General features: G+C 65.8%; 50 protein-coding genes (2 of these 50 running past the window's edge). 23 read left to right on the top strand and 27 right to left on the bottom strand.

Going from position 1 to position 57,671, the window contains the following annotated elements; translation table 11 throughout:
* Positions 1-10, bottom strand: the 5' end (the start) of a protein-coding gene (locus ELEN_RS11340; RefSeq protein ID WP_015761034.1) for a patatin-like phospholipase family protein. It extends 878 nt beyond the left edge of the window; the window shows 10 of its 888 coding nt (coding positions 1-10); the start codon lies at positions 8-10; its stop codon lies beyond the left edge, outside the window.
* 210 nt (positions 11-220) lie between these two features.
* On the opposite strand from ELEN_RS11340, the gene ELEN_RS15950 reads away from it, so the two are divergent.
* Positions 221-556: an avidin-fold protein gene (locus ELEN_RS15950; protein ID WP_015761035.1), complete on the top strand. Its 336-nt coding sequence runs from the start codon at positions 221-223 to the stop codon at positions 554-556.
* A gap of 78 nt (positions 557-634) precedes the next feature.
* Here ELEN_RS15950 and ELEN_RS11345 read toward each other — a convergent pair whose 3' ends face one another.
* The gene (locus ELEN_RS11345) at positions 635-2,065 is read right to left on the bottom strand and encodes a response regulator transcription factor (protein ID WP_015761036.1); all 1,431 of its coding nucleotides are present in this window, start codon (positions 2,063-2,065) and stop codon (positions 635-637) included.
* Between the two features lie 225 nt (positions 2,066-2,290).
* Here ELEN_RS11345 and ELEN_RS15755 point away from each other — a divergent pair, with 225 nt between their 5' ends.
* The 4 genes from ELEN_RS15755 to ELEN_RS11360 all read left to right on the top strand — a co-directional run bounded on the left by ELEN_RS15755 (position 2,291) and on the right by ELEN_RS11360 (position 5,631).
* Positions 2,291-3,310, top strand: coding sequence for an FAD-dependent oxidoreductase (locus ELEN_RS15755; protein WP_049760227.1), 1,020 nt, complete (start codon positions 2,291-2,293; stop codon positions 3,308-3,310).
* Positions 3,311-3,328: 18 nt separating this feature from the next.
* Positions 3,329-3,955: an FAD-binding protein gene (locus ELEN_RS15760; RefSeq protein WP_049760228.1), complete on the top strand. Its 627-nt coding sequence runs from the start codon at positions 3,329-3,331 to the stop codon at positions 3,953-3,955.
* Between the two features lie 198 nt (positions 3,956-4,153).
* On the top strand, positions 4,154-4,372 hold the full coding sequence (locus ELEN_RS11355) for a type II toxin-antitoxin system Y4mF family antitoxin (protein WP_015761037.1): 219 nt from the start codon (positions 4,154-4,156) through the stop codon (positions 4,370-4,372).
* Positions 4,372-5,631, top strand: coding sequence for a HipA domain-containing protein (locus ELEN_RS11360; protein WP_015761038.1), 1,260 nt, complete (start codon positions 4,372-4,374; stop codon positions 5,629-5,631). The genes ELEN_RS11355 and ELEN_RS11360 overlap by 1 nt, the downstream gene beginning before the upstream one ends.
* 11 nt (positions 5,632-5,642) lie before the next feature.
* Here ELEN_RS11360 and ELEN_RS11365 read toward each other — a convergent pair whose 3' ends face one another.
* The 8 genes from ELEN_RS11365 to ELEN_RS11400 all read right to left on the bottom strand — a co-directional run bounded on the left by ELEN_RS11365 (position 5,643) and on the right by ELEN_RS11400 (position 14,160).
* On the bottom strand, positions 5,643-6,470 hold the full coding sequence (locus ELEN_RS11365) for a TatD family hydrolase (protein ID WP_015761039.1): 828 nt from the start codon (positions 6,468-6,470) through the stop codon (positions 5,643-5,645).
* A gap of 86 nt (positions 6,471-6,556) precedes the next feature.
* Positions 6,557-7,315: a tRNA threonylcarbamoyladenosine dehydratase gene (locus ELEN_RS11370; RefSeq protein WP_015761040.1), complete on the bottom strand. Its 759-nt coding sequence runs from the start codon at positions 7,313-7,315 to the stop codon at positions 6,557-6,559.
* Positions 7,316-7,555: 240 nt separating this feature from the next.
* Entirely contained in the window at positions 7,556-8,086 is a 531-nt protein-coding gene (locus ELEN_RS11375; protein ID WP_015761041.1) for a DUF6933 domain-containing protein, read from the bottom strand.
* 148 nt (positions 8,087-8,234) lie between these two features.
* Positions 8,235-9,350 (bottom strand): hypothetical protein, encoded by a 1,116-nt coding sequence (locus ELEN_RS11380; RefSeq protein WP_015761042.1) that lies wholly within the window; start codon positions 9,348-9,350, stop codon positions 8,235-8,237.
* 353 nt (positions 9,351-9,703) lie between these two features.
* Complete coding sequence (locus ELEN_RS11385; protein WP_015761043.1) at positions 9,704-11,254, bottom strand: DUF92 domain-containing protein; 1,551 nt, start codon at positions 11,252-11,254, stop codon at positions 9,704-9,706.
* Positions 11,251-12,129 carry a phytoene/squalene synthase family protein gene (locus ELEN_RS11390; protein ID WP_015761044.1) on the bottom strand — a complete coding sequence of 293 codons (879 nt, stop codon included), beginning with the start codon at positions 12,127-12,129 and terminating at the stop codon, positions 11,251-11,253. The genes ELEN_RS11385 and ELEN_RS11390 overlap by 4 nt, the downstream gene beginning before the upstream one ends.
* On the bottom strand, positions 12,116-13,609 hold the full coding sequence (locus tag ELEN_RS11395) for a phytoene desaturase family protein (protein ID WP_015761045.1): 1,494 nt from the start codon (positions 13,607-13,609) through the stop codon (positions 12,116-12,118). Before ELEN_RS11395 ends, ELEN_RS11390 begins: the two co-directional genes overlap by 14 nt.
* 116 nt (positions 13,610-13,725) lie before the next feature.
* Entirely contained in the window at positions 13,726-14,160 is a 435-nt protein-coding gene (locus tag ELEN_RS11400; protein ID WP_015761046.1) for an RrF2 family transcriptional regulator, read from the bottom strand.
* A gap of 227 nt (positions 14,161-14,387) precedes the next feature.
* Here ELEN_RS11400 and sufC point away from each other — a divergent pair, with 227 nt between their 5' ends.
* From sufC to ELEN_RS11430, 6 genes are all read left to right on the top strand, one after another.
* Complete coding sequence (sufC, locus tag ELEN_RS11405) at positions 14,388-15,182, top strand: Fe-S cluster assembly ATPase SufC (protein ID WP_015761047.1); 795 nt, start codon at positions 14,388-14,390, stop codon at positions 15,180-15,182.
* A 9-nt stretch (positions 15,183-15,191) separates the two neighbouring features.
* Complete coding sequence (sufB, locus tag ELEN_RS11410; protein ID WP_009304993.1) at positions 15,192-16,607, top strand: Fe-S cluster assembly protein SufB; 1,416 nt, start codon at positions 15,192-15,194, stop codon at positions 16,605-16,607.
* A complete protein-coding gene (locus ELEN_RS11415; protein ID WP_015761048.1) occupies positions 16,607-18,052 on the top strand; it encodes a SufB/SufD family protein in 1,446 nt (481 codons plus the stop codon). Before sufB ends, ELEN_RS11415 begins: the two co-directional genes overlap by 1 nt.
* Positions 18,049-19,377, top strand: coding sequence for an aminotransferase class V-fold PLP-dependent enzyme (locus ELEN_RS11420; protein ID WP_015761049.1), 1,329 nt, complete (start codon positions 18,049-18,051; stop codon positions 19,375-19,377). The genes ELEN_RS11415 and ELEN_RS11420 overlap by 4 nt, the downstream gene beginning before the upstream one ends.
* Positions 19,370-19,804, top strand: coding sequence for a Fe-S cluster assembly sulfur transfer protein SufU (gene sufU / locus ELEN_RS11425; protein WP_015761050.1), 435 nt, complete (start codon positions 19,370-19,372; stop codon positions 19,802-19,804). The genes ELEN_RS11420 and sufU overlap by 8 nt, the downstream gene beginning before the upstream one ends.
* A 278-nt stretch (positions 19,805-20,082) precedes the next feature.
* Positions 20,083-21,573: an ATP-binding protein gene (locus ELEN_RS11430; RefSeq protein WP_015761051.1), complete on the top strand. Its 1,491-nt coding sequence runs from the start codon at positions 20,083-20,085 to the stop codon at positions 21,571-21,573.
* Here ELEN_RS11430 and ELEN_RS11435 read toward each other — a convergent pair.
* The 7 genes from ELEN_RS11435 to ELEN_RS15770 form a co-directional block, all read right to left on the bottom strand.
* Entirely contained in the window at positions 21,551-22,816 is a 1,266-nt protein-coding gene (locus tag ELEN_RS11435) for an ABC transporter permease subunit (RefSeq protein WP_015761052.1), read from the bottom strand. The two genes, ELEN_RS11430 and ELEN_RS11435, sit on opposite strands and share 23 nt — an antisense overlap.
* A 166-nt stretch (positions 22,817-22,982) precedes the next feature.
* On the bottom strand, positions 22,983-23,864 hold the full coding sequence (locus tag ELEN_RS11440) for an ABC transporter ATP-binding protein (RefSeq protein ID WP_015761053.1): 882 nt from the start codon (positions 23,862-23,864) through the stop codon (positions 22,983-22,985).
* Between the two features lie 59 nt (positions 23,865-23,923).
* Positions 23,924-24,763, bottom strand: coding sequence for a hypothetical protein (locus tag ELEN_RS11445; protein WP_015761054.1), 840 nt, complete (start codon positions 24,761-24,763; stop codon positions 23,924-23,926).
* The gene (locus tag ELEN_RS11450; protein WP_035586288.1) at positions 24,760-25,263 is read right to left on the bottom strand and encodes an RNA polymerase sigma factor; all 504 of its coding nucleotides are present in this window, start codon (positions 25,261-25,263) and stop codon (positions 24,760-24,762) included. Before ELEN_RS11450 ends, ELEN_RS11445 begins: the two co-directional genes overlap by 4 nt.
* A gap of 485 nt (positions 25,264-25,748) precedes the next feature.
* Positions 25,749-28,535 (bottom strand): AAA domain-containing protein, encoded by a 2,787-nt coding sequence (locus ELEN_RS11455; RefSeq protein ID WP_015761056.1) that lies wholly within the window; start codon positions 28,533-28,535, stop codon positions 25,749-25,751.
* The gene (locus tag ELEN_RS15765) at positions 28,526-29,269 is read right to left on the bottom strand and encodes a DUF3307 domain-containing protein (RefSeq protein WP_233946850.1); all 744 of its coding nucleotides are present in this window, start codon (positions 29,267-29,269) and stop codon (positions 28,526-28,528) included. Before ELEN_RS15765 ends, ELEN_RS11455 begins: the two co-directional genes overlap by 10 nt.
* Before the next feature lie 28 nt (positions 29,270-29,297).
* Positions 29,298-30,170: a SatD family protein gene (locus ELEN_RS15770; protein WP_015761058.1), complete on the bottom strand. Its 873-nt coding sequence runs from the start codon at positions 30,168-30,170 to the stop codon at positions 29,298-29,300.
* A gap of 238 nt (positions 30,171-30,408) precedes the next feature.
* On the opposite strand from ELEN_RS15770, the gene ELEN_RS11470 reads away from it, so the two are divergent.
* Entirely contained in the window at positions 30,409-31,386 is a 978-nt protein-coding gene (locus ELEN_RS11470; RefSeq protein ID WP_015761059.1) for a bile acid:sodium symporter family protein, read from the top strand.
* A gap of 206 nt (positions 31,387-31,592) precedes the next feature.
* Positions 31,593-32,393 (top strand): pyrroline-5-carboxylate reductase, encoded by an 801-nt coding sequence (gene proC, locus ELEN_RS11475; protein ID WP_015761060.1) that lies wholly within the window; start codon positions 31,593-31,595, stop codon positions 32,391-32,393.
* Between the two features lie 152 nt (positions 32,394-32,545).
* Here the strand turns inward: proC and cysK are convergent, their stop codons facing one another.
* The 4 genes from cysK to ELEN_RS11495 form a co-directional block, all read right to left on the bottom strand.
* Positions 32,546-33,475, bottom strand: coding sequence for a cysteine synthase A (gene cysK / locus ELEN_RS11480; RefSeq protein WP_015761061.1), 930 nt, complete (start codon positions 33,473-33,475; stop codon positions 32,546-32,548).
* A gap of 351 nt (positions 33,476-33,826) precedes the next feature.
* Positions 33,827-34,978 carry a DUF3810 domain-containing protein gene (locus tag ELEN_RS11485; RefSeq protein WP_233946847.1) on the bottom strand — a complete coding sequence of 384 codons (1,152 nt, stop codon included), beginning with the start codon at positions 34,976-34,978 and terminating at the stop codon, positions 33,827-33,829.
* Between the two features lie 390 nt (positions 34,979-35,368).
* A complete protein-coding gene (locus tag ELEN_RS11490) occupies positions 35,369-36,412 on the bottom strand; it encodes a ribonucleotide-diphosphate reductase subunit beta (RefSeq protein ID WP_009305009.1) in 1,044 nt (347 codons plus the stop codon).
* Positions 36,413-36,776: 364 nt separating this feature from the next.
* On the bottom strand, positions 36,777-39,314 hold the full coding sequence (locus ELEN_RS11495) for a ribonucleoside-diphosphate reductase subunit alpha (RefSeq protein WP_015761063.1): 2,538 nt from the start codon (positions 39,312-39,314) through the stop codon (positions 36,777-36,779).
* A gap of 421 nt (positions 39,315-39,735) precedes the next feature.
* On the opposite strand from ELEN_RS11495, the gene ELEN_RS11500 reads away from it, so the two are divergent.
* Both ELEN_RS11500 and ELEN_RS11505 read left to right on the top strand, forming a co-directional pair.
* Entirely contained in the window at positions 39,736-41,217 is a 1,482-nt protein-coding gene (locus tag ELEN_RS11500; RefSeq protein WP_015761064.1) for a helix-turn-helix domain-containing protein, read from the top strand.
* Positions 41,218-41,379: 162 nt separating this feature from the next.
* Entirely contained in the window at positions 41,380-43,077 is a 1,698-nt protein-coding gene (locus ELEN_RS11505; protein ID WP_015761065.1) for an FAD-dependent oxidoreductase, read from the top strand.
* Positions 43,078-43,205: 128 nt separating this feature from the next.
* Here ELEN_RS11505 and ELEN_RS11510 read toward each other — a convergent pair whose 3' ends face one another.
* From ELEN_RS11510 to ELEN_RS11525, 4 genes are all read right to left on the bottom strand, one after another.
* Positions 43,206-44,135, bottom strand: a complete 930-nt coding sequence (locus ELEN_RS11510; protein WP_015761066.1) for a sensor histidine kinase — start codon at positions 44,133-44,135, stop codon at positions 43,206-43,208.
* 25 nt (positions 44,136-44,160) lie between these two features.
* Positions 44,161-44,934, bottom strand: coding sequence for an ABC transporter permease (locus tag ELEN_RS11515; protein WP_015761067.1), 774 nt, complete (start codon positions 44,932-44,934; stop codon positions 44,161-44,163).
* Positions 44,931-45,851, bottom strand: coding sequence for an ABC transporter ATP-binding protein (locus ELEN_RS11520; RefSeq protein WP_015761068.1), 921 nt, complete (start codon positions 45,849-45,851; stop codon positions 44,931-44,933). Before ELEN_RS11520 ends, ELEN_RS11515 begins: the two co-directional genes overlap by 4 nt.
* 109 nt (positions 45,852-45,960) lie before the next feature.
* Positions 45,961-46,674 carry a response regulator transcription factor gene (locus ELEN_RS11525; RefSeq protein ID WP_015761069.1) on the bottom strand — a complete coding sequence of 238 codons (714 nt, stop codon included), beginning with the start codon at positions 46,672-46,674 and terminating at the stop codon, positions 45,961-45,963.
* Positions 46,675-46,795: 121 nt separating this feature from the next.
* Here ELEN_RS11525 and ELEN_RS11530 point away from each other — a divergent pair, with 121 nt between their 5' ends.
* The 5 genes from ELEN_RS11530 to ELEN_RS11550 all read left to right on the top strand — a co-directional run bounded on the left by ELEN_RS11530 (position 46,796) and on the right by ELEN_RS11550 (position 51,555).
* Entirely contained in the window at positions 46,796-47,266 is a 471-nt protein-coding gene (locus ELEN_RS11530) for a C-GCAxxG-C-C family protein (protein ID WP_015761070.1), read from the top strand.
* A 114-nt stretch (positions 47,267-47,380) separates the two neighbouring features.
* Entirely contained in the window at positions 47,381-48,409 is a 1,029-nt protein-coding gene (locus ELEN_RS11535) for an LCP family protein (protein WP_015761071.1), read from the top strand.
* Between the two features lie 115 nt (positions 48,410-48,524).
* Positions 48,525-49,547, top strand: coding sequence for an alpha/beta hydrolase (locus ELEN_RS11540; RefSeq protein WP_009608742.1), 1,023 nt, complete (start codon positions 48,525-48,527; stop codon positions 49,545-49,547).
* Positions 49,520-50,902, top strand: coding sequence for a phthiocerol/phthiodiolone dimycocerosyl transferase family protein (locus tag ELEN_RS11545; protein ID WP_015761072.1), 1,383 nt, complete (start codon positions 49,520-49,522; stop codon positions 50,900-50,902). Before ELEN_RS11540 ends, ELEN_RS11545 begins: the two co-directional genes overlap by 28 nt.
* A complete protein-coding gene (locus ELEN_RS11550; protein ID WP_009305021.1) occupies positions 50,899-51,555 on the top strand; it encodes a DUF6320 domain-containing protein in 657 nt (218 codons plus the stop codon). Before ELEN_RS11545 ends, ELEN_RS11550 begins: the two co-directional genes overlap by 4 nt.
* A gap of 86 nt (positions 51,556-51,641) precedes the next feature.
* Here the strand turns inward: ELEN_RS11550 and ahpC are convergent, their stop codons facing one another.
* Positions 51,642-52,205 (bottom strand): alkyl hydroperoxide reductase subunit C, encoded by a 564-nt coding sequence (gene ahpC, locus ELEN_RS11555; RefSeq protein ID WP_015761073.1) that lies wholly within the window; start codon positions 52,203-52,205, stop codon positions 51,642-51,644.
* A gap of 292 nt (positions 52,206-52,497) precedes the next feature.
* Between ahpC and ELEN_RS11560 the strand changes: the two genes are divergently transcribed.
* The 3 genes from ELEN_RS11560 to ELEN_RS11570 all read left to right on the top strand — a co-directional run bounded on the left by ELEN_RS11560 (position 52,498) and on the right by ELEN_RS11570 (position 56,492).
* The gene (locus ELEN_RS11560) at positions 52,498-53,733 is read left to right on the top strand and encodes an MFS transporter (RefSeq protein WP_015761074.1); all 1,236 of its coding nucleotides are present in this window, start codon (positions 52,498-52,500) and stop codon (positions 53,731-53,733) included.
* A 38-nt stretch (positions 53,734-53,771) separates the two neighbouring features.
* Complete coding sequence (locus ELEN_RS11565; RefSeq protein ID WP_021409250.1) at positions 53,772-54,047, top strand: metal-sensing transcriptional repressor; 276 nt, start codon at positions 53,772-53,774, stop codon at positions 54,045-54,047.
* A gap of 402 nt (positions 54,048-54,449) precedes the next feature.
* Positions 54,450-56,492 carry a heavy metal translocating P-type ATPase gene (locus ELEN_RS11570; protein WP_081434223.1) on the top strand — a complete coding sequence of 681 codons (2,043 nt, stop codon included), beginning with the start codon at positions 54,450-54,452 and terminating at the stop codon, positions 56,490-56,492.
* A gap of 3 nt (positions 56,493-56,495) precedes the next feature.
* Here ELEN_RS11570 and ELEN_RS11575 read toward each other — a convergent pair whose 3' ends face one another.
* Positions 56,496-57,671 carry the 3' portion of an ABC transporter ATP-binding protein gene (locus ELEN_RS11575; protein WP_015761077.1) on the bottom strand. The gene runs 357 nt beyond the window's last position, so only the last 1,176 of its 1,533 coding nucleotides appear in the window; the start codon falls outside the window, past its right edge; the stop codon is at positions 56,496-56,498.

The following is a 57,671-nucleotide window of genomic DNA, read 5'->3' on the forward strand; positions in this document are numbered from 1 at the left end:
TGGTCATCATGTCCCGCCGCCTCCTTCGCCACCGACGCGAACCTGCATATTCGCCCACGATACGCGGAGAAGCGAACGGACGACGCGAACGAGCGCAACCGTCATCGGACACTCGGAGATCCGTCAATCTTGCGTGGAGAAACCATGAACGAGTCTCGCCAACGCACAGAATCAACCGATGCTGCTTAAGCTGTAGGCATTTTCATCGACAGGAGGATGTATGTCTTACGACGGTCGAACATTCATATCGAAGGAAAACTCGTCGAACGGAGAAGTGGACGGGCGCACGAAGTTTCACTACCGTCAAAACGGAAGCACCGTCTGGGCGCACTACGAAGGCGGGGATATCGTGCGCGGCAGCCTTTTAGGAACGGCCGACGAGCAAGGTAATCTGCACTTCTGTTATCACCATCTCAACGTCGCAGGTCAAGTACGCGCAGGAGAATGCTGGAGCCGTCCGACGAAACGCGCCGACGGAAAGCTGAGAATGAACGAGACGTGGCGCTGGTTCAATGGCGATCGTTCGGAAGGTTCGTCGATAGTCGAAGAGGAGTAGATAGCTGGACGAATGCAGCGCGAGACGCTCGCTGCCGACTTGACGACGAGCACGGCCGACCCACCAGGGTCCGCGTGGCTATTCCCCGCGCACCAAGTCGAGCAGCTCCTGCTTGTTGTGCACGTCGAGCTTGCCGTAAATGCGGCGCGAATGGGTGCGCACCGTGTTCTCCGACAGGTACAGCGTCTCGGCGATATAAGGGCGCGAGCGGCCCTTGCACAGATACTGCATGATCTCGATCTCGCGCGGCGAGAGCCCGCAGCGCTCCCCCACCGTACGGCACCGCTCGTCGATGCCGTCGCCTTCCCCGATGGCGCGGCGCTCGTCGCCGTTCAGGTCGGACAGCAGCAGCTGCACGTCAGGCGAGCGCGACGGCAGGAAGAACGCCACCATCACCACGGTCACCACGAGCATGAACGAGGCAATGACGGGGTCGAACGTCTCGAGCTCCAGAAACGATGCAGCGCTGCGTCCCAGCCAATCGGGAAACGAGTACAGCAGCATACCAGGGCAAAACACCATGAACGGCTTGAACGGCCCGTGGTGCGCGACATTGGCCAACCCCAACCACAAAAACATCTTCGCCACCACTACCGCTGCACCCGTGAACGCCTGGATGAACTGCGCCATGCCGAACGCCACCAGCATGAACAGCGCCACCGCCATCAGCACGTACGTGAAGCGCCACACCACGGTGATGTCGAGATGCCGCCGGAGCCTGAACACCCACCAGTACACGAACGCGCAGAACACGAAGAGGATGGCCTGCGACAGCAGCGTGTACAGCGGCGTGGCGGCCATGCCGAAGCTGTAGTGGCCGGTGCCGTGCTTCAACGTCATGTTGAGGATGGACCAGATGAAGAAGAACACCGCCATCGCCGCCACGATACGGCCGAACGAGGGAAGCGACGCGCGCGTGAACCACTGCTCGGCGGGACGCTCGTCGGCCTCGTCGCGCAAACGAACCGCGAGCATCCCCATCGACAGGAACGGAAGCGCAAGCATGAGCGCCATCGTCGCTGCTTCCGGCAGAAACGTCGTCACGCACTTCACGGTAGCCACCAGCGCGATGGCCAGCAGCAACGCGCGCGCCACGTCGTCGGTGGACGAGCGGGCGTAACACGACCCCCAGCGCACGACCATCCAGGTTTGCGCCGCCGCGAACAGCAGCAGGCCGAACAGGTCTCCGAACGGCTCCGCCATGCCCGCTCCTCCGAGCAGCACGACGAACGAGCATGCGTACACGCCCGCGAACGCCCAATCGAGACTCCTCGCAACGCGCGCCGGCACGGGGACGCGCCAGAGGATCGCGCATGCAACGAGCGTGACCAGCACCACGGCGCCTGACTTGTTCAGCCACCAGTACGAAAACGAGGCGTCGTACGTCAGCGCGCTCACCCAGTTGGAGCACGTGTACCACACGAAGAACCCCACCGCCATGGACACGGTGCCCGCCCGCAATCCTCCGGATGTCTGCTTGCCTTCCCGCTTGTCTTCCTTCGTTTCCATAGTCCTCCCTCCCCGTGCCGCATTATCGCACGGAACGGCGCCGCCGTCCCTCCCCAACCGGGTGCGCAATCAAGTTCGCCCGATTCGGGCGACACGCTCACCAGGCCTTTGCTCCGATCCGGGTCTCGTCGCCCGCACGTGGATCGTCGTATGGTGAGCGGGCAGATCCAACACGGCGGTAAGCACGGGGCTCTCGCCGGGAAGCACCGTAACCAAGGAGGAGACATGGACAAGAAAGACGCGCTCTCGCGCCGCAACTTCATCAAGGCGAGCGGCATGGCCGCGTTGGGCGCCGCGGCGCTCGGCCTGGCGGGGTGCGGCCCGAAGCCGGCGCAAAATGCCGCGAACGATGCCGCCACGTCCGTCGCCGATATCGCATGGGACGAGGAGTACGACGTCATCGTCGTCGGCGCGGGCGCCGCAGGCCTGGCCACGGCCGTCGCGATGGCGACCGAGGGCGGCGACCTTTCCACGCTGCTGCTGGAGAAAGGCTCCACCCTCATCGGCAGCGGCAACTCGCCGGTGTGCAGCGGGTCGTTCCATATCACCGACGAGCCCGACGCGTTCGCCGTGTACATGAAAGCCATGCTGGGCGGCATGACCGCCACGCCGGCGTCCGTCTACGAGACGTATGCGCAGGGCGCCGCCGAGAACTGGGAATGGCTGAGCGGCCTGGGCATGAAGGAAGACGACGTCAAGATCACGCCGCAGGGCGACGGCAAGGCCGAATGGTTCGAGCTGGAGAATTCCGGATCGTTCTCGAAGTGCCAGTTCAAGAAGGACAACGCCGACGAGGACCGCACGCACATCAGCAAGTTCCTGAGCGCGGTTCTGGAGCAGTACCCCGACCAGGTGACGCGCAAGACCAGCGCGCCGCTGACCGCGCTCGTGCAGGATCCCGAGACGAAGGCCGTGATCGGCGCGGTGTACGAGGACAAGAACAAGAGCGTCTACGCGAAGGCGCGCAAGGGCGTTGTCATGACCTGCGGCGGCTTCGAGAACGACCCCGAGATGCTGCAGGACTACCTGTCGTTCGAGCGCATGCACGCGGCGGGCGCCTCTACCAACACCGGCGACGGCCATCGCATCTGCGCGAAGCTGGGCGCCGGGATGTGGCACATGAACAGCTTCGCGGGCGCCTGGTCGAACGGCATCAGCCTGGACGGCGAGAAGACCATGCCGTACCGCAGCCTCAAGAAGGCGCTCGGCATCGTGGTGGGCGTCAACGGGCGCCGCTTCTACTAGGAATGGGAAGGCACCACCATGTTCACGAAGGGCGAGGAAGGCCCGCTGTCGCTGCACTACGGCTGCCGCCACGGCCACCAGAACTTCGGCGACGAGTGGAAGATGCTCCCCCTGCCCGACAAGCAGTGGTTCGTGTACGATTCCGAGGGTAAGCGATACGGCGCCTATATGGGCAAGGACGTGGCCAACAACACGTTGCAGAACCAAACCGAGAAAACCGAGATCGACCCCGCCATCGACGCGGTGGCCGACGGCTACGCGCTCACGGCCGACACCATCGAGGAGCTGGCCGCGCTCATGGAGGTGCCCGTCGACGAGCTGGTGAACACCGTGAACGTGTGGAACGCCTCGTGCGAGAACGGCGTGGACGAGCAGTTCCACCGCCCCTCCGACCAGCTGGCCCCCGTCAGCACCCCGCCGTTCTACGCCATCCCCTGCATCCCCGAGATCCTCAACACCGACGGCGGCCCGCGCCGCAACGAGAAGGCGCAGATCCTCGACGTGGACGGCGAGCCCATCCCCAACCTGTACTCGTCAGGCGAGTTCGGATCCATCTGGGCCGCGAAGTACCAGGGCAGCGGCAACATCACCGAATGCATGGTGTTCGGTCGCATTGCCGCCCGCGAGCTCATCGCGAAGAAATAGAACGCCTTTCCCTTCCTTCCTTCCCTCCCTCCGCATGCGCGGGCCTCTTCGGAGGCCCGGGCGCGTACTTTTTCCGTGCTCTGGCTCAGGAATTCATTCGTACGCATGAATTCCTTGCAATATGCTAGAATTCATGCGTACGAATGAAAAACTAGCAACAGGGTGGGTATTCCCTCGTACGCATGAATCGAGGTTTTTATGACAACATACGCGACAGCGCAAGAGCTGGGGCGCATCGTTCGGGAGGAGCGGAAGCGCAAGGGATACACCCAATCGAAGCTCGCGCGCTTCTCCGGCGTCGGAATCAATTTCGTGTCGAACCTGGAAAATGGCAAGGAAACCTCCGAGCTGGGGAAGACCCTGCGCGTCCTCCAAACGCTCGGCATGGATCTGAGCGCCGATTCGAGGGATGCCTGATGGATGCGCTCTCGGTATTCAGAATGGACGGTTCCGAACCGCGCCTACTCGGACGCATCAACCTCGATCCCGTCACGTTCTCCTACGATCCCGGCTACCTCGCCGACCCCGACGCGCGAGCGGTCTCCTGCTCGCTCCCTCTGCGAAACGAGGCCTATAGCGAATCGACGCTCGCTCCCTACTTCGACGGCCTCTTGCCCGAAGGTGCGGCACGGCGGGCGATCGCGGCGCAGCTCGGCATCGAGCCCGACAACTACCTGCTGTTGTTGCTCCGATGCGGGCTGGAAACCATAGGGGACGTCGCGATCACGAACGGGGAGGCGCCGAATCCGCGAGGTTCGTACCGCCGTTTGAGCGGCTTCGATCTTCGCGCCCTGTTCTCGGCCATGGAAGAGCTTGCCGAATCGAATTCCGAAGCGCGGCTTTCCCTTGCCGGCACGCAAGGGAAAGCGGGGCTCGCGCATATGCCGGGCGCGCCCATGGATGAAGGCTGGCTCCAACCTTTGGACGGTGCCGCTTCGACCCATATCCTCAAAACGGGATCTCTTCCCGACATCCCGCTGCTCGAGTACCTGTGCATGAAAGCGGCGGCCGCATGCGGGATCGCCGTCGCACCAGTGCATCTGCTCGACTTCGGGAGGCCGGTACTATGCGTCGAACGCTACGACCGACGGCAACTTCGAGACCGAGGAGAGCCAGTCGTTTCAAGGCTTCATCAGGAAGACCTCTCACAAGCGTTCGGGGTGCCGCCCGAAGCGAAATACCGCGAGCTCGAGCCCTCCACCGCCGCAGCGGTCGGCTCGTTCATCCGGATGCGATCCTCTCGCCCTATCGAGGATCTGGAAGCGTTTGCGCGGATCACGTGCTTCAACTACCTCGTAGGCAACTGCGACAATCACTTGAAGAACCTGTCGATCCTGTACACGAGCACCTGGAAGAGCTTCCGGCTTGCGCCTGCGTACGACCTCGTTTCGACAACTCGGTTCGAACGGTTCTCGCGATCGATGGGGATGAGGATCGGATCGGCATCGGTCATCGACGACGTCTCGCCTAGCAGCATTTTGGAATTCGGCTCCGCGATCGGCGTGGATCGCAAGGACATCGCGCGTATCTGCGCCGAACTCGCGAGCAGTGTACCCAGCGCCATCGAAATCGCAGGTGAAACCGCTCCTGCATTCGAAGCCTTGCCGTACGCAGCCTGGGACATGCGCGAAGACATGGGCGAGCGGATGCGCGTGCTTGAAGAAGTCGCCGGCTGACGAAGAGCGCGTCAGGCGGAGGCGAAAAGCTGCCGGCTGGTCCGCGCGATACGGGCGGCAAGGTCGTCGCGGGGCGTGCGACGTAGGTCGGCGAGGGCTTCGAGCATGGCGGCGAGCCGAGCGGCTTCGGCGGGCGCATCGTAGCGCTCGCCCGCCTGGGACGGGGCGTCGGTTTCCAGCAGCAGGCGCTCTGCCGGGACGGCCTGGGCGTAGGCACGGCCGCGCTTCGACGCCAGCATGCGCGGGTTGATCGAGAAGAAGCAGCCGGCGCGGACGGCGCGCTGCAGCTCATCGGACGCGCCCGAGAACCAATGGAAGATGCAGGCGTTTCCCACCAGCGCGCCCGCGCGCTCCAGCACGTCGAGCGCCTCGCCCGCAGCCTTCACGGCGTGGATCGACAGCACCTTGCCGCCGCCTGCGCACGCCCGCGCCACGCGCTCGAACGCCGCGACCTGCGCATCGCGCGTCTCGGCGCGATCGCGGCCGAAGTCGAGGCCGACTTCCCCGATGAAGCGCTCGTCCTTCGCCAACCGCTCGAACAGCGCCACGTCCTGCGGGCCCAAGCGGCCGTCGGCGATCCACCACGGGTGCAGGCCCAGCCCCACACGCACGTTGCCGAACGGCTCCAGCAGCCCGCGCGCCCGCTCGTAGCCCTCCGGCGTCACCGTCGTCGAGAACGCGCCCATGCCGAGCTCGGCCAGCACCTGGGCAGCCGCCCGCGTGTCGGGATCGAAGTCCAGGTGACAGTGCAGGTCGAACAGCGCACTGGCTGACGCCGCTCGAGATCCTTCGACTCCGCGCTGCGCGCTGCGCCCAGGATGACAAGACGGGCGCTGCACAGGCTCGGAAGGTTCGGTCGGGTACGCCGCGGGCTCGGGGCGATCTGCCGGAGGATGCGCGCGTCCGAGGCGAGGCGCTTCCGACGTCATGCGTGCTCCTCCCCCGCATGCGCGCCAACGCCTGCGAGCGCGCACAGCACCTCGCCGGCTATCATCTGGCCCATGATGGGCGGCACGAACGAGGCGGTGCCCAGGTTCGACCGCTCGCGGCGCTCCGCACCCTCGCGCACGGGCACCGGCACGGGCTGCTCGCACGAGTACAGCACGCGCAGGCGGCGGATGCCGCGTTTGCGCGCCTCCTTGCGCATGATTCGGCACAGCGGGCAGTTCACCGTGTCGAACACGTCGGCGAACCGGAAAGCTTCGGGCCGCAGCTTGTTGGCCGCTCCCATGCTGCTGACGAGGCGCACGCCGTGCGCATCGGCGTACTGCGCGACGGCCAGCTTTGCCGAGATCGTGTCGATGGCGTCCACCACGTAGTCCACCCTGTCGGCGTAGGCGTCCAGGAATTCGGGCACGTCCTCGGCCAGCACGAACCGGTCGAGCGCCTCCACCTGCGCCTCGGGGTTGATGTCGGCGATCATCGCGCGCGCCACGTCCACCTTCTTACGGCCGATGGTGCTGCGAAACGCGATGGCCTGGCGGTTGATGTTGCTGGCCTGCACCACGTCGTGGTCCACCACGATGAGCCGCCCCACGCCGCCGCGCGCCAGCGCCTCGACGCAGTTCGAGCCCACGCCGCCCACGCCCAGCACCATGACGGTGGAATCCGCGAGGCGCGCCAGGCCGTCGCGTCCCATGATCAGTTCCAGTTTCGAGGTGGCGGTGTCGCCGGTTGCCGTCATGCACGTCCTTTCTATCGGCGACCATGGTAGCACGGCCGCCGGATCGGCCGCGCGAGAAGCCCGCTGCATTGTCGCCCGAAGCGGTCGGTTTCCGAGTCCGAACTGTCCGTTTCGAACGCGACGGCGGTCGCGGCGACATGGCGCCTGCGATGCGCGTCGACGCATCATCATCGCTCCGAAAACACGCCTCACGCGCTGTGGCGTGTTTTTAGGGCGAAGATGCGCGGCAGCACGGAACGCCTACCGCGCCCGCCCGATTCCCAGACGCGCGAGGTCGGCCGCGAAGCGCTCGGCCGGCAGGCCGATACCCTCGAAGCCGGCCGCCTTGCACGCCATATGCTCGTTGGCGAGGCGGCACAGCTCGTGCGGGAACGGCTCGCCCTCGTCGGACGGAAGGGGAAGCGCCAGCGGCAGCAGCTTGTCCACCAGCACGTTCATGAACGCCACGGGGCGCCGGCCGTGCGTGCGCGTCACGACCGGAATCCCGCCGAAGAACAGGTACGCGTCGATCGAACCCTCGGCGAAGCCGCATGCCGCCAGCGACGCGCGCAGCGCCAACACCGCCGAGCGCTCCCAGTCGCGCCACTCCCCGGGCTGCATGCACGCGAACGCGGCGAAGCGGTTGCTCGCGTTCGCCAGCAGCAGCATATCGCAACCTCCCAGGGCTATGCGGTGCGCCTCCCAGCAGAACAGCAGGTCGTCCACCTCGCCGTACGGCGGGCGCGGCAGGCCCACATGGCGCTGCATGGGTATGGTGATGCCGAATTCCACGCGCTACCCCGCATCCTGCGAGAACCGAGCGTGCGGGCGCAGTGCGTCCTTAGCGAAGCGAACGCGCAAGCAGCCTCCCTCGTCGAGCGCGGCATCGGAGCTGTAGGCGGTTGAAGTCATGCCGCTCAGTATACCCCGCGTCGCGACGTCAGGACGCGACGGAAGCCGCAGGCGGATTCGCCGCCAGCTGCGCCGCTCCGGCAGAGCCGGCCGTTCCCGAACCCGCGGTCGAGCCGGCCGCACCGCTGGAGCCCGTCGGCGCGCCCGCGCTGCCGGAGCCGCTGCCGGAACTGCCGCTCGATCCGTCGCCCGAATCCGACAGGTTGCCGCTCCCGCCGCCCGAACCGCTGCCGCCGTCCGACGAGCCGTTCGATCCGGAAGAGCCGCTCGAGTCCGTCGACCCCGAGCCGGATCCCGAGTTCGACGATCCCCGGTCGCCCGACGACGACCCGGAATTCGACCCGGAATCGGTTCCCGAGCCGGAGCCCGACCCCGACGATCCCTTGCCGTCCGACTGGCTCTCGCCTTGATCCTTCGCGCCGTCCTTGGACGCGTCGCTTTCCTCGGGCGAGGAAGATCCCGTCGAAGCGTCCTTGCCGTTGGAAGCCGCCGGGGCGTCGTCGACCGGCTGGCTGCGCGACGGCAGGATAGGCTCGGTTTTCGCGCCCACGCCCTGGCCGGCCGACACGAAGTCGATGACGAAGGCGGACACCGCCACCGCCAGCAGCGCCGACACGATGGATACGATCACCACGCCGCGCTTGAACTTCTTCTTGCGCTGGCGCTCGGCGCGCGCCCGCTGCACCACCGTGCCGCCGGCGAGCGAGGTGTCCGCATGCGGCGTCCGGCCGCGCGCGGCTTCTTTCGGGAGCGCCGTCGTCTCGGCAGCATCGAGCTTCGCGGTCGCCGCAGCGTGCGAGCCCGCGACCGACCCTGCGCCGACTGAGGCACCCGCGCCTCCGCCTGCACTCGCGCCGTCCTTCGATCCCGCCGAACCCTTCGAGCCCATCGCCAGCGTCTCGCCCGGATGGATCTCCTTGAGCTTGTCGGCTGAGCGCTGCAAAAACTTCTTGTACAGCTGCGATGCCACGGCCGACACCACCGAGCCCACGCCCACGCCGATCGCCGAACCGTAGATTCCGATTTGCGAGGCTAGCAGCATGGACGTAACCGCAGCAAGCGCACCCGCAACGACCTGGGCTATCGAAAGGTCGTCGAAAAGCCCGCCCAACTTTCCCTTTCTGCTGTTCGCCTCCTGCGCCATCGCCTATCCTCCTCGCGTCGTTCTCGCGCCGGCCCTGCGCCGGCCCTCTCTTCCTGAACATACCCGAGGATTATGAAGCTCGTGCGCACTCCATCCAACCGTTACCGGCAAGCCACAGAACGTCCAACCATCCCGCGCCGAACTCCCGGGCGCGAAACGGCACCCATGACAATCTCGAGGAGGCAAACGGACGACGAAGCATCCGGGAGATTTTCACCACCTGGGCCTTTGCGCGTCATCGAAGCGATGCCGCCGCCGAATGCGCTCGCACATCGTCATGGGTGCCGTTTCGCGCCCAGATCGTCGGAAGCCACCCGACGAAATCCACCCGCCCTCGGACCGCCAGCGCCCGCCTACACCACTACGAGCAGGCCGAGCAGCACGACGGCGATGCCGCTCATGAGGTTGACGGCATCGTTCGTGACCCAGGCGTAGCCGGACACGAGCGCGGCCTGGGCCCCGCACGGCGGCGTTTCCACAAGCCCTCCCTCAGCGTCGTTCGGACAGCGGTACTTCGCTTGCATGACCACGCCCAGCACGCTGTCCACGAGCGAGCCCACGACGCCGCACGCGATGATGAAGAAGAACGCGTCGGGCCCGGTGGGAATCGCGTAGCCGAACGCATGGAACAGCAGCATGGCCAGAAACGCCGAGGTTACGGCTCCCACCACGGTGGCCGCGAGACCCAACGGGCTCACGCCGCCCGAAAGCCCGCGCTGCATGGGCTCGCGCGTGAGGATGTTCACCGGCGGCCGGCGGCTGTACACGCCCACCTCCGACGCCCACGTGTCGGCCGTGCTGGCCGCCAGAGCGCCGGACGCCAGAAGCAGCAGCCACGGCTCCCCCGTCGCCGTATACGCCAGCGCGCACGCGAGGAACGGCACGCTGTTCGCCAGCACCTGCCGCAACGTACGCGGGCCGCTGTGCTTACGCGAAGCGGGCGCCCCGCCGTTCCGCTTGACCGCCGAAAGCGCCATCAGCTTCGACGCGACGTTCGAGCTGCCGAAGAACCACATGAGCAGCAGCCACAGCGGCCACCCGCCGATAGCGAACGCGAGCGTGCCCACCGCCACGGCGCCGAGGCCGCCGGCCACGGTGAGCAGCCGCAGCCGAAACGACGCGAGCGCCACCGCGCCCGACAGCAGCAATCCCGCGAGCGCGGGCGTGTAGGCGGCTGCGGGCAGGAACAGCACCGCGTACAGCGCCGACACGCCCAGCGGCACGAACAGGTTGTCGAGCCCCTCCACCGAGAACGCCTCGATGGCAGCGGCGACCGCGGCCAGCAGGGCCGCGGCCAGAAGCGACGCCGCGAGCGAGCCCAGCGGGGCGAACGCGCCGCCCGGCGCGCCCAGGATGCCGCCCGCACCGAAAGGCGGCGGCGCCATCAGCACGACGGCGCAGGAAGCGAAGCTCACCGCCAGCATGGTCGCGCTTCCCACCAGCGTCTTCCCGCAGCATCCCACCAGCACGCGTCGTCCGAACCGCTTGCCCAGCACAGCTGCGAACCCGTCGCCGAACGCCATACAGAAGAAGCCGAGCGCGCCCACGTACGGCGTGCCGATACCGAACGAGAACAGCGCGAGCGCCGTCAGCGACACCGCGTAGTACACCGTGCCCGGCGTGTCCTCGCCGCCGTCGCGTCCCATGAACGACAGCTTCTGCCGACGGTACGCAAACGCGTTCACAAGGATGAACGCAGCAGGAAGCGCCGCCGCCCACAGAGGCGAATCGAAGAACCGGGCCGCGATGAGCCACCAGCCGCCCAACGCGATATGCACGAACTTGCGGGTTGCCTCCGACGACGCGCCACGCCGCGCGGCCAGGCTGGACGCTCCCAGCACCGCCAGTACGTACGCGAGCGAGACGCCCAAGCCGATCAGGTTCTCCATCACGTCGCCCATCATCGCTTCCCTTCCTCGAGCGCCGCCAGCGCTTCGTCCACCAACTCGCGCGCCGTTGCCTTTGACACGACGACGCGATGCTCGAAGCAACGGTAGCCGTCGGCGCGCACCTCGTCCAAGATGCCGCGGTACAGGTACAGCGACGACAGCGTGGGAAGCCGGCTGTCGTCGTCCAGCTCGATCACGTCGCGCTCCATGGGGCGGTACAACTCCTCCGAGCGGTGCGCCACCGTCTCCCAAGCGTTGCGGAACGCCTCGTCCACCGCGTGCGCGCGCAGGCGCTCCGGCGCGTACGACGCCGCCTCCAGCACCTCCGCGGGCAGGTAGACGCGCCCGTTCTCCAAGTCCTCGCCCACGTCGCGCAGGATGTTGGTCAGCTGCATGGCCACGCCCAGCGCCACCGCGCTGTCGCGCAAACCGTCGTCCACCGGAGAAGCGGCGTGCAGGATGGGCAGCAGCATGAGCCCCACCGACCCGGCCACGTAGTAGCCGTATTCCTCCAGGTCGCCCATCGTTTCCGGCTGACGGAACGACAGGTCGCGACGCTGTCCTTCCAGCATGTCGAAGAAGGGCTGCGCGTCCAGGTCGAACGACGAGCATACCGCGTCGAGCGCGCGCCACAACGGAGCGTCGACCACGGTGCCTGCGAAGAACCGCGCAAGGTCGTCCTGCACCTGCTCGAGCTTCGCCGCGCTGGCGTCGCGGTCGACGCAGTCGTCGGCCAAGCGGCAGAACGCGTACAGCGCGTACACGCTCTGGCGCTTGCAAGCGGGCAGCAGCGAGAACGCTCGGTAGAAGCTATGCGAGTTGCGCCTGATCACGTCCTCGCACCACGCGAAATCGTCCGCGCGCTCTTCAAAGAGGCTACAGGCGGTCATCGCGCATCAGCTCCTCTGCCGCCAGCTTCGCGCTGAGCAGCACGATGGGCACGCCCGCGCCCGGATGGACGCTGCTGCCGCAGAAGTACAGGCGGCTGCAGTCGGTCGCCTTGTTGTGCGGCCGCCAGTAGTTGCTCTGCCCGAGCGTCGGCCGCAAGCCGAACGTCGCGCCGTCGTAGGCGTTGAACCGCTCGGCGAAATCGAGCGGCGTGTAGGCGCGCTCGAACACGATATGGTCGCGCACGTCCTCGTACACCGTCTCGCGCTCCATGAGGTCGAGCACCCGGTCGCGATACTCGGCCACCTCCGCGTCCGACCAGCGGGGCGATGCGGGCGACAGCGGCGGGACCGGCACCAGCACGTACAAGGTCGAACAGCCCTCAGGCGCAAGCGAGCGGTCCAGCGACGAAGGCGCGTAGCAGTAGAACGACGGATCGTCGGGAAAGCGCGCGTCGTCGAAGATGTCGTCGATGTTGCGCTCGAAGTCGGAGGCGAAGCGGATGGAATGCACCGCATCGGAGGGATAACGCTTGTCCAGGCCCAGGTACAGGATGAAGCACGAGCAAGAGTACTCCATCTCCTCGATCTTCTGCGGCGTGTACTTGCCGCGCGCGTCGGCCTCGTCGACGAGCTGGGTGATGGCGTACGGGAAGTCGGCGTCGCACACCACGTAGTCGGCGTAATGCACCGCGCCTCCCGCCTCGACGCCGCAGGCGCAGCCGTTCTCCACCACGATGCGCTCCACCGGCGTGGACGTGCGCAGCTCGCCGCCTTGCTCGAGGAACAGCCGGCCCATAGCCTGCGCCATCGCGTACATGCCGCCCTTCATGAACCACACGCCGTACAGCAGCTCGATCATAGGGATGATCATGTACAGCGAGGGGCCTTCGAACGGCGAGATGCCGATATAGAGCGTTTGGAACGCGAGCGCCTTGCGCAGCCGGTCGTCCTTCACATGATGCGCGACCGACGAGTACGCGTCGCCGAGCGTGTGCAAGCGCAGACCGGCTACCAAGCTTTTCGGGTTGTAGAAATCGATCGGTTTGCGAAACGAGCGTTGCAGGAAGTTGTCCTTCGCGATGAGGTAGCGCTTGTACAGCAGCGCCAGGTACTCGAAGTAACCCTGCGCGTCTTTCTCCCCGACGGCCTCCACGGCGGCGGTCATAGAGGCGAGATCGTTCGATAAGCGCAGACGGTCGCCGGGGCCGAAGGAGATGTCCATGAGCGGTTCGACCTTCTCCATGGGGATGTAGTCGTCGGCATTGCGGCCGCACGTTTCGAACACCTCGCGGTACAGCTCGGGCATCATGACGATGGTGGGACCCACGTCGAACGTGAACCCTTCCTCGCGGATCTGGTTCATCTTGCCGCCCACAAGCGGCTCCTTCTCGAAGAGCGTCACCTCGTATCCGGCATGCTGCAAGCGCGCAGCCGCCGCCAAACCGGCAACGCCGGCACCGATCACGATAACCCGTTTCATGCAACTCCTTCGGTGGAACCCGATACGCTGTCCGGTCATTGTATGGCTCGCGTATCGGCCTTCCGAAGCGGAAAAGTCATCGTGATCTAACCCGTTAGAGCCTCGTCATACCCGCGTTAGATTGCAGGAAGGGACGGCAAGCCGGGTTCCCCGGCCAGATCGGCAAGCGTGACGCCGTCGACGTAGCGCTCGATGACCTCGTCGAGGCCGGCCCAGAAACGCACGGTAGTGCATTCGCCCGCTCGCGGGCAGGCCATCCCCTCTTGCAAATCAAGGCACGCCACCGGGGCCGTGGAGCCTTCCACCGCGCGCAGCACGTCGCCCGCCCTGATAGCGGCCGGCTCCTGTGCCAGCGCGTAGCCGCCGCCCTTGCCGCGCACGCTGCGAAGCAACCCTGCCTGCACGAGCGGACGAGCCAGCTGCTCGAGGTACTTGAGCGAGATGTCCTCGCGCTCCGACACCTCGCGCAGGGCAACCTTACCCTCCGCTCCCGCTTGCGCCACGCACACCATGAGCCGCAGCGCATAACGGCCCTTCGTCGATACGAGCATCTCGATCACCCTTCCTTTCCGTTTCGCGCCGCACACGATGGCGATCTCGCGCGGCAGTCCCGCGTCCCTCCATGCGAACGTATCGCGTGAAGCAGTCGTTCGCACCGGAAGGCCGCCGACCGCTCTCCGTAAATTCTAGCAAACTTGTATGTTTAAGTCTTGACAATATCCCGTTTGCCACTATCTTAATCCTAGCAAAACTATATGATTAATGAAAGGCACCTCACATGACGATCACGACGCGCGATTCGCTCCTCACCATCCGCGGGCTTTCCGCCTCGGTTGACGAAACCCCCATCCTGCACGATATCGATCTCGCCGTGGGCCCCGGCGAGACCCACGTCATCATGGGCCCGAACGGCGCGGGCAAATCCACGCTCGGCCACGTGGTCATGGGAGATGCCGCCTACCGCATGGACGGCGGCTCCGTCGAGTTCGACGGCCGCGACATCACCGACCTCTCCCCCGACAAGCGCTCGCGCGCGGGGCTGTTCCTGAGCTTCCAGGCGCCCGTTGAAATCCCCGGTGTGCCCCTGTCAAGCTTCCTGCGCGCAACCGTCGCCGGCCGCGACGGCAAAGAGCTCAAGGGCAAGCAGTTCAAGAAGCACGTGCGCACCCTGGCCGACGAGCTGGACATGGATCCGTCGTATCTCGACCGCGAGCTGGGCGTGGGCTTCTCGGGCGGCGAAAAGAAGAAGCTGGAGATGCTGCAGCTGCTGTTACTGGAACCGAAGCTGGCCATCCTCGACGAGACGGACTCGGGCCTCGACGTGGACGCGCTGGGCGTGGTGTCGCGCGGCATCGACGCGTACCGTCGCGCCACGGGCGGCGCGCTGGTCGTCATCACCCACAACACGCGCATCCTCGAGCACGTCGACGTCGACCGCGTGCACGTCATGGTGCGCGGCCGCATGGTGGCCGAGGGCGACTCCTCGCTCATCGAATCGATCAACGAGCAGGGCTTCGAGCAGTTCGAGCAAGCCGGTGCGGAAGCGGCGCGCGAACCCGTCGCCGCGCTATAGGAGGCACGCATGACTAAAGAGTTCCGAACCTATGTGGAGGACGTCGACCGCACGCTGTACGACATCAGCGACGCGACCGACCCGTCCCTCCGGCTCGACGCAGGCCTCACGCCCGACATCGTCCGCGAGATCTCGGCCAAGAAGGACGAGCCGTCCTGGATGCTCGACTTCCGCCTCAAGGCGCTCGACACCTACCAGCGCATGGAGGCGCCCGACTGGGGCCCCGGCCTCGAAGGCCTCGACATGGATCACATCGTGACGTACGTGAAGCCCGCCACCGACCAGCAGGCCGATTGGGAAAGCCTCCCCGACGATGTGAAGAACACGTTCGACCGGCTGGGCATCCCTGAGGCCGAGCGCGCCTACCTGGCCGGCGTCGGCGCGCAGTACGACTCCGAGCTGGTGTACCACAACATGCAGAAAACGGCTGCCGACATGGGGATCGTCTATTCCGGCATCGAGGAGGCGCTGCGCGAGCCGAAGTGGGAGGCGCTCATCCGAGAGAAGTTCATGACGCTGATCCCGCCCACCGACCACAAGTTCGCCGCGCTTCACGGCGCGGTGTGGAGCGGCGGCTCGTTCGTCTACGTGCCGAAGGGCGTGAAGCTGGACTTCCCCCTGCAAAGCTACTTCCGCCTGAACGCGAAGGGCGCAGGACAGTTCGAGCACACGCTGATCATCGTGGAGGACGACGCCAGCCTGCACTTCATCGAAGGCTGTTCGGCGCCGAAGTACAACGTGGCGAACCTGCACGCCGGAGCCGTGGAGCTGTTCGTGGGCAAGCGCGCGTCCTTGCGCTATTCCACGATCGAGAACTGGTCGAAGAACATGTACAACCTCAACACGAAGCGCGCCGTGGTGCAGGAGGGCGGCGCCGTCGAGTGGATCAGCGGGTCGTTCGGCAGCCACGTGGGCTACCTCTACCCCATGTCCATCCTGGCCGGGCGCAAGTCGACCAGCAGCTTCACCGGCATCACGTTCGCCGGCGCAGGGCAGAACCTCGACACCGGCTGCAAGGTGGTGCTGGCCGCGCCCGACACGTCGGCCACCGTGGAGACGAAGTCCATCTCGAAGGGCGGCGGCGCCTCCACGTTCCGCTCGTCCATCGTGGCCACCGAGAACGCGCGGGGCGCGGCCGCCAGCGTGTCGTGCCAGTCGCTTATGCTGGACGACATCAGCCGGTCGGACACCATCCCGGCCATGGACATCCGCTGCAAGCACGTGGACATCGGCCACGAGGCCACCATCGGGCGCATCGGCGACGATAAGGTGTTCTACCTGATGAGCCGCGGCGTGTCGGAGGAAGAGGCGCGCACGATGATCGTGAACGGCTTCGCCGACCCCGTGTCGAAGGAACTGCCGCTGGAGTACGCCGTGGAGATGAACAACCTGATCAAGCTAGAAATGGAAGGGGCCATCGGATAATGGGAACCCTCACGATAGAACACGCGAACGCGATGCCCGCCCCCACCTGGCATCGCCTGCACGTCAACGACGTGGACATAGAGCTGCCGAGCGGCCTTGCAGCCGCCCAGCAGGTGGAAGTGTCGTGCGAGGAAGGGCTGCAGGGAGAGGTTGGGGCGTTCGATCGCGCGCTCTCCAGCCTTTCCGTGGCCGCAGACTGCCTCCACCCCTTCATGGCCGCGCAGGGGCTTCGGGATCAACCCGCCGCATGCGCGGCCGATCATGAGCCCTCCCCGGTCGAACCCGCAAGCGCCCCGACATCGGCTGCACACCAGGTCGACGACCAAGCAACCCTCGCTGCAGCCATGGAAGGCGGGGCGGCTGCGCATCAGATTGACGACCAATCGACTCTCCCTGCAGCCATGGAGGATGGGACGGCCGCGGAGGGCGGAGCCGCCTCAGAGGAGGGTGCTGCCATGGAGGGGCTCGACGCTCCCGCGCTCTCAGCCTACCAGCTTCAGGCGCTCGAGAACCGCTACCTCTCCCCTGCCGACGTCTTCACCACCGGCATGGGCGACGAAGCGCGCGAATACCTCGAGTTCGTGGCGGGCGAGCCTGTCGTGCTGGCCACGCGCCCTGACGAGCGCACCTGCGCAACAGTGCGCGTCGAAGGCGTGGACGGCGCGGCCAACGCGGCCGCCGTCGACGTCGTGGCCGCTCCGGGCTCGTCGCTGTCGCTGGCCGTCGCGCTCGATTCGCCCGCGCCGGGCGCGGGCGTCGTGGGCGTGCGACTGCGCGTGTTCGCCGGCGCCGATGCGCGGGTGGACGTCGCCGTCACGCAGACGCTCGACGACGGATGGATCGCGCTCGACGATGCGGGCATCGTGCTCGACGAGCGCGCCCTCGTGCAGGTGCGCCACACCGTGCTGGGCGCGGGCCGCGCGTACACGGGGCTCGACGCCGACCTGCGCGGCGACGACGCGCGCCTCGACATCGACACGCGCTACCTGGGGCATGCCTCCCAGCAGCGCGACTTCAACTACGTCGCGCACCAGCGAGGACGGCGCACCGTGTGCAACCTCGACGCGAACGGCGTGCTGGCGGGCGAATCGGAGAAGACGCTGCGCGGCACCATCGAGCTCGTGCACGGCTGCAAGGGTTCCGTCGGCTCCGAGCAGGAGACGGTGCTGCTTGCCGACGAGCGCGTGGCGAACCGCACCGTGCCCGTCATCCTCTGCGACGAGGACGACGTGGCCGGCAACCACGGCGCCACCATCGGCCATGTGCGTCCCGAGCAGCTGTTCTACCTGGCCAGCCGCGGTATCTCGCCGGACGACGCCGAGCGCCTGTTCATCACCGCCTCCTTCGAGGAAGCGGCCATCAACGCGCCCGACCAGCGCACCCTCGCATCCGTAGCCCGCCTCGCCGCCGCCCGCGGCATCGAGATCGAGGAGGCCGTCGCATGAGCACCCCAACCACATGGCCGGAAGGCGACGTCCGGGAGCAACGCCGCACGCGAACGGCCGACCCGGGCGTCCCCGGGAGCGTCCCCGAAAGCAACCCCCTCGCAATCGACATAGCCGCGAACCCCTACAAGCAGGACTTCCCCCTGCTGGCGGCCAACCCCGGCCTCGCCTTCCTCGACAGCGCAGCCACGGCCCAGCGCCCTGCCGTCGCCCTCGACGCGCAGCGCCGCTTCTACGAGAAGATGAACGCGAACGCCCTGCGCGGCCTTTATCGCCTGTCGGTGGACGCCACCGAGGCCATCGACGAGGCCCGCGCCCACGTCGCGCGCTTCATCGGCGCCGCCGATGCGCGCGAGGTCGTGTTCTGCCGCAACGCCAGCGAGGCCCTGAACCTCGTGGCGAAAGCGTTCGCTCCCACCGTGCTGGAGCCCGGCGACGAGGTATGCATCACCATCATGGAGCACCACTCGAACCTCATCCCCTGGCAGCAGGCGTGCCGCGCGGCGGGCGCGCGCCTCGTGTACCTGTTCCCCGACGAGGACGGCGTAATCGGCGAGGAGGAGCTGGACGCGAAGATCGGACCGCGCACCAAGATCGTCGCGGCCGCCCACGTGTCGAACGTCCTCGGCATCGAGAACCCCATCGAGGCCATGGCCGAGCGCGTGCATGCGCACGACGGCTTCATGGTGGTTGACGGCGCGCAATCGGTGCCGCACCTGCCCGTCGACGTGCGGAAGCTCGGCTGTGACTTCTTCGCGTTCTCAGCGCACAAGGCGCTGGGGCCCTTCGGCGTGGGCGTGCTGTGGGGCAAGCTCGACCTGCTGGAGGCCATGCCGCCGTTCCTCACGGGCGGCGAGATGATCTCGTCGGTCACGCAGGAAGGGGCCGTGTGGGCGCCCGTGCCCGAGAAGTTCGAGGCCGGCACGCAGGACGCCGCCGGCATCGTGGCGACGGCCGCCGCGCTGGGCTACCTCGAGGGCATCGGCTGGGACGCGTTGCAGGCGCGCGAGCAAGCGCTCGTGCGCGCCGCCATGGAACGTCTGGCGGCGCTGCCCTACATCCGCATCATCGGCCACCCCGACCCGGCGCAGCACCACGGCGCCATCAGCTTCGAGGTGGACGGCATCCACCCGCACGACGTGGCCAGCATCCTCGACGAGCACGACGTGGCCATCCGCGCCGGGCACCATTGCGCCCAGCCGCTGCTGGCGTGGCAGGGCGTGGAGTCGTGCTGCCGCGCGTCGCTGGCGTTCTACAACGACGAGGGCGACATCGACGCGCTCGTCGACGGCCTGGACGGCGTTTGGAGGACCTTCAATGGCTAGCATCTACACCGCGGCGCTCATGGAGCACAACGCGCATCCCGACTACAAGTACCAGATGGACGAGCCCACCTGCACGCACGACGGCGTGAACCCCAGCTGCGGCGACGAGCTGACGCTGTCGCTGCGCCTGAGAGGCGATCGTATAGAGGAGGCCGCCTTCACCGGCCACGGCTGCGCCGTGAGCCAGGCGGCGGCCGACATGATGGCCGACCTCGTCACCGGCGAGACCGTGGGCGAAGCGCGCCGCTTAAGCGGCCTCTACCTCGACATGATCAAGGGACGCCCGCTCACCGACGAGGAGCGCGCCGACCTCGACGAAGCCGCCGAGCTCGAATCCATCGCCCGCATGCCCGCCCGCGTCAAATGCGCCGAGCTGGCCTGGAGAACGCTGGAGAAGCTGCTGGACCAGCAACTGGAAAAGGCATAGGACTCGGCCGATGCGTGAAGGATCGCACGACGCCGCAGGGCGAACGATGCCGTGCGATTTCGGCAAGATCGCACCGTTATGGCTATCTTCGAACAAGCATCATGCCTGACCATAATCTCGCCACCAGGCATGATGCAAATACCAGAGCCGATGCCACCTTAACAGCGCCTAGAAAAGCTCGCATATCGACGCGGTCTTGCCAGTGCGCATAGCGGTTGCATCGCAACTGACTTACGAGTAAGATGCTCGTAAGTCAGTTGCGATGCAAAGGAGGACGCATGTTCGTCGGTCGCGAAGAAGAGCTCGGCGCGCTGGAGCGCCTGTACCGAAAAAGCGGCTTCCAGATGGTCGTGCTCTACGGGCGGCGGCGCGTCGGCAAAACGACGCTGCTCGACAAGTTCTCCGAAGGAAAGCCTACCCTGTACTTCACCGCCCAGGTTCAAAGCGCTACCATGAACCTGCGGTCCTTTTCCCAAACGGCCTACCGGTTCTTCGACTTGCCCGCCACGACGGGAGCATTCGAATCATGGTCGGATGCCTTCGCTTTTGTTGCTAGCCGCGCGAAATCCTCATCCGAGCCGATCCTCTTCGTCTTTGACGAGTTTCCGTACGCCGCCGAGTCTGAACCCTCCCTGCCCTCCTCGCTGCAAATAGCCATCGACCACGAATTCAAGAACACCGATATCCGCATAATCCTCAGCGGAAGCAACGAAGGGTTCATGGAAAGCGAGGTTCTGGGACGAAAAAGCCCTCTGTACGGACGACGCACCTCGCAAATCAAGCTTCAACCGTTCGATTACTTGGACGCAGCTCGCATGATTCCCGCAACATCCGACGAAGAACGCATCCGCTACTATACGGCCTTCGGAGGCACGCCTTACTACCTTGCCCAAATAGACTCGAACGCCTCGTTCGAGGAAAACATCGAGTTCTTATTCTTCAACAAAGCCGGGCTTCTCTACGAAGAGCCCATGATGCTCCTGCGCCAAGAACTACGCGAACCCGCAAACTACAACTCGATACTGAGCGCCGTGGCGAACGGCGCCACCTTTCCCAAAGAGATAGCCGAAAAGGCCGGTGTCGAGCAGGGCTCCATCGGGAAGTACCTCAAGACGCTCGAAGGGCTCGGCTTGATCGAGCGAACCATCCCGTTCGGCGACAACCCTGAAAAGTCTCGAAAAGGGCTGTACTCCGTGCGCGATCCTTTTTTTGCCTACTGGTATCGGTTCGTGAGCCGCAGCATAGGGGCTATTGAAAGCGGAGCCGGAAACGCAGCCGCACGGGGGACGGCTTTCGGCGAGGCATTCTCGACGTACGTTGGCAAACGGTTCGAAGACATTTGCATGCAATGGCTCATTCGTCGCAACCGCCAGGGAAACCTGCCGTTTTTAGCCTCCTCGTTCGGACGATGGTGGGGCACCGACCCCGTCGCGCACGAACAGACCGACATCGACGTCATCGCTGCCGACAAGCCGTCGAAACGCATACTGCTCGGCGAGTGCAAATGGAGGGAATCTCTCGACGAGACCGAGGCGCTGCGCAAACTCGAAGCTCGAGCCCCGCTCGTAAAAGGATACGACCAGCACTCGTTTGCATTGTTCACCAAAAACCCCGTCAGCGACGCGACGAAGAAGAAATGCGCATCGCGCAACGACCTGCTTCTTGTTTCAACCGCCGACCTCTTCGAAGACCTGCAAGCTCTCCCATCGCGGGGCACCCTTCGCGCAGGGCGCCCCGCATTCTCGCTCACACCACCTGGTGCCGCCTGAACGCGCGGGCGGCCAGGGGCACGCACGCCGCCAGCACGAGGGCGTAGACGCACGCAAGCAGGCCCACGAGGTCGATCGCAAACGACCCAACCGGATACGATACGAGCGAGTTGAACAGCACCTGATCGTTCAAGCCGTTGATCGGAAACAGGTACAGCGCGTGCAGCAGCACGGCGTTGTCGCCGGAGGGGATCATGCCCGTAAGGAAGATGAGCGCCGCACAGGCGGCGAAGATGGCCAGCTGGGAGCGCAGCTTCGACGACAACAGCAGCGTGAGACCCGCCAACCCCAGCGTCATGAGGTAGGCTATCCCCACCGCCGTCCAGGTCGCCTCGGCCATCGTGAGGTCGTACGGGATGGACAGCGACAGCACCTGCACCGGCAGATCCCCGCCCTCGGCACCGAAGAACGCGAGCGCCGCGCCCATGATGATGAGCGTCGCCAGCGCGAAGTAGGCCGTGGCGAACGCGAGCGCCGCGACGATCTTCGCCGCCACCAGCTTCGAGCGACCGTAGCGCGACGAGAGCAGCACGGCGTCGGTGCGGTCTTGGTACTCTCCCGAGAACACGGGCGTGAGCGCGATGCAGACGGCCACCATCGCGAAGGCGAAGAACCCGAGGCATGCCAGCACGTCGCTCCATCCGCCCGCGTACCCGTAGGCCAAAGGCTCGCCTACCCCGCCCTGCTTCTCCGTCCAGTACGCGCGCTCGGCATCGGAATACGTCCACGTACCGCCCATGTCGTTGTCGAGCGTGCGCTGTAGCTTGCCCGCGACGGCTTCGTAGAACCCGTCGGCGGCGCCGTCGTCAAGCTGCGCCGCCACCTGGTACGGCTCGAGGGCGCCCACCTTCCACGGCGAAAGCAGGTAGGCATAGTAGGAGTCGTAGATCGCGCGGAACTCGTCTTCGTCGTACGCCTGAATCATGAGCGCATACGCCGCTTCATCGCTCAATCCGGCCACGTCGGCGGGATCCACTTTCGAGAACGCGAGCGCCTGGTAGGCGACCACCTCGTCCTGCACGCGCTCGACCGTCAACACGCCCTCGTGCGCGGCAGCCTTCTCCTTCTGGTGCGCGATGGCGGCGGTGCCGTTCAGCACCTCGCCCGTGTCGGACGCCGTCTTCGTCTGCACGATGTTGAGCGTCATGATCCCGCACAGCATCACGAGGATGCCTGCGCAGGCGATGAGCGACGTGCGGCGCACGAGCAGCTTCTTGAGTTCGAATCTCACCAGATCAAGCATGGTATATTCCTTCTCTCACCAGTTGAATAAAAGTCAGCGAGAAGCGTCGAGGTGCTCGAGATCGCCCCGTTTCGCGGCCGAGCGTGCTTCGCACGTGAGGGCAAGCGAAAAAGAGGCGAGATCGAGTGCATCGACGCTTCGCAGCGTCGGCACGCTCCGCTGTCCGTCAGGACAGCGGAACCACCTCGTCGCGGAACACGTACAGGTACACATCTTCCAGCGTGGGATCGAGCGCCCGCGCGCCGGCCACCGGAGCCTCGTCGGCCACGACGCGCGCCACCGCGTGCCCGTCGGCAGCGTAGTGGACGTTGCTCACGCAGCTCGCAGCCGCCAGCTCGTCGGCGCGGCGCGCGTCCACATGGCACTCCCACACCTTGCCCGTCACCGTCGCGACGATGTCCGTCGGCGCGCCCTGCATGATGAAGGAGCCGGCACGCATAACGAGGATCTCGTCGGCGATGTACTCGACGTCCGACACGATGTGCGTGGACAGGATGACGATCTTGTCTTGCGCGAAGCTGGCGATGAGGTTGCGGAACCGCACGCGCTCCTTCGGATCGAGCCCGGCCGTGGGCTCGTCGAGCACCAGCACCGCCGGGTCGTTCAGCACGGCCTGCGCTATGCCCAGCCGCTGCTTCATGCCGCCTGAGAACGTGCGTACCTTCTGCCGCGCCACGTCGGCGAGGCCCACCGTTTCCAGCAGCTCGAGCGAGCGGCGGCGCGCCGCGCGGCGATCGAGCCCCTTGAGCGCCGCCAGGTAGCACATGAAGTCGAGTGCCGAGAAGTCGGGGTAGTAGCCGAAGTCCTGCGGGAGGTAGCCCAGCCGGGCGCGGTACTCGTCGCCGAGCAGGTGCACGTCGCGGCCGTCGAAGCGTATCTCGCCGGACGTGGGGCGCAGCACGTCGCACACCATGCGCATGAGGGTGGTCTTGCCCGCGCCGTTCGCCCCCAGAAGGCCGTACACGCCGGGCGTCAACCGGGTCGACACGCGGTCGACCGCGATCTTCGATCCGAACTGCTTGGTCAGGCGGTCTATCGTCAGGTCCATGCCATGCTCCTTGTCATCATAGAGTCGTCGAATTCCGGGATTCGCCGGCATCGCCGGGCTCATCGGGCAGCCGACGCGGGGGCGAACACGTCGAGGCCGCCCTCGATACCGCGAATCCACGTGCGCACCTCGTGCGCGGCCCAGCCGAGCGAGCCCGCCGCCACAAGCGCCCATGCCCATGTCGACGCCTGGGCGTACGCATCGGGGACGAGGGAGAACGCCGCATACGTGCCCACGATCACCAGCAGCGCCCACGCGCACGACAGCGCCAGCGCCTGCGACGAGGGGCACCGGCGCGCCACGAGCAGCGCGCCCGCGCACGAGAGGAAGTAGGGAACGCACGCGTGCACGAGCGACGCGAAGGGATCGGCGCCGAGCATGACAGGCGCCGCGAACGCGATGGCGGTGACCGTCACCACGTCCGAACACCCCAGCACGATGAGCCGCGCCAGCGCGACCGCGCGGCAGTCGAAGCGGCAGGCGTACTCGAGTTCGGCCACGCGGTGCGCAGCGCTGGCCAGCAGCTCGGGCAGGCCCACGAGCACCGTCGCCGCCGCCAGCATGCCCGAGACGACCGGGATGCCGTGCGCCATGCCGCTCGACGGGAGGCAGAGGACCGCCATGACGGCCACGAGCGCGAGCTGGGCCACCCATACGCGCGGGTGAATGAAGCGCGCCTGAGCGGCGACGAACCCGGCGAACGTCGCCTCACGGCTCCGCTCGCCCACGGTTGCGCCCGCCGCGGCCTCCGCGCTCGCGCTCGACCGCTGCTCCGACGCCACCGCCGCGCGCACGGCGGCGAGGGCCGCCGCCTTCGACATCTCGTCCGGCGCGCCGCGCTCGGCACGGTAGTGCGCCCGCAGCAGCCGCTCCACGTCCCGCTTTCCCACGTCGCTCATGCTTCGTCCTTTCCTTCCAGCCCTCGCCGCAGCTCCGCGAGCGCACGGTTGAGCCGCCGGTTCACCGCGAACCGCGACACTCCCAGCACGTCCGCGATCTCGCCCACTTTGAACCCCTGGTCGAAGCGCAGCTCCACCACGTCTCGCAGCTCAGGGGGGAGCGCGTCAACCAGCGCATCCACCTCGCCGCCCCCGATCGCCATCGCCGGGTCGGCGTCGGGCGAGCCGTCGGGCACGTCTACGTCGAGAGGCCCGACGGGAAGCCGCCGCGCCCGCGCGGCGTCGATGCAGAGGTTGCGCGCGATGGTGAACAGGTACGCGAGCGGCTTGCCGTCGCGCGGCGAGCGCCCGCTGCGCACGAAACGCAGGAACGCCTCCTGCGCCACGTCCGGCGCGTCGTCGTAGGACGGAGCATGCCGCCGGCAGTACGCCAGCACGTCGTCGTAATGCTCTTCGACCAAGCGATCGAACGCCTCGCCGTCTCGCAGCCTGTTCTTCAAGCCCCGCTTCACCTCCTCTATCCTCTATAACGAATCCTACGATCGATCCGTGCGGGTTCAGCTGAAAATGTTTGGAAACGGCGAGTACCGCAACAAGGGAATCGTACCGTGCGCACGCTCCGACGCAGGCTACGAAGGCGTTGAATGCCGACACCCCTTCGATCGACGAAGGGGCGCATCAGATCGGTTGCGTGCGAACGCGGCGACTACGCACCGCTTTCCACCTTTCAGACCACGTGTGCGAAACGGTGGGAAATCGTCGTATGCCTCAGGTGGAACCGGGCGGGGGTCGGCCACCCCGTAGCACGGCGCAGGGACGGCTGTCGCACCCGCGAACCGCACCGGCACGCCCGGCGAGGTATAGAAACTTTGACCCCTCTGGATGTGGAAATGCAGGTGCGGTTCGGAGCCGCAGCCCGATCCGCTTCGCCGCTTGGAGGAGGAGCGCATCTTATCCCACGACCGTGCTTTTCTCGAATTCGATATCAGATAGCCTCTTCAGATCCTTCGTCGTGCTCAGCAATGCAACGTTCCAACATTCTCTCGATTGCGCCCACGTCGTACTCCCTTCCCCTGCTGTCAGTTGGCAGTCTGAGCAACGGAAGCCCGCACCGCTCGAGAACCGCATCCTTCATCCGATCCCGCTCGTATTGCTTCGTGCCTTCCTTATGGAACTGCCAAGCATCGACCTCGACGGCCAACAAGGGACGCTTGTTCATCTCGCGGAAGAAAAGGAAATCCACGTGCGTACGCGGGTTCCTCACGTACCTCTCCTCATGCGGCGACAGGACGACCCCGTCACCTACCAGCGTGGACAACCCCACATGGCACCGGAACGACACCTGCGCAAAACGGCCCGTTGCGAGCATATCCTCCAAAGCCGCCGCCATGAGGTTCTCGGAATCGTAGCGGGAAACGCGCGGTCGCTTGCCCAAATACCTCGCACGCTCTTCGGCGTATTCCTTGTACAGCAAGTCGAACACGGACCTGATTTGGCTTTGGACGATCTCGAATCCGTTGTACTCAATATAGCGCGCAAGCTCCTCGATATCGTTGTCCTTGCGTCCTCGAAGATTCTGTGATGCGACGACGCGAAGTTTCTTGACCGCACGGGAAACCGCAACGTTCACCATTTGCGGGTCGCCGACGAAGGATCCAATGGCATCCTCGACGGTGGAGAGCACGATGGCATCGTTCTCGCGCCCTTGGAACTTGTGGACCGTCGCAACCGAAACGCCTTCGGGAACCGCTTTCTTCAACTCGCACACCTGAGGATTGAACGGCGCTATCACGCCGATATCCCGAACCCCCGAATCGACCAGGTCAGGTATGATTTCGTCGCACACCACGGAGATCTGACGCATGTTCCTGCGCCCCCGCTCGTGGTTCCCCGACACGGTGCGATGGAAGGAGAGCACGTCGCGCTCCCCCTCGTCCTTCGTCATGATGACAAGATCACCGTCGTAGTACATCTTGTTGCAGAAGCCGATTATCTGAGGATGGCAGCGGTAGTGCTCTTTGAGCAAAGTCGGCTGCAATGCAGGCCAAAGGCAGAGAACCGACGTGAGCATGCTGTGCTTCGCATAGCGGTAGCAATCTGAGACGCGATGCTTGTCGGCAATGCGGTCCGTTTCGTCTGCACGCTCCCTCTTCACCACGTTGGCGAGCTGCTTATGGTCGCCTACGATGACCGCGTTTTTGGCGCATGCAAGAGCCAAGGCTCCAGCTGCCACGCTAATCTGGGAGGCTTCGTCCATGAGAACGCTGTCGTACCTAAAGCCCGGACCGAGGGAGGTCGTGATCGAGTGCGTCGTGCTCAACACCACCGGATACTCTTTCGCGAACGCCACCGATCTGCTCCAGAGGCCCCTCAACTCGAACGTCCTACGATCCCGATTCGCCGAGTAACGTTTTGCAAGCTGGGCTTTGAACGCCCGCATGGACTTCTCCTCGATAGTCGCCATGTTCGCCTCGAAGTCGTACGACCTTTCCTTGAGGAGGCGAGCCTCATCCCTCAACTCCCTTAGCTTCGCACGATAGAACGCGTCTTGCAGCAATGGCACGACGAGGAAGTCGTCACGTTTGACCGCATCAAGGTAGAACCCGCCGAAGAAAGCCCTGATGTAGGCGCGGTACAGAAAACCAACGGAACGACCCTCCTCGACGCGCTGACCCTCCCTAACCCAAAAACGCAGGATGTTTCGAGAAGCCCGTCCGAAGCGCGGATCATGCTGCTCGACGGTTCCTGTGCCAAGGCTCTCGGCATAGGCCTTGAAGTATCCGTATTCTCTTTCGTACGCGTCTATCGATGCGTCGATTTCGGCGAGACGCTCACGATCTTTAAAAGCTCGTCCCAATCCGCCCACCAACTCGCTCACCTCGGCGAGAAGCCTTTCACGATCCTCCGAAGCCATATCCCAGGCTTCGAGAGAATCTGGATAGGTCGGTTGGTTCCCGAAGAACTTCTCCTTGGTTTCGCCCCTCCCCAGTAGCGCGCAGACGAAATCCAAATCGTTCCGGCCCAACTTGTCCACAACGTTCTCTACGGCTGACACGTTGTTCGACACGACGGCCGTGGTTCTGTCCTGCATTATGTTGTTGGCGATGATGTTGAGAATGGTCTGGGTCTTCCCCGTTCCGGGAGGCCCCTGCACAACACTGAGCCTATCGGAAAAAGCTCGCTCGACGGCCTTCTTCTGGCTCGCATTGAGGCCAAAGGGATAGATGAGCGGCGCGGGATCGTCCTGCTGGGATCCAAGACATTCACCCGATAGGTAGCATGAGAGCACCGTTCCACTCGCGACCGCCCCGATGCCGTCGTAGCGCTCTTCCAAAATGGGCCTTTCCGTACGCTCGTTCAGAAGCTCGTCAGTGGATGCTAAGGCCCGCAGATAAGCAAATACATTTTTCGGACGAGGATCCTCAAGCATGTTCTCTTCGAGGGACACCTCGCCGATTCTGTACCTTTTACAGCTGCCATTCGAGAAGCGGACGGCCACATGGGCGTCGTAAACCGCTATGCGTTCCACATTGTCGAACGACCTGCCGCCCCTCCTGACAACCGTCCGACACGGATCAAGCGTTTCTTTCGGATGCTCCTCCATCACGCGAGTCACCCCATACGGATAGGCCTTCTCCCCCTTTTTGTGCCTGATCCAGCATCGATTCCCTGCTCGTTCGAACTCGTACACGTCGGCAGGTTCGGCTCCGAAAGGGACCGAACCGTTTTCCCTTATGAAAAACAACTGCTCGACGGGATCCGCTAGCTCCATGCGACCACCTCCAGGATAGTCAACGACACGAGGATGGCCAACGCCGTGCTTGCAAGGGTACCGACGAGGTAGCACTCGGCGAACTCCTTGTCATCGAGCATTTTGAAACGAGCGATGCTCTTGGCCGTCAACACGAAGGCGATCGCGCCGAACTGGCCGCAGAGCGCGAGCACGGAGATGATGGTTCGCTCAAGCATGCCTATCCAGCGTCCCGCCCGCAGCTCTTCGACCGTGCTCTCGCCATCATGCATCGCATCAGCACCCTCAATCCTCACCGATTCGAGCAGGAGGCGAACGAAAATCGCCCCCGGACGCCAGATGATCAGCAGCACCAGGCCCGTCGCCAAAGCCGTCGCAGCGGACGGCGGACTCATGACGCCGGCAAGAACCCCGACGACGCCGATCGCCGGCGAGCCGCCGCAGAACGCCGCGACCACCGCTGCGCACAATAATATGTGAAGCGTCTGATCGATCACGAAAACGACAAGCGATGATCCGGCTCGTTTCTCGAGTCGCGCCTTGCCGAAATCTATCAGCGCATGCGAAAGCGACAAGGCGAGCCAAACGGGAACGATGCTATCGAGCGGGAGCGTTAAGGAAACGAAAAGCGCCATGCACAGCGCATAGTACCCGCAATGCAAAGCGAGCAGGGTCCCGCTTTCGCCCTTGCCTCGAGCGACGCGGTTCGTCTGTAGATAGAAATCGGCGATGACGTGCCCTGTCAGCACGAGCACCAAAGCGAATCCCAGCGTCATAGAGCACTCACCGCCCAAACTCACGCATCGAGCAATAAGAGAACAAGGCTGCGGCGTTGCGCTCTTCGGCGACGCATCCCTGAGCGAGAAGGCGGTCGATCCCCTGACGCGACATACCGGAGCGTTGGGAAAGCGCATACGAAGCACCCACGAGATCCCCTTCGAGGTAGTGAAACGAACTGGCACGCTGTCCGACCTCGAGTCTCACCGGCTCCCAAAAGCTGTCCGCTCCGTCGTCAAGGGACGATAGCAAGCCCTTGAACAGATCCGATCCAGCCCGACGACGCGAAGCGCCGACCATACGGAGCTCTAGCAGATTTTTGCGTCGTGTTTTCAAGTTGTCCGAAAACATGTCACAACCCCAAGCGGCCAGCACCGGATAGAAGAACTCGACCGCAAGCGCCATGTCGTTTTGAGTCGCCGTCCTCATTTTGCCAATGCTCAGCGAGTGATCCATAAGGGTGGTCAGCACCTCGTCTGGAAGCCCCTCCGAGCGGAGAACAAGATCGAAGCGCCTCCTCTTCTGAGCCTCGAGGATAGCGGAGCGTGCATAATGGTAGGCTTCGCCGTCCTGGCTTGTGGACGCTCCTTCTTCAAGGCGCACGTCCCACGTCCCAACGCCCAAGCCGCCCCGAAGCACTCCAGGGCCAAGCAGGAAGCATAGAAAGCGATAGTAAAGGAAAGCTGTCGCAGGTTCTCGGAAAAGTCCTTGGACTTCGTCGCCTGCGCTGAAAACAACTTCCTTCTCGATGCCCTCCTTGAAGAGCTCGTTGGCGAAAAGAAGTGATTCGTTTGTCAGGTCCTGCAAATACCCACGTTCTTCCGCTCGGTACTTGCGAGATCCCTTGATGTCCGCAATGAGCGCCACATAGTACTGCATGAATCCCTCCTTGGCACGGAAGCTGTTTGCCAGAGGCTCTTACTATAGCAACAGAATATATTGCTTTCAAGAATAAGCAACGTTTTTTATTGCTAACCTTCATTAGCAATAAAAAACGTTGCTATGATAAGCTGCTCCTGCCGGATGTCTTCCGGACATGCGCGGCACCAATCTCGCCTACCGCCCGCAATAGCGGTACACTTTCCCAACCCTATCACCTTCGAGAAAGGAATTCCCTGTGAAGACGCTTGCCAAGATCAGCGACTTCGCGGGAAAGTACATGGCGATCATCGCACTCGCCGTTGCGATGATCGCCTTGGTCTTTCCCGCCGTGTCCGCCGTCGTGAAGACCAGCTACGTGAACATCCTGCTGGGCGTCGTGATGTTCGGCATGGGCATGACCCTCAAGCTGGCCGACTTCAAGGTGGTGTTCACGAAGCCGAAAGCCGTCATCGTGGGCATCCTGGCGCAGTTCGTCATCATGCCGGTGCTGGCGTTCCTGCTGACGATGGTGTTCCAGCTGCCGCCCGAGCTGGCCGTAGGCGTGATCCTCGTAGGCTCGTGCCCCGGCGGCACCAGCTCCAACGTCATGACGTATCTGGCGAAAGGCGACGTGGCGCTGTCGGTGGGCATGACCGCGTGCACCACCATCATGGCGCCTATCGTCACGCCGCTGCTCGTTCTGCTGTTCGCCGGCCAGACCGTGGACGTGAACGTGGTCGATATGTTCCTGTCCATCGTGCAGGTGGTGCTCGTGCCCATCGCGCTGGGCTTTCTCATCAACTACTTCTTCGAGAAGGCGGCTCGGGCCGCGTCGGCCGTTCTGCCGCTCGTGTCGGTGGTCGGCATCTCGCTCATCATCATGGCCGTGGTGGCCGCCAACCAGGCGAAGCTGCTGACGGTGGGGCCGCTCGTCATCGCCGTGGTGATGCTGCACAACCTGCTTGGTTACGCGCTGGGATACCTGACCGGGCGGGCGCTGCGCCTGTCGAAGGCCCAGATGCGCACGCTGTCCATCGAGGTGGGCATGCAGAACTCCGGCTTGGCCACCTCGCTCGCCACGGTGCACTTCGCAGCCATGCCGCTGGCCGCGGTGCCCGGTGCCGTGTTCAGCGTGTGGCACAACATCTCCGGCGCAGCGTACGCGAACATTCTCGCCCGCTCGGCCGGCAAAGACGCCGTCGAGGCGGACGAGGTTGAACAGGCTGCTGCGTAACGAGCACACGTTGCCGCGGGAAGGCCCGCGCGAAGCACACGAACGAAGCCTGCCGGCTTAGCGCATGGGGCGCAGGCCACTCGCTCCTCCGCCCGAACCACGCGTCACGAAATCGGCGTTTGGTGCCGGGGCGCCGCTGGCGTACAATCGAATCCAACATGAAAAGCATCGCGCGGCGAACGCACGCCCGACGGAAAGAGGACATAATGGCGGACACCACAAGTAGCATCGAGCTCGGCTTCATCGGGTTCGGCAACATGGCCCAGGCGATGGCGCAGGGCCTCGTGGACTCGGGCGCGCTCTCGGGCGAGCACATCCACGCGTGCGCGGGACGCTTCGACAAACTGCAAGCCACGGCCGAGAAGCTCGGCGTGAACGCCTACCGCGAGGCGGCCGAGGTGGTGGAGGCCAGCGACTTCGTCGTCCTGGCGGTGAAGCCCTACCTCATCGAGCAGGTGGTGGAGCCGGTGCGCGAACTGCTTGCCGACAAAGCCGTGATCTCGGTAGCCGCCGGGCGCGACTTCGCGTTCTACGAGGGCGTCCTCGCCCCGAACAGCCGCCACCTCAGCACCATCCCCAACACGCCCATCGCCGTGGGCACGGGCGTGATCGCCTGCGAGCAGCGCCACTCGCTCACCGACGAGGAGCTGGAAGCGTTCGAGAACCTGTTCGGCCGGATCGCACTCATCGAGTGGGTCGACGGCAAGCTGCTTTCCACGGCCAGCTCCATCGCCGGCTGCGGCCCCGCGTTCGCCGCGATGTTCCTGGAATCGCTCGGCGACGCCGGCGTGAAGCACGGCCTGCCGCGCGCCACCGCCTACCGCCTCGCGGCGCAGATGATGATGGGCACCGCCAAGCTTCATCTGGAAACCGGCACGCATCCCGGCGCGATGAAGGACGCCGTGTGCTCGCCGGGCGGCACCACCATCAAGGGCGTGGCCGCGCTCGAGAAGGACGGCTTCCGCGGATGCGTGATCGACGCCATCGACGCTATCGAAGGCGAGTAGTCTCTAGGCGCGTCGCGCAGCAGAACCGCCTCCTCAAAACGCTGTCGCCCGAAACGGACGGTTTTTCGCGAAAAACCGTCCGTTTCGGGCGACAGCGGGCTCTCACGACGAAGGGGCCTGCCGCGGGGCAGGCCCCTTCGCGTCGCGGCTCCCTAGAATCCGAACATCGCCGTCGTCAGGTAGCGCTCGCCCGTGTCGGGGAGGATGACGACGATGGTCTTGCCCTTGTTCTCAGGACGGCGCGCCAGCTGGGTGGCGGCGGCCACGGCCGCGCCCGACGAGATGCCCACGAGCAGGCCCTCCTTCGCCGCCAGCTCGCGACCCACCGCGAACGCGTCCTCGTCGGCGACGGCGATCACCTCGTCGTACACCGCGGTGTCCAGCGTGTCGGGCACGAAGCCCGCGCCGATGCCCTGGATCTTGTGCGCGCCCGCGCGCCCCTCGGACAGCACCGGCGACGCGGCCGGCTCCACAGCCACCACCTGCACGTCGGGGTTCATGCGCTTGAGGTACGCGCCGGCGCCGCTCACCGTGCCGCCCGTGCCCACGCCCGCCACGAAGATGTCCACGTCGCCGCCCGTAGCCTCCCAGATCTCGGGGCCCGTAGTGGCTTCGTGGACAGCCGGGTTCGCCGGGTTCGTGAACTGCCCCACGATGAACGAGTTGGGAATCTCAGCCGCCAGCTCTTCGGCACGCGCAATGGCACCCTTCATGCCCAGCGCGCCGTCGGTGAGCACCAGCTCGGCGCCGTAGGCCTTCATGAGATTGCGGCGCTCGACGGACATCGTCTCGGGCATGGCGATGATCAGGCGCATGCCGCGTGCAGCGGCGATGGCGGCCAAGCCGATGCCGGTGTTGCCCGACGTGGGCTCGATGAGCACGGTGTCGGCGTCTATCTTGCCGGACGCCAGCGCGTCGTCGATCATCGCCTTCGCGACGCGGTCTTTGACGGAGCCGGCCGGATTGAACGACTCCACCTTGCCCACGATGACGGCTTCCAGGTTGTTGTTCTTCTCGTAGTTCGTCAGCTCCACGAGCGGCGTGCCGCCGATCAGCTCCGATACGCTTTTGTGCACGGTCATGATGCGCCTGCTTTCCCGTCTTCCGATCGCGCGCCGCGCGGGCGCCGACCGATGCCCGCGCGCGGCGGGCTCCCTATGCGTCGCACTAAATCCTACTGTATCACTATGTATTAGTCAAGCAGCTGTCGACGGCATCGATCTCGAAGCCTTCCGCATCCAACCGAGGCTTTTCCACCGATCCGCGGTCATTATAGCTCTTCCATTCGATGGAGCCCATCGGGAAGAACAGGAGATCGAGCCCTCGCAACGCGAGAGCGCAGAACGAGCTTCCCGGATGCAAGGAGATGCCGACGCCACGCTGCTGGCCTCCGAGGTCATCCTGCAAGAAGCGGAGGCAGCGGGGTTCTGGGGCTAGGCGCCCTCCCCTTCGGCTCGCTGCTCGGCCAGCAGCAGGTCCACCATGCGGCCGTAGCTGCGCATGCCGTCGGCCTGGTCGTTCGCCTTGAGGTAGGTGTCGTTGGCGGCGTTGGAGACGTCTTGGATCGGGCCCTCGTACTGCGCCCAGTGCTCCGCGCGCTGGGCGAGATCGCGCCGCACCGCCGCCGACAGCCCCGAGCCGATCGCCTTCGCCGCCTCCGAATCCACCTTCCTCAGCGCCGATACGGCGTTGTCGTACGCCAGCAAGTAGCCGCTGTAACGCATCAGCGCGTCGTCCGACTGCTTGCAGGCCAAATACGCGATGAAGTTCGCCTCGTCCTCGCGCATGAAGCCGCACTGATGCGCCAGCTCGTGGGTCATGGTCCACGGAACGACGAAGAACGGGTTGTCCACGTTGATGTTCGACTCCATCGTGAAGGGGAAGAACATGCCGCCGATGTTCGCGTACGACATCAGCTCGGAGGCGAGCACCGGCTTCGGCGGCGAGTACAGCGGCCGATCCAGCACCGGGTACTGCTCGGCCAGCTTCCGCATGGCCTCCACCGACTCCTGCGCGTACTGCTCGAACTGGCCGGGCTCGGCGTCGAACAGGTCCGCGTCGTCGCCCAGCTGCGCTCGCGTCTGGCCCAGGTCGTCGGCCAGGGAGGACGCGAGCCGCACGAGCTCCTCCTGGCGCTGCGCCGCATCAACGTCGGCTTCTTCCACATCGTAGCCGGTGTGCCGGGTGAAGGTGTAGCGGTAGTAGTTCAGTCCGCACAAAGCGGTGAACAGGAAATACACCACGCAGCAGATGGACACAGCCCCCATGACGGCACGGTAGGCGACCGTACCGCGCTCGCCCTTGCTCACGACGAGCTTGCGGACGCAGTACACGACGTATCCCACGCAGAACAGCAGGAACAACGCCGCAACCCACTCGGCCACCGAGAAGCTCACAAGCGACGGCAGAAATCCCACGACGCTGGACAGCGCCGGGTACACGCCCTGGGCGTACACGTGCTCCGCCCAATCGGGATACTTCCGCGCGTACGAGGTCGCCGCAAGCGCGACGATGCCGAACGGTACGAACAGCATCCGCTTGAGCAAGAACTTCCGTATGCCGCGCTTCGGTTCGTCGGTTTCCATAGGGTGACAGTATAGCCCGACGAAGCACGCGCACCGCTCCCCCGCCACCATCCTCACCGCATCACCCAAAGCGATGAGCGGGTAGCGCCAGACGCAGACGGGACCGCTGCAAGAAACCCGGGCGTTTCTGCACAAAAACCCGCGACGTTTGATATCGAAGGGGCCGAACGCTGAGAGCCGTCGACAGCGCGTCCCCAAAATGCCCGATCAGGATCGCAGGCTCTCGCAGCCGCAATGCGGGAGATAGACGCGAAGACCTTCCAAAGCCATACGTCGGCGTTTTTTGTGCAGCGCGCAGCGTTTTTCGTGCACGGCAGACCGAGACGGGCAACCCGAGAGCAAGCCCAAACTCCCGCCAACGAGGGTGCGCAAGCGGGAGCGACTCGCACCCTACAGGTCGTCCACCAGGGCGCTCGACTTGGCGTAGGCGGTGCTGCGGGCTTCGAAGAAGTCGGTCTTGATCATGTTCGCGTTCGAGAACTGGCTCACCCACGACATGCTCTCCGGCTCGCGCTCGTGTCCCTCGTACAGCGGCTCGAAGCCCAGCTGGGCGCAGCGCAGGTTGCCCAGATACTGGATGTAGTCGGTGACCATCTGCTTGTTGAGGCCGGCCACGTCGTCGCCGATGGCGTAGTGGCCCCAGCGTATCTCTTGCTCGCAACCCTCCTTGATCATGGCGCGGTACTCCTCCACCAGCTCGGGCGCGAACAGTTCCGGCTCCTCCTCCTTCAGCTCCAGCAGGATGTTACGGAACAGCCACAGGTGCGTGTTCTCGTCGCGGTTGATGTAGCGGATCTCCTGCACCGACCCCGGCATGAGGTTGTTGCGCCCCAGATTGTAGAAGAACATGAAGCCGCTGTAGAAGTACACGCCCTCCAGGATGTAGTTCGCCACCAGCACGCGCGCCAGCGCCTCGGGGCTCTTGTCGTCCTGGAACTGGTTGTACAGGTTGCCAATGAACTCGTTGCGCGCCAGCAGGTGCTCGTCCTCCTTCCACTGGTACAGCACGTCGTTGCGCTCCTGCGGCTCGCAGATGGTGTCCAGCATGTAGCTATAGCTCTGGCTGTGCACCGTCTCCTGGAACGTCTGGATGGCCAGGCAGAGGTTCACCTCGTTGGCCGTGATGTACTCGCCCACGGCAGGCAGGTTCGCCGATTGCAGGCTGTCGAGGAAGATGAGGAACGACAGGATCTTGTCGTAAGCGCGCCGCTCGGCCGCGGGCAGCTTGCGGTAGTCCTTGATGTCCACCCCGAGGTTGATCTCCTCAGGTATCCAGAAGTTGTTCATGGCCTGGCGGTACCAGTCGCTCACCCACTCGTACTTCATATTGTTGAAGTCGTTCAGGTTCGTCGTATTCCCCCCGATCATCCGCCGATCCAGCACATCGGTATCCCCCAAAGGATTGAACAGCGGCTTCTTCTTCAACTGGCTCATACAAACTCTTCCTTCCAGAAAATCAGCTACGAACAAACAAAAGCCTCCTGGGCGAGCGAAGCGACGCCCGTCCAGGTCGAACCACGACCAGGGAGGGGGTGCCCGGCGTGTTCACCAAGCGACCTGCTTGCAGGCAGCCGGGGCGCAGTGCCCACCAAGCGAGTTCCATCACGTCGGGGCTGGGTGCGGTGCCCACCAAGCGAGTTCCGCAGCGAAGCGAGGACTGTCTGAGCGACTGGGCATTGCCCCCAGCCCCATCTCACAGGTGGAACCCGGCGACTGGGCACCGCACCCCGGCTGCCGTCGCGCAGGTGGAGCTCAGCGACTGAACATGCCGGACCCCCTCCCGTCCCCCAGGTTCAACCTACGACGAACACACTTCGCACTCTTCCACTTCCAGGCTCTTCGACCGCACGTAGTAGATGGTTTTCACGCCTTCCTCCCAGGCCAGCAGGTACAGATCCAGCACGCGCCTGAACGTGTACTCGTTCGTGATGTACAGGTTCATGCTCTGCGCTTGATCGATGTGCCGCTGGCGCACGCCGCAGGCGCGCACCGACCACGTCTGGTCGATGAGATGGGCGTTCTTGTAGTACCAGAACGTGTCCATCGACAGCTCGGGCGCCACACGCGGCATGAGGCCGTTCTTCTTCTCCTCGAGGAAGTAGCGGTTCATCACCGGGTCGAGCCCCGCAGTGGTGCCGGCGATGATGCTGGTGGAGCTGGTGGGCGCCACGGCCAGCAGGTAGCCGTTGCGCAGGCCGTGCTCGGCCACGTCGCGCGCGAGCTCGGCCCAGCGCCCGTCCGTAAGGCCGCGGTCGCGGAAGTACTCGCCCGTCTGCCAGCCGCTTCCCTCGAAGAAACCGTACGCGCCTTTCTCCCGCGCGATGGCGCAACTCGCGCGCACCGCCGCGTAATGCACGTCGCCGAACACGCGCTCGGCGAAGGCCAGATGCTCTTCGCTCTCCCACCGGATGCCGCTTTTCGCCAGCAGATGGTGGTAGCCGCTCACGCCCAGGCCAATGGGACGGTACTGGCGGTTGTTGATCTCGGCGTAGGGCACCGGGAAGAAGTTGAGGTCGATGACGTTGTCCAGCGCACGCACCGCGCTTTCCGTGACGTGCGCAAGCTCGTGCGGATCGTCCATGTCGATATGGCCCAGCGACAGGCTGGCCAGGTTGCACACCACGAACGCGCCCGGCTTCGTCACGGTGACCACCACCTGCTCGCCGTCCACGTCCTCGATGCGCTGCTCGAGCTGCTCGATGGCGCCCATGTTCTGCGCGATCTCGGTACACAGGTTGCTGCAGTAGATCATGCCTCGGTGCTTGTTCGGGTTCGCCCGGTTCACCGCGTCGCGGTTGAAGGTGAACGGCGTGCCCGTTTCCACGGCGCTCTTGATGATGAGGCGGATGACGTCCTTGATGGGGATCGCGCGCTTCTTGATGCGCGCGTCGGCCACGCACTCCAGGTACTTGCGCGTCCATTCCTCGCCGTAGCAGTCCTCCAGCGCGTAGCCTTTCACCGTGAGGATCTCGTGCGGGCACATGAGGTACCAGTCGCCCTCGATGTTGTCGCGCGCCTGCTGCCAGAAGTAGTCCGGATAGCACACGGCCGGGAACACGTCGTGCGCCTTCATGCGGTCGTCGCCGTTGTTCGTGCGCAGGGCCAGGAACTCGGGCAGGTCGCGGTGCCACGCGTCGAGGTACACCGCCACGGCGCCCTGGCGCATGCCCAGCTGGTCCACCGCCACGGCCGTGTCGTTGGCCAGGCGGATCCACCGGATGACGCCGCCGGCCGCCCCGTCGAAGCCGCGGATGGCGCTGCCGCTGGCGCGCACCTTGCCGAAGTACAGGCCCATGCCGCCGCCGTACTTGCTCACCTTCGCGAAGTTGTCGATGCTGCGGTAGATGCCGTCCAGGCTATCGGGCACCGTGTCGATGAAGCACGACGACAGCTGATGGAACGGCTTGCGCGCGTTCGACAGCGTGGGCGTGGCCATGGTCACTTTCAACGTGGACAGCATGTCGTAGAAGCGGCGCACCCACCCCATGCGCTCGGACGCGCGCTCCTCCATAGCGAGGTGCAGCGCGATGCCGAGGAACATCTCCTGCGGCGACTCCAGCGGCGCGCCCTGATGCGTGCGGATGACGTAGCGGTCGAGCAGCAGCTGCAGGCCCGCGTAGGTGAACAGGTCGTTGCGGCTAAGATCGATGAAGCCGGCCGCCTCGTCCAGCTCGGCGGGCGTGTAATGCTGCAGGATGTAGTCGCCGTACAGGCCTTCTTCGGTAAGGAAGGCCACCTTCTGCGCGAACGTCTCGATGTGCCGGGCTGCCAAGCGCTCGGCCAGCGCGCGGTCGAACTGCACCATCAGCAGGCGCGCGGCGATGATCTCCCAGCGCGGCGCCTCCTGCGTGGTCAGCTCCACCGCCGCCTTCACCAGCATGGCCAGCAACTGGCCGTCGGCAGCGTCGGGCTTGGCGAACGACTGGAACTTGGCGCTGAGGTGGGCAAGCTCGTACTCCTCGCCGGGGAACTCCTTCTGCACCGACGCCAGCACGCCCGGCAGCGCGGGCACGCTCGGCAGCTGGGCGCACAAACGCTCGCGCGCGACGCGCTTGCGGGCGCGGTCCTCGCGGTACAGGATGTAGCTTTTCAGCTCCTCGTAATGGTTCGCTTCCATGAGGGCGCGCTCCACGAGATCCTGCACGTCCTCCACCGAGACGGAGCCGCCTTCGCCCTGCTCCGCGCTCGCCATCGCGCGCTCGATGCGCGCGATGAGGCGGTCGGCCTCCTCGTCGTCCAGAACCTTGCCCACGCTGGCGAAGGCCGCGCCCATGGCGCGCTTGATCTTGCCGGCCTCGTAGGCTTCCACGGTGCCGTTGCGCTTGGAAATCTGCATGATGTCGTCTCGCCCTTCGTTCTCCGATTGCGGTGCGTTTTGAGAGCGACCATCGTATCACAATATGTTACAAAAATCGCAACATATTGGGGAACGGATAGGCAACGCCCACCACATCGACGAAGGCAACTGACCCGCCGAGCGCGCAAGAAACGGCAGGCGACGCAGGGCGGTCGCCTACTTCTTCGCGCGATCGTACTAGTCGGCGCCGACGACCACTTCCACGGAGCTCCCGTCCCCCACGACATCCCCTCCACGAGGGGCTCGACGGTTTCGATGCCCAACTCGTCGGCCACCTCCTGCGCCTGCGGGCGATTGCCTCCTCGCTCCGAGAACCGTCACGAGCAGTGCACGCCTTGCCAAGCGCGAAGGTGCGGTTCGGCTGCTGGGGTATAATCTTGCATACGTGGGAAGGGGATGCATGAAATCGCTGGAACGGGTGCACGGGACGACCGGCATCAAAATCATCATCGGCTCGGCTTTTTTCTGGGCTTGGCTCGACGCGTTGTTCATGAGCATGTTTTTCGTCCGGCCGGAGGCCGAGGGCTTCATGGCCGAGATGGCCACTATAGCCGTGTTCGGTCTGAGCCTGCCGTGGCTCGCGCTGTCGCTGGCCAAGCCGGCCGCATGCAACGGCCTGCTGGCGAAGAAGCGCGTGCCGCTCGCGTTCGCCGCGCTGGGCACGGCGGGCTCGCTGCTGCTCCTGCTTGCCGGCATCAACCTCAACTGGATCGCGCTCGTCGCCGGCGGAACCTGCGCCGGCGCGTTCATGGCAGCCTACCAGCTGGCATGGGGCGCTGCGTACTGCCACGACGGCGAGCGGAGCGCGACGCCCTACGTGGCCGGCGGCTTCGCCTGCGCCATCGTCGTCGACGCGCCGCTTCTGTTCATGATACCCGAGGCCGCCGCCGTGTTCTCGGCGCTGCTGCCCCTCGTCTCGGGCGCGTTGTTCGCGAGCATCGACCCCCAGTTGCGCACGTACCGCCGCACCGCCCCCGTCGACCCGCTGCCGAAGCGGAGCGTCCGCTCGCGCCTGAAAGCGCACCTCGGAACCTCGATGATGCTGTTGTGCGCCGTGGCCCTCGTCATGACCGGGTTCGGCTACCTGCAGCACCTCGTTTCGTTCTCGCCTATCGCCAGCGACGGCTATCCCAACGGCATCCTCGTGCAAGTCGCGCGCGGCGTCACGGCGGTGCTCGTGTTCGCCATCGTCGTGTTGGGACGGCGCCGGGCAAGCGCGGTGTACCGCGTGGGGCTCCTGGTCATGATCGCCGGCTTCATGCTGATGGCGTTTCTGTTCGGCACGAACCTGTTCTGGGTGTCGGGCGCCATCATCATCAGCGGCTACACGATCCTCGACCTGCTCATCTGGGTCGCCTTCTCGCAAATCGCCTACGCGCAGTCGCGCGACCCGCTGAAAACCATCGCGCTCATGCGGCTGCTGGCCGTGCTGTGCTACCCGGTGGGCGCCGTCGCGGGCATCATGCTGGTAGGCAACGGCGAGACGATGCACGGCAACGTGGCGGCCGAGACCACCGTGGTTGGCTACCTCGTGGTCATCGCCACCGTGCTGCTGCTCAGCAGCGAGGACATGTGGATGCTGACGGGGCGCCAGCAGCCGAGCCTTTCCGGCGACGACCGCGCCACCCAGGAAGAGCGCATCGACGCCTGGTTCGACAGCATCGGCCTCACTGCGCGCGAGCGCGAGATCGGCCTGCTGCTGGCGTACGGCCGCACGCAGCCCTGGATCGCCGAGCGCCTCAGCATATCGGAGAACACTGTGGGCACCCACGTGCGCCACATCTACCAGAAAGCGGACGTGCACGATCGCCAGCAATTCATAGATTCGGTTCTTTCACCTGATCAGACGGCATCACCCGAACCACGTGATCAAGCCCGCTAGATCACGGGACCTGCCTGATATTCGCAAATAAGGTCATTTGCGCGTTGTGCGGCCGCGCGTCTTCCCGCACCCTGCTTTCAGCGCAACGCACCGTTGCGCAGCCCGCCCCGCGGGCGCAAAGGGAGAGGGCCCGCGAAGGGTCCCGAGGGAAGGGGTATCTGGATGGATATCAACCGCAGGAATTTCTTGAAGGGCGCGCTCGTCACCGGCGCCGCCGCAGCCGCCGCCGTCGCGCTTCCGGCATGCAGCCCGGCCGCATCGTCCGACGCATCCGACGCCAAGAGCTCGTCGAAGGGCGGCGAGACGACCGGCGCGAAGCATACGTGGGAAGTCGCGCCCGAGCCCATCGCCGACATCGCCGAGACGCAGGACTTCGACGTGGTGGTCGTAGGCGCGGGTCTGGCGGGCATCAACGCCACCGAAGCCGCCGCCCGCAACGGCGCGAAGACGGTGGTCATCGAGCGCAACACCACGTTCTCCGTGCGCGGCGTGGACGTGGGGCACATCGGCAGCAAGCACCACAAATCGAACGGTTTCGACCTCGACCCGCGCGTGGCTGCGCGATTCCTGCACCAGGCGTCGCACCAGACCACGAACTACGACCTCATCTACGTGTGGGCGTCGCGCTCCGGCGAGGTGTTCGACTACATCGAGGATCTGGGATCCAAGAACGGCGTGAGCATGGTGCCCGCGCTGTCCGGCACCGCGAAGTACGGCAACTGGTCCACGCTGTCCGACCGTTGGCGCGTCTATCCCGATGCCGTCTCCTTCGTGCGCGGCGGCGAGACGTACGACATGCGCGATGACGGCCAGCCGGTCAACGTGACGCTGGGCGAGCTCGTGTACAACTCCGCCGTGGACAACGGCGCCGAGTTCGTGTTCGAGGCGCGCGCCGAGCAGCTGGTGGGCGACGCGGCAAGCGGCATCACCGGCGTCGTCGCCACCACGAAGGACGGCAAGCACGTGCAGTACAACGCCAAGAAGGGCGTGATCCTGGCCACGGGCGACATCGGCGGCAACCAGGAGATGGTCGACGCGTTCTGCCCCATCTCGAACCGCTCGGACTCCAACTGCTACGCGCCGGCCGGGTTCAACAACGGCGACGGCCTGCTCATGGGCATGTGGGCCGGCGCGGCCATGTCGAAGAGCGAAGCCGCCCCGATGATCCACCAGTTCACGCTGGACACGCTCGAGTTCAACCTGACCTCGTTCATCATGAGCTGGCTTGCCGTGAACGCCAACGGCGAGCGCTACGGCGCCGAGATGCCCTTCGAGCCCATGCTGACGAACGCCCGCATGAACACCCCGGGCAACGTGGCCTGGTCCATCTTCGACTCGGACTACGAGACCTACATCATGCAGCAGCAGCCCGAGCGCTACGATCGCTTCACCGACGGGCTGGACGCCGTCATGGAGAAGTGGCTGGGCAACGGCAAGCTGATCAAGGCCGACACGCTGGATGACCTGGCCAAGCAGCTGGACATCCCGGCCGACACGTTCAAGGCCACCGTCGAGCGCTACAACAGCATGGCCGAGGCCGGCGAGGACGTCGACTTCGACGTGCCCGCGCAGTGGCTCGCGCCCGTGAAGACCGCGCCGTTCTACGCCACGAAGAACGTGTGCTCCACGCTGACCATCCCCTTCGGCCTCCACGTGAACGCCGACTCCCAGGTGCTCACCGCCGAGGACGAGCCGATTCCCGGCCTGTTCGCCATCGGCAACGTGCAGGGCGACTTCTTCGGCAAGGACTACCCGGTGCACTGCCCCGGCGTCAGCCACGGCCGCTGCGTGACGTTCGGCCAGCTGGTCGGCGAAGCTTGCGCCAAGGACACGACCATCGGCGAGCTCGACTTCGCCTAAGCGCGAGCGACCGACCCACGAAGGCGGGACCCCTCCCTCTTCCGCCTTCTTCTCGATGCGGCCGTCCTCCGGGGCGGCCGCGGTCGTTTCGCGGCCCACAGGGTTCCCGCCGATACCGGAGGCCCTTGTCAGCCGATCGCCGCCAGCTCCAGCCGCAAGCACAGCCAGCGCTCGCCTTCGCGCTGTTCCAGGCACGCGTCCAGCGTGCCGCCCATCTGCCCGACCAGCGAGCGCGCGATGGCCAGCCCCAGGCCCGACCGCTCGCCCGAGCGCGCCGCGTCGGCGGTGTAGAAGGGCTCGAACAGCCGTTCGACCTCGCAGGAGAACGCCGCGTCGACATCGTTCGCGAACGTCGCCGTCACGCGGCCGCCGAGGGCCTCCCCCACCTCCACGTCGAAGGTCGAGCGCGCGTACTTGCCGGCGTTGTGCACGAGGTTCTCCACCACCCGCTCCAGCGCGCCCTCGTCGCCCCGCACGCGAACCGGCCGGTCGGGCACGCGCAGGCGCACTTCCAAACCGCGCTCCTCGAACAGTCGGTAGCGCCCCGCCACCGACTCGCGCACCAAACGGCCCGCCTCCACCGGCTCGCACGCCAGCGGCGCATCCTCGTTGCGTGCCTGTGACAGCTCGTAGAACTGCGCGATCAGCCGCTGCAGCGCGTCGGCTTTGCGGCGCACCGTGGCAAGCGACGCGCGCGTATCGGCGTCCATGCCCTCTTCATCCAGAAGCGCCAAGTACCCCACGATAGCCGTCAGCGGCGTGCGGAGGTCGTGGCTGATGGATTCCACCTGGGCCTTCAGCTCGGCCTCGTGGCGCGCGTACGCAACCCCCTGCTCGCGCACGGCCGCAAGCGCATGGTTCACGGTGCCCAGCAGCGCCTCCAAGTCCTTGTCGGGCTGCGGCAGCTTCACGATGCGGTTGTCCTCGAGGCCGCGCACGATTTCGGCCAGCTCGCCGTTCGCCCGCCGAAGCGAGCGCTTGAGCAGCGCACAGCGCACAGCGAAGAACACCGCCGCTCCCAGCGCCAGAACCGCCACCGCCCCGAGGACTGCCGTCATTGCCGCATCCTTTCCCGTCGCGCCCCTACAGCTCCCTCTTGCTTGCGCGCCACAGGCCCGCGATGCCGAACACCGCTACGCCTGCGAACCCCGCGATCAGGCACTTCGCCAAACCCGCCGGCGTGTCCCACAGAAACTCGGCCAGGCCGCTCTGGTTGATGGCCACCTCGTTGGAGAAGAAGTTGTACGGCAACCAGCTGGCCAGCGCGCCCACCGGCTCCACGACCATTCCCACCGCGTGCAGCGCCGAAGGCACGATGGCCACGATGGCCAACCACACCAGAAACGCAGCGCTCGTCTTCGGCAGCACGGAGCACACCGCAACGCCCAGCACAACGCAGGCGACGGTGAACGGCAGCGCCGCCGCCACGCCCTTGAGCAGGATGGGCACCGCGTCTGCGGGCCCCTCCAGCAGCAGCACGGCGCTGCCCACGTACACCGCCAGGATCACCATCATGCTGGCCAGCCCCAGCCCCGTGGACACAAGACACTTGCCCACGAACAGATCGCGTCGCGAGCAGCCGTCCGCGACGGCGTTCTTGAACGTGCCGTCCTTCCTATCGTCGGCGAACAGCACCCAGACGAGCAGCCCCGCCAGCAGAAACAGCGAGGGCAGCATCGAGATCAGATTGCTGAGCGAGAACCGCACGGTGGCGTAGGGGAAGTCGGGCGTGCTCGCCATCGCCCACAGCAATACGCTCGACAACAGCACGATAGCGCACAACACGCCGGTGAACAGGTACAGCTCCCGGCCGTGCACGATGCGGTAGAGTTCGCTCTTCGTGTAGTTCAGCATCATGCGACCCCCTTCTCCTTCAGCTCGAGATAGTACTGCTCGAGCGACATCTTCCTGCGCTCCAGCTTGGACACGTCCATGCCCGCTCGGACTGCCAGGCCGCTATACGCCTCGATGCCCGCCGCCGGGTCGAAGATGCGCACGGTGCCGTCCAGCAGCACCAGGTAGCGCTCATGACGCAGCTCCTTCTCCAGCAGCGCGGTGAAGCGCGCGGCATCCGACACGGCGATGTCCACGTAGTCGGCGCACCGCTCTTGCAGCGTGCGCGCGCTCACCTGCTCCACCACGCAACCCCGTTTCAGGAACGCGTAGGTCGTGGCCATCTGCTCGAGCTCCGCCAAGTGGTGGCTCGATATCACGATGGTAATGCCCTTGTCGCGGTTGAGCCCTTGGAGGAACGCGCGCATCTCCACGATGCCGCTGGGGTCGAGGCCGTTCGTGGGCTCGTCGAGGATCAGCACCTCCGGCTCGCCCAAAAGAGCCATCGCCAAACCAAGACGCTGCTTCATGCCCAGGGACAGCGTGCGGCAGCGCCGATCCTTCGCATACGCCAGCCCCACGGTGTCCAGCACGCGCGCCACCGCGTCCTTGCCCGGCACGCCCTTGCGTATGCGGCAGCATTCCAGGTTCTTCTCCACGCTCAAACCCGGATAGAAGCCGGGGCTCTCGATGATGGAGCCGATGCGCGTGCGCTGGCGCTCCAACTCGCGCGGCTCGTGCGCGCCGAACAGGCGCACCTCGCCCTCCGTGGGAAACGCCAGCCCGCACAGCAGCTTGAACAGCGTCGTCTTGCCCGCGCCGTTGTCGCCCACCACGCCGAATATGTCGCCGCGGCGGACGCTCACGTCCGCGTCGTACAGCGCGCAGACGTCCCCGCCGTAGCGTTTCGTCAGCCCCCTCGTCTCGATCACCGTGTCCATGGAATCGTTTCTCCCTTTCTTCCGCTTGCCTTGTCGTCTTGGGGAAACGATACGATGCAGCCTGGAAATAAGTCCTCAAGAAAGGTTAAGGAAAGCGTAAAGGCCCGCATCATGCCAGCTTGAAGCCGATGCCCCACACGGTTTTGATGTAGTCGCCCGCCCCTCCGGCCGCCGCCAGCTTCTTGCGGATGTTGCTGACATGCACGTTGACGGCGTTCTGCTCGCCGTAATAGCCGTTTTTCCACACCAGCTCGTACAGCAGCTCGCGCGAGAACACCTTGTCGGGCGAGCGCATGAGCACGTGCAGGATGTCGAACTCGTGCGCGGTCAGCGCCACCTCGGCATCCCCGAGCGTCACGCGGCGGCGCGCGACGTCCAGCCGCAGGTCGCGATGGACAAGCGCCTCGTCGTCGGGGCAGACGCCGCCCGCGCCCGCAGCCGCGCTCGCTCCCGCAGCGCGGCGCAGCACCGCATGAATGCGCGCGGCCACCTCGTCGGGGTCGAAGGGCTTCGTCACGTAGTCGTCCGCGCCGGCCGCGAGCATGCCCACCTTGTCGGCCGAGCCCGCCTTCGCCGACACCACGATCACCGGCACGCGCGAGGCCAGCTCGTCGCGCATGCACGCCATCAACGTCGGCCCATCCATGCCCGGCAGCATCATGTCGAGCAGAACCAGATCGAACGCCGCGCGTTCCATCTGCAGCAGCGCTTCGGTGCCCGAATACGCCTGCACGCAGCCGAATCCCTCGCGCGCGACGATCTTCGCCAGCAGCGCGTTGATGTCCGCGTCGTCCTCCACGATGAGAATGGTGCGCTCGCCCACAGCCCGCTCCTTCCGGCGCCGCTCTTCCGTAACCGTTTCAGGATACCCGAAAGGAAACCGCACGACCACGGAGAGCCGGCGACGCGCTATCATAGCTGCGACCGAACGAAAGGACCGATCCATGACCATCGAAGACCCCCGCACGCGCAACCCCTTCGACCGCGAGGCGCTCGCCCGCCGCGCGCTGGAGCTGCACGGCATGAAGTACAACTGCGCCCAGGCGGTCGCCTGCACGCTCGCCCCGCTGATCGGCGCCGACGAGGAGCTGTGCTTCCGCGCTGCCGAGGGACTGGGCGGCGGCATGGGCGGCCTCACCGAAACCTGCGGAGCCGTATCGGGCGCCGCCATGGCCATCGGCCTGGCGAACAGCAACGGACAAGACGACCGCACCAGCAAACAGGCGACGTACCGCATCGTGCGGAAGCTCGTGAACGATTTCCGCGAGCAAAACGGCTCCACCCTGTGCCCTGAGCTCAAGGGGATCAAGACCAAGCAGCCCCTGCGCAGCTGCGACGGCTGCATCGTCGACGCGCTCCAGCTGGCTGCGGACGCCCTGGCCGGCCTCCCCGCCGACAAACCACTCGACGCGTAGCCGGACGATGCACGCGGTTCGCGTCGTCCGACGAAACGGCGCGCTCGGCGAACGGGCCATCCGGTATCATGGAGGAGATCGAGACGAAACGCACGCGGAAAGAAGGCGGTCCACATGTCCCCCATCGCTTCCAACGTCAAGCTGACTAAGACCCTCAGGACGGTCGCGCTCCTCGCCGCCATCGCGCTCGCAGCCGCCCTCGGCGCCTGCTCTGCTCCGTCCGCGCAAGAAAAGGCGCAGCAAGCGCAGCCGGAGCCGCTCGTCGTGAACGACACGCCGGCGCCCCCGGTGCCCGACCCCGAGTACATCCTCGTCATCGGCGACGACTCCTGGGAAGAGTACACGCCGGGCCACGCCGACCTCATGATGCTCATGCGCCTCGATTTCGAGAAGCACCTGATCACGCTCGTCAGCGTGCCTCGCGATACCGCCTACGTTTTCCCTGACGGCAACACCGCGAAGCTCAACCAGATGCTGACCAACGCCGGTCCCGAAGCGCAGTGCCAAGCCGTGTCCGACGTCGTCGGCGTGGACGTCTCGCAGTACGTGGTGGTCGGCTTCGACGGGCTGCAGAGCATCGTGGAGCACTTCGGCGGCCTCGACGTGGACCTGCCCTACGGGCTGACGTACAACTTCTACACGAAGGACCATCCCGACGAGGTGTACGAAGCCGGGCCGCAGACGCTCACGCCGTGGCGCGCCATGGCGCTGTCACGTGCGCGCACCGGCTACGGCGACACCGGCTACCAGCAGGAGATGATCCGCCAGGTGGTGGATCGCCAGATGATGACGCGGTTCATCGAGCTGGCGTACGACGACCCTGCGCAGACCGGCGCCCTGCTGACGCTTCTGCAGGGCTTCGTGGAAACGAACGTGCCGCTCGACGACCAGCTGGCCTGGGCGGACGAGCTGGCAAGTGGCGACGAGATCACCGTGCACAGCACCACCGGCCCCTACTACGGCGATTTCCTGGAGGAAGCCGGCGGCCTATGGCTCGTGCCCGAAAGCCGCGAGGAATGGAAAGCCGTCATGAAGGCCGTCGACGCTGGCGAGGATCCGGCCCCCGCCGTGAGCGTCTGGAGCGCCGAGACGGAATCCCCGGAAGCCCCCGTCAGCGTCACCACGGTGATCGACCTGGGGTAAATCTCCTCTCGACAAGATAAAAACATCTGCCCGATACCTGGATGAGCCTTGCGTAACGCCCTGCTCGGCAGGGTTCGCTTATGCTACGATGAGGTTCAGAGAAAGGACGGCATGCATGCCCATCAACAAGGCGGTTCTTGCCGCGTTCAAGGCGGCAACACGGCTTCGGCCCGACATCAGGGAGTTCTACAAAACGCAGCGCCTCGCCGAGGACGTCAGCGCCAAGCTCGTGCTGCCCAACCCCCGCTGCCGCATCGACGAGGCTTTCGCCACGATGCCCGACGGCTTCGAGGTGCCGCTGCGCGTGTTCACGCCGCTTGACTTCGATTTCTCGCTGGCCGAGGGGCTGAAGGTATCCGAGGACTCGCGCGGCACCGTCCTGTTCTTCCACGGCGGCGGCTGGGTGAACGGCACGGTTGACTTCTACATCGACGCGTGCACCACCATGGCCATCCAACTGGAGCGACGCGTAGTGTCGGTCGACTACCGGCGCGCACCCGAACACCGCTTCCCTCAGGCGGCCGAGGACTGCTACGAGGTGGCGCGCCAGCTGTACGCGGGCACGCTGCTGGAGGATGTCGACCCCGAGAACGTGGTGCTGTTCGGCGACAGCGCGGGCGGCAACCTGGCGGCAGTGCTGTCGCTCATGGCGCGCGACCGCGGCGACTTCCAGCCGCGCACGCAGATGCTGCTGTACCCCGTCACGTACAACGACCACGACCCGTTCACGTCGTGGTTCGACTCGGTGCGCGAGAACGGCGAGGACTACCTGCTCACCTGGCGCGACATCGAGGGCTACATGGACCTGTACCGCTCGGCGCCCGCCGATTTCGACGACCCCTACTTCGCGCCGCTGCTCGACCCCGACCTGTCGCGGCAACCGCGCACGCTGGTCATCAGCGCCGAGTACTGCCCGTTGCGCGACGAGGGAGAAGCGTACGCGGCGCGGTTGGAGCTGGAAGGCGACCAGGAGGTGCAGTGCTACCGCATGCTCGACGCCGTGCACGGCTACCTTCTGTATCCGTCGGTGCTCAGCCTGGTCAAGGACACGTACCGCATCATCAAGCATTTCTTGGACGGCGACGATCTCACGCAGGAGGGCGAACCCGCATGGCTCGGGATACTTGGTACCGACTAGACAACGTCGGCAAGTTCTACTCGTCCCAGGCGGGCAGCTCGGCCCAGACGGTGTTCCGCTACGCAGCCACCATGCAAGACGATGTGGATCCCGCTGCGCTGCAGCATGCCCTCGAGAAGACGGCAGGCGTCTTCCCCAACTTCAACGTCTGCCTGCGCAGCGGCATGTTCTGGCACTACCTTGAACAGTCCGCCCAGGTCCCCGTCGTGCAGCAGGAGAACCTCCCCATCTGCTACGGACTGCACGTCCACGCGAAAAGCGTGCTGTTCCGCGTCAGCTACCACGCCGCGCGCATCAACCTCGAGGTGTCGCACATCGTGTCCGACGGGCGGGGCTCGCTCAGCTTCTTCAAGGCCCTGCTGCACGCCTACATCGAGGAGCGCTACGGCGTGAAGGGCGTGCCCGCAGAATACGACGGCTCAGACCACCAGAAGTCCGAGAACAGCTTCGACAAATACTTCGAACGCGACAAAGCCGCCGCAACGCGGGCACCGAAGGTATACCGGCTGAAAGGCTGGCGCGACGAGGCCGATCCCACGTTCTTCGAGTACCACCTCCCCGCGAAGCGCGTGCTCGCCCTGGCGCGCAGCTGGGACGTAGGCGTGACCGCGCTCGTGATCGCCGTCATCATGTGCGCCATCCGCGCCGAAATGCCGCGCCGCGACCGCAGCCGCGCCATCCGCATGGACGTGCCGGTCGACCTGCGCCAGTTCTTCAAATCCACCACCGTCAAGAACTTCTTCGGGCTGGCGTTCGTATCCTACGTGCCCGGCGACGAGGACGAGCCGGTGGAGACGATCGCCCGCATCGTGCAGGATCAGCTGAAAACCGCCACGCAGGCCGAAGAGCTCAAGAGCCGCATGAACCGCATGATCGCGCTGGAGAAGAACCCGCTTCTGCGCCTGGCGCCGCTGTTCGCGAAGGACTTCATCCTGGGGCTGGCGAACCGCCTGGCCGCGCGCGACGTGACCACCACTATGTCGAACCTCGGCCCCATCCGCATCGACGAACGCCTGGCCCCCTATATTCGCGACGTCAACATCCTGACCTCGACCACCGGCCTGAACTTCCTGATGTGCGCGTTCGGCGACGATCTGAGCATCGGCATCTCCACGGTGTACTCGAACCCGGACGTCATCAAGAACATCTGCAGGTTCTTCTCCGGCCAAGGCATCGAGGGGCGCATCAACATCAACAAGACAAAAGAAGAGGTGGCGGAAGACCGTCTTGAAGCCAAGATCGAGGCCTCGGTGAAGCGCTGGGGAGGGCAAACCCCCGCACGCGAAGGCGCGAGCGCGAAGAGCGAGGCGCCGGCGCACAACGAGACGGACGCGAGGGAGGACGACGGCCGATGAAACGATGCGAGAAATGCGGCGTGCAGTTCTCGGGCGACCTCGACCGGTGCCCGTTGTGCCAAGCCGAGCTTTCGGGCGACGCGTCGCCCGCGGTGTTCCCGCGCAACGAGGTGCGCAAGTCGGGCGCCATCGCGCTGGCGGTGCTGGCGTTCGCCACGGGGGCGTGCTTGCTGGTGATGCTGTTCTTGGGTCATCTGCTCCAGCTTCCGGGCGACATCGTGGTCACAGTCTGCGTCGGCCTCGTGGTGAACTACCTGTTCGTGCGCAACATCCTCACGCACACGCCCGACTTCCTGCGCGTCGTGGCGCGCTACTTCCTCGTGCTGCTGGCCATCGCCGCCATCTGGTTCCTCGTTTCGCGCAACCCGGTGGTCACCACCTTCGTCATACCCGGCATCTGCCTGGTGGCGCTCGTGTTCGACGGCGTGCTGCTGGCGGTGTTCCGCGGCACGTTCGTCTCGGGCTACGCGAAGTACCTGCTGTTCGACGTGGGGCTGGGCCTCATCCCGCTGGCGCTGCAGGCGCTGGGGCTCACTACGTGGGACGTCCCCTCGCTCGTGAGCGCGCTCACCGCCAGCGTGTTCCTGCTTGGGCTCGTGGTATTCGCGCGCAAGCAGCTGACAGCCGAAATCCGCAAGCTGTTCTCGGCGTAGGAACGTAAGCGCGAAAACGCCCGACCCCGCAGGGGATCGGGCGCCGATCGGTTCCGCTCGAGCAATGATGCGCGGCCGATGCAGGCTTACAGCTTGCCCACCAGGTCGATGCCCGGATGGAGCACCTCGGAGCCCGGCACCCAGCGCGCGGGGCACACGGAGTCGCCGTGCTCGGCCACGAACTGGCTGGCCTGCACGCGGCGCAGCAGCTCGGCGGCGTTGCGGCCGATGTTGCCGGCATTCACCTCGTAGCACACGATCTTGCCCTCGGGGTTCACCACGAAGCTTCCGCGCTCGGCCACGCCCTCCTCCTCGATGTAGACGTCGAAGATGTCAGCCAGCTTGTGCGTGGGGTCGGCCAGCATCGGGTACGGCAGCTTCTTGATGTTCTCGGACGCGTCGTGCCACGCCTTGTGCGCGAAATGCGTGTCGCACGACACCGCGTAGATCTCGCAGTTCGCTTCCTGGAACTTGTCGTACAGCGCGCCGAGGTCTTCCAGCTCGGTCGGGCACACGAACGTGAAGTCGGCCGGGTAGAAGAAGAACACGCCCCACTTCCCCAGCACGTCGTCCTTCGTCACCGTTTCGAAGTCGTCGTTGTGGAACGCCTGGACGGTGAAGTCGTCGATTTCCTTGTTGATCATGGACATGGTTGCTGCTCCTATCTGCGGTCTATCCTCGCCAAGTTGTTATCCAAAGCAAACTTTCTCATAAATGCTACCTCGTAACCATCGTATTGTAGCGTCTCCGGACAATCTCCAAAAGCGGCGCGGCGTTTCGCGTTCGCCCGATGGAGGGTTTGTCATATTCCCGACAAGTTTCCACCGCTCGGCGCGCGGCGATGGCATACTGTCCCAGCTCCGCGCGAAGCCCGCACGGCTGCGCCGCGCACGCCGCATCGCAGCGTCCCGCCCCTCCCGTCCCGAAGGAACCGCCCGACCCATGAAGAAAAGCCTGCTCGCCCTCGCCACCGGATCGTTCGCGCTCGGATTCGCCGAGTTCGTGATGATGGGCATCCTCCCCGTCACGGCCTCCGGCCTGTACGTCAGCGTGCCGGCGGCCGGCACCTTCATCTCCGCATACGCCCTCGGCGTGTGCGTGGGCACCCTGTTCCTCGTGTTCGGCCGACGCGTGCCGCCCAAGCGGCTGCTGCTCGGGTTCGTGGCGCTCGTGGCGCTCGGCAACGCCGCGGCCGCCCTCGCACCGAACGCCGAGGTGCTCGTGGCGGCGCGCTTCGTGTCCGGCCTGCCACACGGCGCGTTCTTCGGCACCGCCACCATCGTGGCGCGCGAGCTAGCCGAACCCGGCCGCGAGGGTCAGGCCGTGTCCATCATGGTGCTGGGACAGACGGTGGCGAACATGGTGGGCGTGCCTGGCGGCACGCTGCTGGCCGGCCTCGTGTCGTGGCGCGCGGCGTTCGTGTTCGTCGCCGTGTGGGCGCTCGGCTCGTTTGCGCTCGTCGCGCGCCTCGTGCCCGCCGTGCGCCCCATCCCCGACGCGGGCTTGGCGGGCCAGTTCCGCTTCCTCAAGAAGCCGGGCCCCTGGCTGGTCATCGGCGCGGTGCTGCTGGGCAACACCGGCGTGTTCTGCTGGTGGAGCTACGTGTCGCCGTGGCTGACGGACATCGGCGGCTTCCCGTCCGACGCGCTGCCGGCGCTGCTCGCGCTGGCGGGCTTCGGCATGGTGGTCGGCTCGCTCGTGGGCGGCCGGCTCACCGACCGCACGTCGCCCGGCAAGATGGCGGCGGCCGGCCAGGCCATCGGCTGCATCACGCTCGCGCTCATCTTCGCGTTCTCGGGCGCGCCCGCCACGGCGGCCGGGCTCATGTTCCTGTGCGCCTTCGGCATGTTCTTCGTGTCGAGCCCCCAGCAGCTGCTCATGGTGAAGGTGGGGCGCGGCGGCGGCGAGATGATCGGGTCGGCGTGCGTGCAGGTGGCGTTCAACCTGGGCAACGCGTTCGGCGCCACCATCGGCCAGGCCGTGCTCAACGCCGGAGCGTCCTACGCCTCGCCGAGCCTGGCGGGCGTGCCCTTCTCGCTTGCGGCCGTCGCGCTGCTCGCGGTGTTCGCCGCCCGCTACGAGCGCCGCTACCGCGCAGCCGGCGCGCCGGACGGCATCGACGTGCACGACGCCCCGGAAACGCCGTCGTGCACGCAGCCCGCTTTTCGCCTAGAATGAGAACCCGAACGCAACGAGTCGCAAGCGAAGGGAGCGCCATGAGGCAATGCATGGACGCGGATAACCTGCACCGCAGGCTGAAGAAGATCGTCGGGCAGGTGCAGGCCATCGACCGCATGGTGGACGAGGACGTGCCCTGCGAGGACGTGCTCGCGCAGATCAACGCCGCGAAGTCGGCGCTGCACAAGTGCGGCCAGGTGGTGCTCGAGGGCCACATCCAGCACTGCGTGCGCGACGGCATCGAGCACGGCGACGCCGACAAGACCATCGAAAGCTTCACCAAAGCCGTCGAGCGCTTCTCCAACATGAGCTAATCTTCCGCGCGACCGAGCGCCCGCCCCTTCCCCGGGGAGCACCGGAAACGGGGCGCATGACCGCCGGATGGAAGGGAGCTCCCCGCTCCGGCTGGCACCGCGCGGGACCCTTCGGCACCGGCGCCCTGCGGGCGCTTCCGCCCAGGATGACCGGGAACTCTATCCCATTCTGCGGCCATGTGCTAAACAAGCCACCAGAACAAATGTTTCACGTGAAACATTCCAGGCGAGCGCTGCCCCCCCGGCGCCCGGCAAGCAGCGCAACGCCGATTCGCCCTCCCCGCCCCTTCCTCCATGTTCAAAAGTTACCTCTGGATAATTCTTCGCTCGCGCAGTATTATACCTATACCCCCATAGGTACCAAAATGCACCGGAGAACTACTCATGAAGGAGACGATGGCCATGCGCGCACCCTTGCTGGAACGACTCGAAGAACTGCTCGATCGAGGCGGCACGAAAAAGGACGTCGCGCTGCTGGCCGTGTCGGCCGTCGCGCTGGGATTCAGCTTCTTCGCGCCCGAGACGCTGCCCTTCAACCCGGCCTGGATCGCCATCGTGCTGTGCGGCGCGCCCATCATCCTGGGCGCCGTCATCGGGCTGGTGACGGAGTTCGACATCAAGGCCGACGTGCTCGTATCGCTCGCGCTCATCGCGGCGGTGGCCATCGGCGAGGACTTCGCCGCCGGCGAGGTAGCGCTCATCATGCAGCTGGGCGCGCTGCTGGAGGACCTGACGGTGGCGAAGGCCCGCGCCGGCATCGAGCGGCTCGTGCATCTGTCGCCCCGCACGGCGCGCATCGTGCGCGACGGTGTGGAAACCGTCGTCGCCGCCGAGGACGTGCAGGTGGGAGACGTGCTGCGCGTGCTGCCCGGCGAAACCGTGGCGGTGGACGGCACCGTCCTGGAAGGACGCACCTCCATCGACGAGTCGGTGATGACCGGCGAATCGCTGCCGGTCGACAAGGCGCCGGGCGACGAGGTGAAGAGCGGGACGGTGAACCAGTTCGGGGCGTTCGACATGCGCGCCCAGCGCGTGGGCGAGGACAGCTCGCTCGCCCGCATGATCGAGCTCGTGCAGTCGGCCGATGCCGGCAAGGCCAAGATCGTGCGCCTCGCCGACCGATGGGCCACCTGGATCGTCGTCATCGCCCTGACCGCGGCGGCCGGCACGTGGCTCGTCACCGGCGAGATCATCCGCGCCGTCACCATCCTCGTGGTGTTCTGCCCCTGCGCGCTCGTGCTGGCCACGCCCACGGCCATCATGGCGGCCATCGGCAACGTGACGAAGCTCGGCGTGCTCGTGCGCGAAGGCGATGCGCTCGAGCGGCTGGCGAAGGTGCGCAAGGTGGCGTTCGACAAGACCGGCACGCTCACCTACGGCCGCCCCGAAGTGGTGGCCGTCGGGACGATCGAGGGCTCGAAGGTGGACGAAGAGCAGCTGTATTCCCTGGTGGCCAGCGCGGAAAGCATGAGCGAGCACCCCCTCGGCAAAGCCGTCGTGCGCGGGTGGGAGCAGCGCGCGGCCGCCGCGCCGGGCGAGGCCGCAACCGCGGAGGCCTCCGCAGCCGCGGACGCGGCCTCCGCCGCACCCGCGCTCGCCCGCCCGTCGTCGTTCGACATGGTTCCCGGCCGCGGCGTGCGCGCCTCGGTTGCCGGCCGCGACGTCGCCGCCGGCAACCGCGAGATGCTGGCCGAGCTGGGCGTCGACGGAGCCGACGCGCTGCAGGCGGCGGCCCTCCCGTTCGCCGAGCAGGGCTGCACGGTGGTGCTCGCCGCCCTCGACGGCCAGGCCGCCGGATTCATCGCCCTGGCCGACACCGTGCGCCCCACGGCCGAAGCCGCCGTGCGCGGCATCCGCACGCTGGGCGTCGAGCCGGTGCTGCTCACCGGCGACCATGCCCAGGCCGCGCGCCACATCGCCGCCCAGGCCGGCATCGTCGAGGTGGAGGCCGACTGCCTCCCCCAGAACAAGCTGGCCGCCGTCGAGCGCCTCGAGCGCGAAGGCGCGCCCGTGTGCATGGTGGGCGACGGCATCAACGACGCGCCCGCCCTCAAACGCGCCTCGGTGGGCATCGCCATGGGCGGCGCGGGCAGCGACATCGCCGTCGATGCCGCCGACATCGCGCTCGTGCGCGACGACATCGCCGCACTGCCCCACCTGCTGGCCATCTCGCAGCGCATGATGACCACCATCAAGCTGAACATGGGATTCTCGCTCGGGCTCAACTTCGTCGCCATCGCGCTGGCCATGACCGGCATCCTGAACCCCGTCGTGGGCGCGCTCGTGCACAACGCCGGCTCCGTCATCGTCATCGTGAATTCCGCGCTGCTGCTGAAGTGGAAGCACCGCGGCGGCTCCGAGGCGAGCGGCGACGCATCGCCCGCATCGGCGCCCGGCGCGGCAACCGCCCTGCGCGATCTCGAGCCGGACGCGGAAGCGGCCTAGCGCTCAGCCGAAGAACGTCTCGACGCGCTTCGCCACCTGCGCGTCGTCGAGGCGTCCCCACCAGGACGCGCGGCCCCCTTCCACGAACAGCACGTGGTCGCAGCACGCGGCCACCAGCTCGGGATCGTGCGTGATCACCAGGCTCGTCACGCCGCGCGCCGCGAGGCCGTGCAGGTTGTTCGCCGTATCCAGCATGTGCGCCCAATCCAGGCCGCTCGTGGGCTCGTCGAACACGCACACCTCGCGGCCGCTGGCCACGGCGCTGGCGATGGCCACGCGCTGCTTCTGGCCGCCGGACAGCGCCATCGGGTGCCGGTCGACGAGATCCGTCAAGCCGAGCCCGGCCAGAACGGCCTCGATCTCGGATTCGGCCGCCTCGCCGCGCAGCGGGCCCTCCGCCCGGTTGCGCAGCGACAGCGCCACCTCCTCGCGCACGCTCTCGGTGAACAGCTGGTGGTTCACATCCTGCATGACCAGGTAGCACAACCTTCGGCGTTGCGCGTTCGAGCACGCGTGCCCGTTCACGGACACCTCGCCGCGAGCGCGCTTCTCCAGACCGCACAGGCACCGCGCGAACGTCGACTTGCCCGCGCCGTTGTCGCCCAGCACGCCCACGATGGACCCGCGCGGAAACGAGAGCCCCTCCATGTCCACGTCCGGCACGCCCGCCTTCTCGTAGCCGAAGCGCAGGGAACGCACCTCGAGCCCGGCCGGCTCGTCGTGCGCGGCCGACGCCCCGCCGCATCCTGCGGGGGCGCGCTCGAAGCGCACGGGCCGCACCGAGCGCAGCCCGGCGGCATGCAGCTCGCCCTCGGACAGCGCGGCCATCTCGGACGCCGTCTTCTCCCAGGCCACACGTCCGTCCTCCACGAGCACGAACCGGTCGGCCACGTCCAGCAGGTAGCCCAGGCGATGCTCCGCCACCACCACCGTGCGCCCCTCGGCCTTCCACTGCGCCACGATGGACGCCAGCATGCGGATGGAGGCCACGTCCAGGTTCGACGCCGGCTCGTCCAGAACGAGGAGCTGCGGGTCGTGGGCCGACACGCTCGCGCAGGCGATCTTCTGCTTCTCGCCCCCGGAGAGCTTGAACAGGTTGCGGTCGAGCAGGTCCTCCAGCCCGAAACGCACGACGACGCCGGCCATCGCCGCGTCGATGAGCGTCGGGGCCCACCCCAT

It is taken from the genome of Eggerthella lenta DSM 2243, assembly GCF_000024265.1.
GTDB classification, from domain to species: Bacteria; Actinomycetota; Coriobacteriia; order Coriobacteriales; family Eggerthellaceae; genus Eggerthella; species Eggerthella lenta.

Excerpts from the sequence above, each read along its gene's own strand:
- ELEN_RS11455 (WP_015761056.1), bottom strand. The coding sequence starts at position 28,535 with ATGGAGCTAGCGGATCCCGTCGAGCAGTTGTTTTTCATAAGGGAAAAC.
- ELEN_RS11490 (WP_009305009.1), bottom strand. The coding sequence starts at position 36,412 with ATGAGCCAGTTGAAGAAGAAGCCGCTGTTCAATCCTTTGGGGGATACC.
- ELEN_RS11570 (WP_081434223.1), top strand. The coding sequence starts at position 54,450 with ATGCGCGCACCCTTGCTGGAACGACTCGAAGAACTGCTCGATCGAGGC.
- ELEN_RS11395 (WP_015761045.1), bottom strand. The coding sequence starts at position 13,609 with ATGAAACGGGTTATCGTGATCGGTGCCGGCGTTGCCGGTTTGGCGGCG.
- cysK (WP_015761061.1), bottom strand. The coding sequence starts at position 33,475 with ATGACCGTGCACAAAAGCGTATCGGAGCTGATCGGCGGCACGCCGCTC.
- ELEN_RS11565 (WP_021409250.1), top strand. The coding sequence starts at position 53,772 with ATGAGGCAATGCATGGACGCGGATAACCTGCACCGCAGGCTGAAGAAG.
- ELEN_RS11370 (WP_015761040.1), bottom strand. The coding sequence starts at position 7,315 with ATGACGGCAACCGGCGACACCGCCACCTCGAAACTGGAACTGATCATG.
- ELEN_RS11345 (WP_015761036.1), bottom strand. The coding sequence starts at position 2,065 with ATGGAAACGAAGGAAGACAAGCGGGAAGGCAAGCAGACATCCGGAGGA.
- ELEN_RS11485 (WP_233946847.1), bottom strand. The coding sequence starts at position 34,978 with ATGGAAACCGACGAACCGAAGCGCGGCATACGGAAGTTCTTGCTCAAG.
- ELEN_RS11415 (WP_015761048.1), top strand. The coding sequence starts at position 16,607 with ATGGGAACCCTCACGATAGAACACGCGAACGCGATGCCCGCCCCCACC.
- ELEN_RS11440 (WP_015761053.1), bottom strand. The coding sequence starts at position 23,864 with ATGGACCTGACGATAGACCGCCTGACCAAGCAGTTCGGATCGAAGATC.
- ELEN_RS11430 (WP_015761051.1), top strand. The coding sequence starts at position 20,083 with ATGTTCGTCGGTCGCGAAGAAGAGCTCGGCGCGCTGGAGCGCCTGTAC.
- ELEN_RS11500 (WP_015761064.1), top strand. The coding sequence starts at position 39,736 with ATGAAATCGCTGGAACGGGTGCACGGGACGACCGGCATCAAAATCATC.
- ELEN_RS11535 (WP_015761071.1), top strand. The coding sequence starts at position 47,381 with ATGTCCCCCATCGCTTCCAACGTCAAGCTGACTAAGACCCTCAGGACG.
- ELEN_RS11540 (WP_009608742.1), top strand. The coding sequence starts at position 48,525 with ATGCCCATCAACAAGGCGGTTCTTGCCGCGTTCAAGGCGGCAACACGG.
- ELEN_RS15755 (WP_049760227.1), top strand. The coding sequence starts at position 2,291 with ATGGACAAGAAAGACGCGCTCTCGCGCCGCAACTTCATCAAGGCGAGC.
- proC (WP_015761060.1), top strand. The coding sequence starts at position 31,593 with ATGGCGGACACCACAAGTAGCATCGAGCTCGGCTTCATCGGGTTCGGC.
- ahpC (WP_015761073.1), bottom strand. The coding sequence starts at position 52,205 with ATGTCCATGATCAACAAGGAAATCGACGACTTCACCGTCCAGGCGTTC.
- ELEN_RS11515 (WP_015761067.1), bottom strand. The coding sequence starts at position 44,934 with ATGATGCTGAACTACACGAAGAGCGAACTCTACCGCATCGTGCACGGC.
- ELEN_RS15760 (WP_049760228.1), top strand. The coding sequence starts at position 3,329 with ATGTTCACGAAGGGCGAGGAAGGCCCGCTGTCGCTGCACTACGGCTGC.
- ELEN_RS11560 (WP_015761074.1), top strand. The coding sequence starts at position 52,498 with ATGAAGAAAAGCCTGCTCGCCCTCGCCACCGGATCGTTCGCGCTCGGA.
- sufB (WP_009304993.1), top strand. The coding sequence starts at position 15,192 with ATGACTAAAGAGTTCCGAACCTATGTGGAGGACGTCGACCGCACGCTG.
- ELEN_RS11510 (WP_015761066.1), bottom strand. The coding sequence starts at position 44,135 with ATGACGGCAGTCCTCGGGGCGGTGGCGGTTCTGGCGCTGGGAGCGGCG.
- ELEN_RS11445 (WP_015761054.1), bottom strand. The coding sequence starts at position 24,763 with ATGAGCGACGTGGGAAAGCGGGACGTGGAGCGGCTGCTGCGGGCGCAC.
- sufU (WP_015761050.1), top strand. The coding sequence starts at position 19,370 with ATGGCTAGCATCTACACCGCGGCGCTCATGGAGCACAACGCGCATCCC.
- ELEN_RS11400 (WP_015761046.1), bottom strand. The coding sequence starts at position 14,160 with ATGCTCGTATCGACGAAGGGCCGTTATGCGCTGCGGCTCATGGTGTGC.
- ELEN_RS11505 (WP_015761065.1), top strand. The coding sequence starts at position 41,380 with ATGGATATCAACCGCAGGAATTTCTTGAAGGGCGCGCTCGTCACCGGC.
- ELEN_RS11495 (WP_015761063.1), bottom strand. The coding sequence starts at position 39,314 with ATGCAGATTTCCAAGCGCAACGGCACCGTGGAAGCCTACGAGGCCGGC.
- ELEN_RS11545 (WP_015761072.1), top strand. The coding sequence starts at position 49,520 with ATGGCTCGGGATACTTGGTACCGACTAGACAACGTCGGCAAGTTCTAC.
- ELEN_RS11530 (WP_015761070.1), top strand. The coding sequence starts at position 46,796 with ATGACCATCGAAGACCCCCGCACGCGCAACCCCTTCGACCGCGAGGCG.
- ELEN_RS11380 (WP_015761042.1), bottom strand. The coding sequence starts at position 9,350 with ATGGCGCAGGAGGCGAACAGCAGAAAGGGAAAGTTGGGCGGGCTTTTC.
- ELEN_RS11360 (WP_015761038.1), top strand. The coding sequence starts at position 4,372 with ATGGATGCGCTCTCGGTATTCAGAATGGACGGTTCCGAACCGCGCCTA.
- ELEN_RS11420 (WP_015761049.1), top strand. The coding sequence starts at position 18,049 with ATGAGCACCCCAACCACATGGCCGGAAGGCGACGTCCGGGAGCAACGC.
- ELEN_RS11550 (WP_009305021.1), top strand. The coding sequence starts at position 50,899 with ATGAAACGATGCGAGAAATGCGGCGTGCAGTTCTCGGGCGACCTCGAC.
- ELEN_RS11520 (WP_015761068.1), bottom strand. The coding sequence starts at position 45,851 with ATGGACACGGTGATCGAGACGAGGGGGCTGACGAAACGCTACGGCGGG.
- ELEN_RS11385 (WP_015761043.1), bottom strand. The coding sequence starts at position 11,254 with ATGATGGGCGACGTGATGGAGAACCTGATCGGCTTGGGCGTCTCGCTC.
- sufC (WP_015761047.1), top strand. The coding sequence starts at position 14,388 with ATGACGATCACGACGCGCGATTCGCTCCTCACCATCCGCGGGCTTTCC.
- ELEN_RS11435 (WP_015761052.1), bottom strand. The coding sequence starts at position 22,816 with ATGCTTGATCTGGTGAGATTCGAACTCAAGAAGCTGCTCGTGCGCCGC.
- ELEN_RS11390 (WP_015761044.1), bottom strand. The coding sequence starts at position 12,129 with ATGACCGCCTGTAGCCTCTTTGAAGAGCGCGCGGACGATTTCGCGTGG.
- ELEN_RS11355 (WP_015761037.1), top strand. The coding sequence starts at position 4,154 with ATGACAACATACGCGACAGCGCAAGAGCTGGGGCGCATCGTTCGGGAG.
- ELEN_RS15770 (WP_015761058.1), bottom strand. The coding sequence starts at position 30,170 with ATGCAGTACTATGTGGCGCTCATTGCGGACATCAAGGGATCTCGCAAG.
- ELEN_RS15950 (WP_015761035.1), top strand. The coding sequence starts at position 221 with ATGTCTTACGACGGTCGAACATTCATATCGAAGGAAAACTCGTCGAAC.